Source organism: Sphingobacterium olei (genome assembly GCF_005048855.1).
GTDB lineage: Bacteria > Bacteroidota > Bacteroidia > Sphingobacteriales > Sphingobacteriaceae > Sphingobacterium > Sphingobacterium olei.
Genome location: NZ_SUME01000014.1, coordinates 1 through 41,755 on the forward strand (window position 1 = coordinate 1; position 41,755 = coordinate 41,755).

At 40.9% G+C, this 41,755-nt stretch carries 37 protein-coding genes and 1 rRNA gene; 22 read left to right on the forward strand and 16 right to left on the reverse strand.

The features are described from left to right. On the forward strand, positions 1-447 hold a 447-nt coding region (locus FAZ15_RS21710), incomplete at its 5' end, for an RtcB family protein (RefSeq protein WP_136903479.1). A gap of 66 nt (positions 448-513) precedes the next feature. Further along, a complete protein-coding gene (locus FAZ15_RS21715) occupies positions 514-729 on the forward strand; it encodes a hypothetical protein (protein ID WP_136903480.1) in 216 nt (71 codons plus the stop codon). 30 nt (positions 730-759) lie between these two features. Here FAZ15_RS21715 and FAZ15_RS21720 read toward each other — a convergent pair whose 3' ends face one another. From FAZ15_RS21720 to FAZ15_RS21740, 5 genes are all read right to left on the reverse strand, one after another. Continuing rightward, the gene (locus FAZ15_RS21720; protein ID WP_162305029.1) at positions 760-1,590 is read right to left on the reverse strand and encodes a WG repeat-containing protein; all 831 of its coding nucleotides are present in this window, start codon (positions 1,588-1,590) and stop codon (positions 760-762) included. A 357-nt stretch (positions 1,591-1,947) separates the two neighbouring features. Further along, positions 1,948-3,060 carry a Fic family protein gene (locus FAZ15_RS21725; protein ID WP_136903482.1) on the reverse strand — a complete coding sequence of 371 codons (1,113 nt, stop codon included), beginning with the start codon at positions 3,058-3,060 and terminating at the stop codon, positions 1,948-1,950. Positions 3,061-3,181: 121 nt separating this feature from the next. After that, positions 3,182-4,534: a TolC family protein gene (locus tag FAZ15_RS21730; protein ID WP_136903483.1), complete on the reverse strand. Its 1,353-nt coding sequence runs from the start codon at positions 4,532-4,534 to the stop codon at positions 3,182-3,184. A 29-nt stretch (positions 4,535-4,563) separates the two neighbouring features. After that, complete coding sequence (locus FAZ15_RS21735) at positions 4,564-5,313, reverse strand: LytR/AlgR family response regulator transcription factor (protein WP_136903484.1); 750 nt, start codon at positions 5,311-5,313, stop codon at positions 4,564-4,566. Further along, positions 5,310-6,410 carry a sensor histidine kinase gene (locus tag FAZ15_RS21740; protein ID WP_136903485.1) on the reverse strand — a complete coding sequence of 367 codons (1,101 nt, stop codon included), beginning with the start codon at positions 6,408-6,410 and terminating at the stop codon, positions 5,310-5,312. Before FAZ15_RS21740 ends, FAZ15_RS21735 begins: the two co-directional genes overlap by 4 nt. A gap of 37 nt (positions 6,411-6,447) precedes the next feature. On the opposite strand from FAZ15_RS21740, the gene FAZ15_RS23165 reads away from it, so the two are divergent. From FAZ15_RS23165 to FAZ15_RS21780, 8 genes are all read left to right on the forward strand, one after another. Then, positions 6,448-6,618, forward strand: a complete 171-nt coding sequence (locus FAZ15_RS23165) for a TIGR04149 family rSAM-modified RiPP (RefSeq protein WP_136903486.1) — start codon at positions 6,448-6,450, stop codon at positions 6,616-6,618. A gap of 145 nt (positions 6,619-6,763) precedes the next feature. Next, positions 6,764-8,038, forward strand: a complete 1,275-nt coding sequence (locus FAZ15_RS21750) for a thioredoxin-like domain-containing protein (RefSeq protein WP_136903487.1) — start codon at positions 6,764-6,766, stop codon at positions 8,036-8,038. Positions 8,039-8,189: 151 nt separating this feature from the next. After that, positions 8,190-9,239 (forward strand): TlpA disulfide reductase family protein, encoded by a 1,050-nt coding sequence (locus FAZ15_RS21755; protein WP_136903488.1) that lies wholly within the window; start codon positions 8,190-8,192, stop codon positions 9,237-9,239. Between the two features lie 320 nt (positions 9,240-9,559). Further along, entirely contained in the window at positions 9,560-9,808 is a 249-nt protein-coding gene (locus FAZ15_RS21760) for a hypothetical protein (protein ID WP_136903489.1), read from the forward strand. Positions 9,809-9,836: 28 nt separating this feature from the next. Further along, the gene (locus FAZ15_RS21765; RefSeq protein WP_136903490.1) at positions 9,837-10,703 is read left to right on the forward strand and encodes a GLPGLI family protein; all 867 of its coding nucleotides are present in this window, start codon (positions 9,837-9,839) and stop codon (positions 10,701-10,703) included. Positions 10,704-10,863: 160 nt separating this feature from the next. Then, a complete protein-coding gene (locus FAZ15_RS21770; protein ID WP_136903491.1) occupies positions 10,864-11,685 on the forward strand; it encodes a GLPGLI family protein in 822 nt (273 codons plus the stop codon). 44 nt (positions 11,686-11,729) lie between these two features. Then, complete coding sequence (locus tag FAZ15_RS21775; RefSeq protein ID WP_136903492.1) at positions 11,730-14,387, forward strand: hypothetical protein; 2,658 nt, start codon at positions 11,730-11,732, stop codon at positions 14,385-14,387. Positions 14,388-14,392: 5 nt separating this feature from the next. Beyond that, a complete protein-coding gene (locus tag FAZ15_RS21780) occupies positions 14,393-15,253 on the forward strand; it encodes a GLPGLI family protein (protein WP_136903493.1) in 861 nt (286 codons plus the stop codon). Here the strand turns inward: FAZ15_RS21780 and FAZ15_RS21785 are convergent. The 6 genes from FAZ15_RS21785 to FAZ15_RS21810 all read right to left on the reverse strand — a co-directional run bounded on the left by FAZ15_RS21785 (position 15,250) and on the right by FAZ15_RS21810 (position 20,185). Next, positions 15,250-15,594, reverse strand: a complete 345-nt coding sequence (locus FAZ15_RS21785) for a hypothetical protein (protein WP_136903494.1) — start codon at positions 15,592-15,594, stop codon at positions 15,250-15,252. The two genes, FAZ15_RS21780 and FAZ15_RS21785, sit on opposite strands and share 4 nt — an antisense overlap. A gap of 260 nt (positions 15,595-15,854) precedes the next feature. Then, positions 15,855-16,751, reverse strand: coding sequence for a hypothetical protein (locus FAZ15_RS21790; RefSeq protein ID WP_136903495.1), 897 nt, complete (start codon positions 16,749-16,751; stop codon positions 15,855-15,857). A 17-nt stretch (positions 16,752-16,768) separates the two neighbouring features. Then, positions 16,769-17,581 carry a hypothetical protein gene (locus FAZ15_RS22765; RefSeq protein ID WP_202912470.1) on the reverse strand — a complete coding sequence of 271 codons (813 nt, stop codon included), beginning with the start codon at positions 17,579-17,581 and terminating at the stop codon, positions 16,769-16,771. A 67-nt stretch (positions 17,582-17,648) separates the two neighbouring features. Then, entirely contained in the window at positions 17,649-18,398 is a 750-nt protein-coding gene (locus FAZ15_RS21800; RefSeq protein ID WP_136903496.1) for a hypothetical protein, read from the reverse strand. A gap of 63 nt (positions 18,399-18,461) precedes the next feature. Continuing rightward, a complete protein-coding gene (locus tag FAZ15_RS22770; RefSeq protein ID WP_202912471.1) occupies positions 18,462-19,304 on the reverse strand; it encodes a hypothetical protein in 843 nt (280 codons plus the stop codon). 11 nt (positions 19,305-19,315) lie between these two features. Beyond that, entirely contained in the window at positions 19,316-20,185 is an 870-nt protein-coding gene (locus FAZ15_RS21810) for a lantibiotic dehydratase C-terminal domain-containing protein (RefSeq protein ID WP_136903497.1), read from the reverse strand. A 268-nt stretch (positions 20,186-20,453) separates the two neighbouring features. Here FAZ15_RS21810 and FAZ15_RS21815 point away from each other — a divergent pair, with 268 nt between their 5' ends. From FAZ15_RS21815 to FAZ15_RS21825, 3 genes are all read left to right on the forward strand, one after another. Next, positions 20,454-22,829, forward strand: a complete 2,376-nt coding sequence (locus FAZ15_RS21815) for a peptidase domain-containing ABC transporter (protein ID WP_136903498.1) — start codon at positions 20,454-20,456, stop codon at positions 22,827-22,829. 2 nt (positions 22,830-22,831) lie between these two features. Further along, positions 22,832-24,154, forward strand: a complete 1,323-nt coding sequence (locus FAZ15_RS21820) for an HlyD family secretion protein (protein WP_136903499.1) — start codon at positions 22,832-22,834, stop codon at positions 24,152-24,154. A gap of 70 nt (positions 24,155-24,224) precedes the next feature. Continuing rightward, positions 24,225-24,992, forward strand: coding sequence for a glycosyltransferase domain-containing protein (locus tag FAZ15_RS21825; protein ID WP_136903500.1), 768 nt, complete (start codon positions 24,225-24,227; stop codon positions 24,990-24,992). 39 nt (positions 24,993-25,031) lie between these two features. On the opposite strand, the gene FAZ15_RS21830 is transcribed toward FAZ15_RS21825, so the two are convergent. Then, complete coding sequence (locus FAZ15_RS21830; protein WP_162305032.1) at positions 25,032-26,060, reverse strand: glycosyltransferase family 2 protein; 1,029 nt, start codon at positions 26,058-26,060, stop codon at positions 25,032-25,034. A 482-nt stretch (positions 26,061-26,542) separates the two neighbouring features. Next, the gene (locus FAZ15_RS21840) at positions 26,543-27,172 is read right to left on the reverse strand and encodes a hypothetical protein (protein ID WP_136903501.1); all 630 of its coding nucleotides are present in this window, start codon (positions 27,170-27,172) and stop codon (positions 26,543-26,545) included. An 831-nt stretch (positions 27,173-28,003) separates the two neighbouring features. Here FAZ15_RS21840 and FAZ15_RS21845 point away from each other — a divergent pair. From FAZ15_RS21845 to FAZ15_RS21855, 3 genes are read left to right on the forward strand one after another with little or no spacing between them, the layout of a single operon-like run. Next, positions 28,004-31,393 (forward strand): SusC/RagA family TonB-linked outer membrane protein, encoded by a 3,390-nt coding sequence (locus FAZ15_RS21845; RefSeq protein ID WP_136903502.1) that lies wholly within the window; start codon positions 28,004-28,006, stop codon positions 31,391-31,393. 10 nt (positions 31,394-31,403) lie between these two features. Continuing rightward, positions 31,404-32,753 carry a RagB/SusD family nutrient uptake outer membrane protein gene (locus FAZ15_RS21850; protein WP_136903503.1) on the forward strand — a complete coding sequence of 450 codons (1,350 nt, stop codon included), beginning with the start codon at positions 31,404-31,406 and terminating at the stop codon, positions 32,751-32,753. 1 nt (position 32,754) lies between these two features. Beyond that, entirely contained in the window at positions 32,755-33,990 is a 1,236-nt protein-coding gene (locus FAZ15_RS21855) for a TlpA family protein disulfide reductase (RefSeq protein WP_136903504.1), read from the forward strand. Positions 33,991-34,044: 54 nt separating this feature from the next. Here the strand turns inward: FAZ15_RS21855 and FAZ15_RS21860 are convergent, their stop codons facing one another. The 3 genes from FAZ15_RS21860 to FAZ15_RS21870 form a co-directional block, all read right to left on the reverse strand. Then, entirely contained in the window at positions 34,045-34,257 is a 213-nt protein-coding gene (locus FAZ15_RS21860; RefSeq protein ID WP_136903505.1) for a hypothetical protein, read from the reverse strand. 424 nt (positions 34,258-34,681) lie between these two features. Further along, complete coding sequence (locus FAZ15_RS21865; protein ID WP_136903506.1) at positions 34,682-35,398, reverse strand: ATP/GTP-binding protein; 717 nt, start codon at positions 35,396-35,398, stop codon at positions 34,682-34,684. Next, a complete protein-coding gene (locus FAZ15_RS21870; RefSeq protein WP_136903507.1) occupies positions 35,395-36,336 on the reverse strand; it encodes an AvrD family protein in 942 nt (313 codons plus the stop codon). The genes FAZ15_RS21865 and FAZ15_RS21870 overlap by 4 nt, the downstream gene beginning before the upstream one ends. A gap of 321 nt (positions 36,337-36,657) precedes the next feature. On the opposite strand from FAZ15_RS21870, the gene FAZ15_RS21875 reads away from it, so the two are divergent. The 6 genes from FAZ15_RS21875 to FAZ15_RS21900 form a co-directional block, all read left to right on the forward strand. Beyond that, on the forward strand, positions 36,658-37,668 hold the full coding sequence (locus FAZ15_RS21875) for a hypothetical protein (protein WP_136903508.1): 1,011 nt from the start codon (positions 36,658-36,660) through the stop codon (positions 37,666-37,668). A 236-nt stretch (positions 37,669-37,904) separates the two neighbouring features. Continuing rightward, positions 37,905-38,291 carry a hypothetical protein gene (locus tag FAZ15_RS21880; protein WP_136903509.1) on the forward strand — a complete coding sequence of 129 codons (387 nt, stop codon included), beginning with the start codon at positions 37,905-37,907 and terminating at the stop codon, positions 38,289-38,291. Between the two features lie 569 nt (positions 38,292-38,860). After that, positions 38,861-39,490: a fibronectin type III domain-containing protein gene (locus tag FAZ15_RS21885; protein ID WP_136903510.1), complete on the forward strand. Its 630-nt coding sequence runs from the start codon at positions 38,861-38,863 to the stop codon at positions 39,488-39,490. After that, positions 39,490-39,933: a DUF5675 family protein gene (locus FAZ15_RS21890; protein ID WP_136903511.1), complete on the forward strand. Its 444-nt coding sequence runs from the start codon at positions 39,490-39,492 to the stop codon at positions 39,931-39,933. The genes FAZ15_RS21885 and FAZ15_RS21890 overlap by 1 nt, the downstream gene beginning before the upstream one ends. Before the next feature lie 237 nt (positions 39,934-40,170). After that, a complete protein-coding gene (locus FAZ15_RS21895) occupies positions 40,171-40,431 on the forward strand; it encodes a hypothetical protein (protein WP_136903512.1) in 261 nt (86 codons plus the stop codon). Positions 40,432-41,191: 760 nt separating this feature from the next. Next, a 16S ribosomal RNA gene (locus FAZ15_RS21900) occupies positions 41,192-41,755 on the forward strand; the annotation flags it as partial.

A 41,755-nucleotide genomic window follows, 5' to 3' on the forward strand; every position in this document is an offset into this window, starting at 1 on the left:
AACCTGTTAAATGCACTGGGACTAAAGGCTATCTGCGTCGTAGAAAACCATCATAATTATGCTTGGAAAGACAAGCTGGCCGATGGCCAAGAGGTAATCATACATCGGAAAGGTGCTACCCCCGCGCATAGCGGAGAGCTCGGCATCATACCGGGCAGTATGACAGCGCCAGCCTATTTGATTTCGGGCAAAGGAAGCGACCATGCATTATATTCCGCCTCGCATGGTGCAGGGCGGGCTATGAGCAGACAAAAAGCTAAGGAAAGCATGACCTCATCAGCAATGAAGAAGCAGCTTGTCAATGCAGGTGTGACCTTAATCGGCGGGTCGGTCGAAGAAAACCCATTAGCGTATAAGGATATTGAACAAGTTATCACCGCACAACATGAGTTGATCGACATCCACGGTAAATTTTATCCACGTATTGTTAGAATGAATAAGGACTAGTAATGAAGAAAATAACGATACAAATCACATATATTATCCGTATTTTATCCATAAAATCGGATTGAAGTGGTAAATTGTGTCCTCACTGAGGGCACAATTTACCACTATAGTTCAGCAACTCTAAGCGACATAAAATTGTTGGATACCGAGCTGCTTATTCACGAAGTTAAGCCTGCTGGCGATAAATCTCCGACAGAAACTCAGATGATTTTAAATCATAAAGATGCGATCGAATTCCTTGTGGATCCAGCGGATGAAATTGGTTTTAACCGTCATATTTAAAAATTTCACCCTTGTACAACATGGAGATCATTACCGCTTAGATCGGCTTTGTTCTTCTTTAACTTTTTGCCAGTACTTTCCGTCGAATAGACTTAGCCACCCATCGATGTATTTCAATCGGTTATTGATATCAGGGTCTAATGGTTTTTGATTCGGATGCTTTGTAGAATCGTATTGAACTTCACTGCCTGTTTTATCAATATAGAGCGCTCTTCCATCCCGAAAGGCTAAGGCTATATCATCTATAAAGGGGTCTATCCGGTCGTATACCGGTGGGATAATGGTGTCGCCCAGCTTGTTGATCTTGCCCCATTTAATGTTTTTATCTAAAAGGATTGTATCTCCATGTGCACGCATAGCACGCATTTGATCTATACGGTATTGTTCAGTTTGCACGGTTTTATATCTTCCGATTTCGCACCCTTTGCAAAAAGAAGCTAAGCCATTCACGAATGGGTGTACATCAGCGAATCTTGGAGAAATAACAATTTCACCATCCATATTCGCGAAGCCGATCACGTCATTTTCAGTACGCATCCGGACTAATCCATCATTTACTTCATCAGGGCCGTTATTGGGGGATGGAACAGTTAAAAAGAGTTTCTCATCTTGCTTATTGATTGCCCAGCTGCCTCCTTTACCTGAAACAAATCCAATGGTTTTAATGGTATCGGTAAAAACCATATGATATTTCCCAAGTGGAACTACCATATTTCCATCCTTATCTTTGTATCCGAATTTATCAGCTTCGGTCCGTACCATGTACAGATATTCGTCAGGGCCATACTGTCTTTTAGTTTGTGTACAGCTCATAAGCGGAAGCAAGAACAGTAAGCCAACAATTTTAAGTAATACTTTCATCGTAACTGATTTTGTACATATAAAGATCACCATGAGGTTCGATAGAGGAATAAAAGTACACGATACCAACTGTTCCGCCATCGGGAAATAGTTTTTCAATGTCTCCTGTTCAATAGCAAGCTCCACTTGTTTTTTATTGATTATCAGAGATCAAGATAAGAAAAATAATTAATAAAGATCGTTTAAGTATATTAATAATTGGCAGTGATGTGCTTTTTGTCGAGGCGCTTAGGTAGATCTATATTGCAATTGTAAAAAGTTTTACTATTGTTAATGTATACTTTAAGAATAGTAAAACTTTTTGTAAAACGTAAGTTTAATGCCTCGGTCATTTTCATTTTGATAATTGGTAATAAGTTAGCGCAACTCCGTCAACGGTATTAGCTCATAACTCGTACTACGTCCTCCCGCACCCTGCTTAAGCAGAACCTCTTGTTCTTCTAAGTTTTGTATATCCCGCAATGCAGTATCTGTTGATATTTTGGTTATTTTAGCCCATTTAGATGTGTTGAGCCTGCCTTCAAAGCCATCTAATAACTTATTGAGCATTAATTTTTGACGTTCGTTAAGTGTCTTTGTCGATAGATAATTCCAATAGCGCGCTTTGTTTAAAACATTATTCAGTGTTGAACCTGCTTGACCTAATGCTCGATCAAGACAGGATAAAAACCAACCTAACCACTCCGTAATATCTAAATCGCTTTTCTGCGTCCTTTCTAAAATATCGTAATATTGCTTGCGTTCTCGTTGTATCTGAAACGACATACTATAAAAACGCTGATGGTTCTCGTCTGAACGGGCAAGCAATAAATCGGTTAATGCTCTTGCTATACGCCCGTTTCCATCATCAAAAGGATGGATTGTAACAAACCATAAATGAGCAATCGCGGCTTTTAATACTGGATCGATTGCTAACTTTTTATTGAACCAAGAAAGAAAGGTTTCCATCTCTTGAGGGATAACCTCTGAATCGGGTGCTTGAAAATGAACTTTTTCGCGACCATATGCACCAGAAACAACTTGCATGGGCCCTGCATGCGGTGTTCTCCATGCACCCACTGTAATCTTATATAATCCACTTCGACCGGTTGGAAACATCGCGGCATGCCAACCAAAGAGACGATCTGTCGTCAATGGCTCTTGATAGTTTTGTGTTGCATCAAGTAGCATTTCGACAACACCATCTATATGACGATCGGCGGGAGCTAATGCGCCGATATCCATTCCTAATTTTCGGGCAATTGATGAGCGCACCTGTTCAGGATTTAAAAGTTCGCCCTCAATTTCACTTGTCTTTAAAACATCTTGTGTAAGCGTTTGCAGTACTGCTTCTGCTTGTAGGTCGAATCCAAGGCTTATCATTTGTCCCAATAGCTTTCCTTGCTTATGCCGTACTGATGCCAAAAGGGAAGCCAAAGTTTCCGCACTCCATGTAAAATTTGGCCATTGATGGTTTTGATAAATATACATAATTAATCACCGCATATTGCGCTACAAATATATCAGTTATTTACCGCACTATCAATATAATTACCGCAAAAAATACGGCGAATAATAGCTTTATTCATCGCGTATAAACAAGATGAGCTATCTAATACGAATCCGTCAATACTTTCAAAATCTCCTGATTGTACAATACATTGTATTTCGCGCGGATGAGATTAAATTCCGAAATATTGTAATCCAGCAAGGCTTTAGAATAATCCATGGATGAAGCCATGCCTATTTCGTAGCGTTCCTTCATGGCCTCGAAGCTCTTTTTAAGGCTGAGGCTCTGTGTCTGTACAACCTGGTATTCCTTGTGCGATCTGTTGTACTCCTGTCGGGCCATCAGCAAGATCTTTTCTTGATCTTTTAGCGTTTTGTCCAATTCGTTTTTTTGCAAATCAAGTGTAAGCTTGGCTCTATTGATATTACTTTTTGTCTTAAATCCATCGAATATAGGCATACTCAGCGACAGACCCAGGTATAGCGACTTATTTTGGTCTACCTGGTTCCAAAAGGGCATGAATTGACCGGTTAAATAGTCATTTCGTTCCGAAGAATAGTTTGTGCCATATCCACTTGAAAAGCTTAAGGATGGGTAATAGCCGTTCTTAGCAGTCTTCAATCCCAACTCCGCCTGTTTTATCCGTACCTGTGCCTGCTGGATAGTGGGCTCATCGGCAACTGCGAGGCTCCTGTTTAAATCCGTAGGCATCAGCTCAAATGGCGGTGTGGCTAATATGAGGCTGTCGGTGTAAGGCAGGTCTAGCAGTCGTTGTATATCCAGCGTTTTGCTTTCATAGGTATTTCTGCTCACCAAGACATTCAATTCATCCGTAGCGACCTGGCTTTCCGCCAGCGATACATCTACCAATGTTTTGGTGCCCATATCAAACTGTATTTGCTGCTGATCGAGCTGCGCTTTGGAATAATTGAGCTGTTCGAGACTGGAGCGATGTAGCGCTTGGTTAACAATGGCATCAAAGTAAAGTGACAGTAGCTCTAATCGCAGTGATTTCGTCAATCGACTAACCTCCAGTTCGCTGCTTTCTATGTCAAGCAATGCATTTTTAATCTGGTTAGATCTTGCGAAACCCTGGAATAGCGTCGCGTTCATTCTAACGCTGGCATTTGCGTTGTTAGACCATCTGTTGCCGGTAACGAGCTGACCCGCTATCTGATCGAAAGCCAATCCAAGGTTGTAATTATGGCCCGCACCGAGCGATAGCGTTGGCAAAAGGCTGTTTTTTGCATCGATACGATCCTGTTGTGAGAGCAGCAACTGGATCCGCGCTTGCTTAAGATCAATGTTCTGTTGCGCTAAGAGGGTGTAGGCATGGTTGATATCAATAGACTGCTGCCCGAATGTTAGTTGATGAAGAAGTAGGAAGATACCGATACATAATAGTATACGGTGGTTGAAGGGTCGGTATGTTGATTTCAGTTCGGATTTATGCATTGCAATAGAAGTTGGATGCAATATATAATTTATTCTGCAGGTTTCTTTTCCACTGGTGTTTGCATCCCTTTATGAAGATAATCCAAAAATTTCTGACGATACGTAGCGCCTACAGGGAGGCATCCATCGGTCGCTTTTAGCTGTATACTGTTCCCGTCCAAAGAGTCAAAATGATCCAAATTGATAATAAAGGATCTGTGTACCCGATGAAAGGAATCTGAAGGTAACAGCTGTTCTAGCTCCTTCAACCTTTCGGATGCGATAATCGTTGCGGTAGTTGTATATATGACAGCGTAATTTTCTGCCCCTCGAATATATTTTATTTCTGCATGCGTTAGCTTGATGTACTTTTTTCGTGTTGTTTTTAGATAAAGTATATGGCTTTCTTCTTCCTGCTTTTTTTTGGAAATAGCCTTATTTTTTTCCTGTCTTTCCCGTACTTTGTTGATGGCCATGGAGAAGCGATCAAAAGAAAAAGGCTTGAGCAGATAATCTACTACACCATATTGATAAGAATCCAGCGCAAAGTTGGAATAAGCTGTCACCATAATAACGTTCGGAAAAGAATAGGCTTTCAAAAAATCAATTCCTGAGAGTCGAGGCATTTCTATATCCAAAAAAACTAAATCTATTTTGTCGTTATATGAATCGATAAACGAGACAGCCTCGAGCGGGTCGCTAAATTCTTCTATGAGGTCAAGATAAGGGATTTTTTTACAAAAATTTCGTATCACTTCATGGGCGTGTTCTTCATCATCTATGGCAATATATTTAATCATTCTTTGGTAATTTTTAGGTTCACGACATAAAATACACCATCGTTATGGTACTGTAATATATAATTTTTTTTGTAGAATTTATCCAATATATTTTTGATATAGCGTTTGCCTATAGCGTATCCTTCCCGGGTATTTGTTGATTCGCTATTCGCTATTTTATTTTTCATATGAATTTCCAATACGTTTGGAGATTGCTTTACGTGTAATATGACAGGGTATTGCGGGTCATTGAAAACACCATATTTCATAGCGTTTTCAAAAAATGTCAGCAATATAAGAGCAGGGATTTTGTTTTGGTATTCAGTACCTTCATCTATGATATCAAAATAATATTTCCCGTTAAACCGTAAGGTGTTCAGGTGGTTTAATTTTTTGATATGCAGCAGCTCATCATTAACCAATACCGGATCGTCACTTTTGTTATCCTGCAACGAATGGCGCAATATATCCGACAGCAGCAGCACCGTTTCTTCAATGACGTGGTAGCCAGTAGAAATTGCTTGTGAATGGATGAGATTAAGTGTGTTAAATAAAAAATGAGGGTTGATCTGCGCTTTCAGCACGGCATGCTTTAGTTTTTCTTCTTCGAGTTCTTTTTGGAGCATCTGCTTCCGCAATTCGCCCTGCCTTCGGAAAAACCAGATTAGTGTTGCATATATCCCAAATCGGGTAAAGAGATCGAAGCCGCTTACAAAAAAAAACTTAAGGTTGGTAACAACCGGACTTTTGAAACCTATCCATTCTGCCATCAATAGGATACCGCAGCGCCGGAGTGCAACGCATACCAATAATGCCAGAGCTAGCCGCCAAAGCAATTCAAACACCCTTATACTATTTGTCTTTACCGGAAGAACAAATAAGATTAGTGTATAAAAAAATGCCGTGCCGGAAGATAAGTTAATTAATGCTTCCGTTAGTAAATTCCTTTCAATAAAAACGTTACTGAAAGCAAAGGAGAGCTTTAATGATTCTATACACCAATATATCACCCATATACCCAAGTGCATCAAAATTACTTTTGTTCGTTTTGTCATCATAATGGCGCGTTTCATGTACTGAGAGCAGGCGTTGGTGTATTTTAGTTTTATAGATGCCATAATAAGCAAATATTTGAGGTATAACAAATAAAAAATTATGAAAAAAATTTCTTTGAAAAACCTTAACTTGAGAGAAGTCGAACAATTATCCCGTTCACAATTAAAAGAGGTGCTGGGAGGGTTTATATCAACATCTGATTCGATACCCAGAACAACTATTGACTGCGCGGTAAGGTGTGAAAATTATTATTCGTGTAGTGGGAGGTAGCGTTCGTGTATTTTGACTTGCGTTTTCATGTAGATTCCGTAAATTGGAAACAACGAAAAATCGGTGGTACATTGTAGGTTATTAATGTATCAGGGCCTGTTTTTCTTTTTAAACGATACGATTCATAACGTAAACCAATTTAATTATGTATAGACTTAAACCTAAAAGACAAAGTGACGGATTACTTGTTTGCGCCAGGGGATCAATACAGAACAAGCGGATAACCATTATTTTTATCGTGATAGCATTTTTTCGGTTCGGATATAGCCAAGTGACTTCTCCAGAGCCTTATAAGTTATTCGTAACCCTCGAAGATGCGCCATTTGAGGATTTATATCTTTTTGAGTATACGGAAGATCGAAGAATCACACTTGAAGGTAAACAGATTAAAAAGGACACCTGGGAATTCACAGTTCCGGATAGCATAATCAGGAACTCCGAAAATATGAATCTAAAAGTGTCTAACTATGGTAGCATTAGCAATTCCATAACATCTGTAAGCTTTATTTCAGAAAAAGTGGGTAAGAAAACCCGAATAGGGAATCTGGGCGTAGAGGGTAAAAACAACTACATATTCGCGAAGTACAAAGAAAAAACTATTACGCCCGATCAATATATCATATTACGGACTCAAGACAGTAGAGATTCGCTGATCACCGCGGATCTGATAAACTTTAGCTTTTCTTTACTACCACAGAACAATGCCAATTCAGATATTATGATTAGGGCCGAGGCATCATCCTTTAGCAAGTTTGATGACAAGAAAAGATCTTACGAAGATTATCTAGAGTCATATTCGGCTATCGCAAAGCAATATCCCGATTCCAGATATTTGATGACTAGTCTTGCAACAATGCTTACGAAGTATAAGACTAAGGACGATATAAAAATCATTTATGATAATCTTTCCGATAAGCATAAAGACGGATATTTTGGAAAAAGAATAGAACGTTTTTTAGGTGGTAAATTCGAGAACCAACAACTACCTTCGCTGCATACAGATACGTATGAAAATATTGTTCAAGACAGCTCAAAGTTTAACTTAATTGTTTTCACGGCCTCCTGGTGTGTACCCTGTATTAAAGAGATACCTCTTTTGAAAGAGGTGTACAAAGATTTAGGCGAAAAATTGGAACTTACATATATCTCCATAGATAAACAGGAGGATGTTCCTGATTTTCTAAGATTGATGAGAGAACATGAAGTTCCCTGGAGAACATTGCTTTCCTACGAAAACACAGTAAAAATTGAAGAAAAATATTTCGTAGAATCGATTCCTCATGGTATTCTGGTTTCTCCTAACCTCGATATGGAGGTGATCGATGTTAGAGATATACATCAACGGGAAAATTTGTATAACCGGTTAATCAAGAACGATAATGTATATCTAAATAAATTTACAGATGGCTACGAAGAATAAAATGACTGTTCTGGGAATACTCCTGAATGTGCCGCGGGTTGCGTCCAACCGGTACAAGCTTTTAAGGGCACTGTATGGCTAAACAGCTACCGGGCTAAATTATTTAAAAGGTGTCTTAGCGAATTAAGCCACCGAACTTAATCTAAAAAACATGAAACTTATACACTGTTTATTCATTTTACTTATACATTTTTCGTTTAGTAAAGCACAAGATGATCAGTCCTTTATTATACGAGGTAAAATAGATACTATTCCTAATGCGATGTATGAATTGTACTATGAAAAGGATGGTGAAACCTATATTGACACCATATACCTGGATGATAAAAGTGAATTTACGTATAAAGGCTATATTTCGGAACCAACTAGATTGTTTTTATTCATTGAGAATACTTACGATAAAAGATTGGTTAGACAATATACAGCATATAATTTTTGGATTGAACCAAATGGCGAAATAAACTTTTTTGGAAATAAAAAATTAGGTGATAAAATTGTTAAGGGCTCTAAAATTGAATTATTTGCCATAGCATTTCAACAACAGTTAGATAGTCTTAGTTCTCAAAAAAAATCAAAGGAAGATTATAAACAGGCAGTAAGCGAACTATATAAAAATAGCATAAATAAATATCTCGATCATTATTATGCTGTTTGGCTACTTTATTCAGGACTTAAAAACAAAAATGTTGACGACATATACGCGCTAGACATTTATGAAAAATTAAAAGATGATTTAAAAAGCACGTATTTAGGAATCGATATCGCTAATATGATTAAACTTAAAATCGGAAATTCTTTTCCCGATTTTGAGATACCAGATGCTAAGGGCGAAATTGTCAATTTGAAAAAATTCGAAGGGAAATATGTACTTGTGGATCTATGGGCTTCCTGGTGTCCTCCCTGCAGAAGTGAACATCCCAATTTAGTGAATGTCTATAAGAAATATGCCGGGGAAGGTTTTGAGATCGTTAGTATTTCATTGGATGACTCAAAAGAAAAATGGCTACAAGCGATAAGCGAAGATAATCTTATCTGGACAAATGTCTCAAATTTAAGCGGAATAAAAAAAGATCCTATTTCAAAAAAACTTTCTGTAACAAGTATCCCCGACAACTTTTTAATAGATCAAAAGGGTTTTATTATAGCACGCGGGTTAAGAGGGGACAGATTGATAAAAGAACTTGAAAAAATCTTTGAGTAAATCAAACGTTACGAACTGTCAAGTAATTAATAGGTAATATGCAATGAACGACGAGCTAAAACAGCAGAATGGAAAGATTAGAGGGATGCGCTAAGATGGCAATACGAGCCATGCCGACATTTATACATTAATGGACGTGAGTTGCCGGTTAGCTATCGGATCAATGAATTGAAGAATTTTTTCTAAAGATAAACTAATATTAGTAGTAAGCCCGGACAGATTGCAAGCAGCCCCGGGCAAACAGAAGGATTTCTGTACAAAACCCTCCGATCGATGTTCCGGAGTGAGCGGACATCAATTATAAATTAATATATAAAGTTATGAAAAAGATCAGTTTAAAAAATCTGAATCTAAAAGAGGTAGAGCAGCTATCTCGCGAACAGTTAAAAAATGTGTTAGGTGGTTTTACTGGGAGTAGTGACGAAGGCACTGGAGGTATAACGGGGGATGAGACGGTAGATGTATGTGAGTATGTAGAAAACTTGTGTTGCGAAGGGAATGCTCCCAGTGTAAAATGCACCGAAATATCAAATTATTCTTGTAGCGGAGTATGGAGGAGATGTAGTTAGGAATAGATCCCTGATATTAAAGCGTTTTATGAAGACTTATATAATACTTGCCAGCATATCACTATGTTTAGCCAGCTATTCAATAGCCGAAGCACAGTCTTTGAACCAGCTTCATTTTCATGAAAAGATTGTATATACCATGCAGTTTGTGCCCGACAGCAACAATATGGCAAAAAGGCTGAGTGTCGATATGGAGCTGTTATTGAATAGCGATGTGGCTTTGTTTAGTAGTGTGTTGATGGGTGTTCGTGATACATTAGAATTGGGTCTGATAAACGGAATAAGTTCCGGTCCACTTGATCCGGACGGACCTTATTGGGACAACAAAAAGACAAATGAAGGTAACATAAGGTATACACTCTATAAATTTCGTGACAGTATACTTATAAAAGATAACTATACGCATAATTTTAATCAGCCAAGTAATGTGAAATTCTATTCGGAAAAGGTAAAATTAGATTGGGTTTTAGCGACTGATACAATGACCATTCAAGGGTTTCAATGCCAGAAAGCGTATACACAATTTGCCGGGAGAGGATGGACAGTATGGTTTACTTTAGATATTCCAATTGAAGAAGGCCCCTACAAGTTCCGGGGTTTACCAGGACTAATTTTGAATGCGGCTTCTGATGATGGTACATGGCAATTTGATTTTAAGTCATTTAACAAAATCCAGGTATCACGTTATATATATACCGAGGATGAGATCAAAAAAAGGTGGACCAGTAAGGAGAAGTTTTTTAAGGATAAGAGACATTATTTAGAGAATGCTACGGTAATGGACTTGCTAAGCCACCAAATTTTTATTTTTGATGATAAAATTAAAAAAGATGAAATTGCAAAAGATAAATTGCGATCAAAAGCGGATAATAACTGGATTGAATTAGCTTATTGAATTAAACTAATTAGTCTATTTTGGTTGTGTTCAGAATACTTTAATTTCATTTCGAACACGGAGTTTTTGTTATATGTTGGTTGTATAAACTTAAACTGCTAACCTGACCTAATATGGAATCATTATATCATCGGACGGATAATAGACAAATTCTAGCTTTATGAAATATATTTTGACTTTTTTTTATCTGAGCTTTTTCTATCTGTTATCAGCTCAGGAAGCTTTTTTTAGTAAACAGGCTATTTACAACCTGGTATACCAGCCAGACAGCTTAGACGTAGGTTCCTCTAAAAATATCCATATGGAATTATTGATGAACAATGAGTTTTCTTTTTTTCAGACGCTGCGAAAAAGACAGCAAGATTCCGTTCTCTGTTACCATAATAGTCAATCCAATTCATTCTCAAGAGGAGGGATAGTGATGAGGTTACCCTCCAAATTAAATTACGTAGTTAAAAAGTCATCTGACTCTATTTCTGTTTTTGATTCGGCTTTTGGTACGGATATAAACGGAAAGGAACCAATATATCATTATACTGAAACTCCCTTAAATTGGGAGTTAAAAGAGGATACACTCCATTATGCTGATTTCATATGTCAGAAAGCTGAACTTTTCTATGGAGGACGGAAATGGATAGCTTGGTTTACTTCCGATATTCCTATTTCTGACGGCCCCTATAAGTTTAATGGGCTTCCGGGTTTGATTGTTAAGATATCAGATGATAAAAATCATTGGAACTTTGAACTTGTCAGTTTTAAAGACGTAAGCGTCCGGCATACCATAAATTTTCAAAATTGGTATGTGGTACAAAAGAAAAGTAAGAAGCAGTTATTTGATGATAGAAGAACGTTTCAAAATAGCTTGATTACGCAATTAGAAAATCAGGGGGTAAACAAGGCAGAACCAGAATATGTGAAAATCAAATCATCGTGGGCCCACATGTTGGAAAAAGATAATAATTGGATCGAACTAGTTTATTAACACAAATGAAAGCAGGAATCAGCAGGTATTAGCATGTGCAAAGAATGACAACCACGAGAGCCTTTTTATATATCGTATTATTCTTTGCTATACAAACGAGTTCAGCACAGACCATTATTACCGGTAGACTGCTTGACGAACAGCAGAAGGCGGTATCGAATGTCAGCGTGTCCTATAAGAAAGTAGGCGGTGCAGCTATTTTCGGTTTTGCGAAAAGCCAGGAAGATGGTTCATTCAAACTGGAAATAAAGATAAACGATGTAGACAGTGTACAGCTCGATTTCAACCACATGAGCTATGCCAAGCGGTCAGCTGTAGTGGTCAATAAGACGGCTCATTATGCATATGTTTTGAAGCAGGAAGCCCGTCAGATCGAAGAGGTCAGAGTAGGCAATCTACCAATATACAAACGAAAGGATGCCATCAATTACAATGTAGATGCCTTTACTTCCAAACAGGACCGTGTTATCGGGGATATTATCCGGAAATTGCCGGGCATCGAGATGCAGGGCGGGCAGATACTTTATCAGGGAAAGCCCATACAGAAATACATGGTCAATAACCTGGACCTCATGGAAGGCCGGTACGGCATGATAAACAATAACCTTCCTGCTGATGCGGTAAAGAAAGTACAGGTGATAGAGAACGACCAGCCCATCAAGATACTCGATTCACTGGTGTTCTCCGAAAAGGCATCGCTCAATCTTGAACTGAAGAAATTCACCTCTACCGGTACGGGCAAAGTAGGGCTAGGTGCAGAACCCTTTCTATGGGATGGCAACCTGACCCCGATGACGTTCGGTAAGACCTTTCAGATGCTCAATTCCCTACAGGGCAACAATACAGGAAATGACGTAGCCAAAGACCTGAAAGCCTTCTACACCGGAGGTGGCTATTTTGCTAACAACGCTACGGTAGGAGATGGCCCCTCCTATATTTTCCTGCGTAATGTGAGCACCCCGGGGTTTGCGCAGGAGAAATGGCTCAATAACCAGATTTTCCTTGGTAGTACGAATGTGCTGCAGAAGCTCAAGGACGGCTTAGAACTAAAAGGCAATGTCTCTTATTATAATGACCTGAGAAACTTGTCCGGTTTTACAGCTACCGAAATCTTCACTGCAGATCAGACAATCCTGACCAGTGAAGCCATCGATAACCGTTTTCAGATCAATGTTCTTGATGCAGGGGTATTAGTAGAAAAGAATGAAAAGCAGGTGTACCTCCGCAATAGCCTGAAATACCATAAACGCTGGAACAGCGATGTCGGTAATCTCCTGTTCAACGAAACTGAGCAGATCGTACAGAGCAGGAAGTACGAAGACCGGGCCTTTCTGAATGCGTTTTCCATGGCCCGTTTTATCGGCAAGCAGCTTGTCAATGTAAAATCTACGGTAGAATGGCACCAGACCCCGCAGCGGCTAGCGGTTGCGCCCGGACAACTTGTAGACATACTGAACCAGGGTGATCCCTACGAGCAGATGACACAGTCTGTCCATTATTCCGGTCTACGGGCAGATAACGGTTTAAGTTTTATGCGCAGGATAAAGCGCTGGACGGTAGCTCCAAGCTTCGATGTAAACTATGAAAGAAGGAGTCTGGAGACGGGTATCGGGATCCGTGAGCACCAAAATCAGGAAGAGCAACAGTTGGGTGAAGGCTACCGGAACGACCTGCAGACCGGTCAGCTGCAGATGGCCGTAAGTTCCCGCTTTTCGTTCGAAAATGCCAGGTGGCGAATCAGTTTGACCACACCTTATTCGTTTTACCTTTATAACGTCACACAGCAGAATGTTCGGGCGCTATCCAGCGAAAGCCGGAACACGTTTAACCCATCTGCAACGGTTAGGTACGTGTTTGACCAATACAACGAACTCTCTGCCAATGGGTCCACAGGCAGACAGATCGGCGGGCTCGATAATTTTTACAATGCCTTTATCATTGATTCCTATAGAAGTATCCGACGCTACACTGCGAGGTTGCTTGAAAATACGTCCACAAGAGCAGGAATAAATTATAACTATAGGAATACACTGAAAGCTAATTTCGCCAATATGGGTTACACCTATACACAGGGAAGTCGGGACTACATTTTCCGCAATACGGTGGATTCACTGGGGCAATCGACTGTCGGAATTGAAGACCGCGAAAGCGCGAACAGCAGTCACAGCCTGTCGGGCGGTATTGCGCGTTTCTTCTCTCCGATAAAGACCGTCGTGAAGCTCAATGCAAATGTTGGAATGAGTGCATCCGATTACCTGCTCAATGATGTGATGGCCAAGCAGGAATCAAAGCGGTTTGGGGGGACACTGGAGATCATCAATAACCTTTCTTCCGTTGTATCCGGAGAGTATAAGGCTACCTACGGGCATAGCAGAAACGAACTGGCAGGCGGGAGAGCAAATACAGTGATTCACAACAATCACTACCTAAACTTATCCATTTATCCGGGAGACAGGCACAGCCTAACGGTCTATAACTCATACTATGGCAATAATGTGTCGCGGCAGCGTAACCAGTACTTTTTGGATGCGATGTACCGTTATCGTGTCGAAAAATGGAAAACAGATATTGAACTGTCTGCAATGAACCTGTTGAACAATAACCAGTATCTGCAGCAGTTCTCTACGAACTACCAACTTGTACAGAGCTATTTTGAACTGAGGCCGAGGCAATTTTTAATATCCACACGGTTTAAATTTTAAATACGATGATTTATATTTCAGCCCAGCTTGGCTCTTCTCTTATTATTAGCATGAGATTTTTTCTATTATTATGCTTTTTAGCATTTGCAGCGCAGGCGCAATCCCAAATAGATTCGAAGAACTATGACTTTGATTTAAAGATTATATATCAATTCACTCACCAGAATGATAGTACCTCTGCTGAATCAAAGAAAAGTCTTTTTACACAGCTAAGTATCGGCGATAAAAGAAGTCAATTTCAGACAATAGCAAAATTTGAAAGAGACTCTATATTGTGTTTAGATCCTTCGAATATGATCTATCATCGTTATGGAGGTATAAATCCTAATAATTTTTTGATTGAGAAAAAAGAAGAATTAATCTGTGTATATGAGCCGCTGAATGGGGTTGCACTGTCGGGTAATAATGAGTTGTTTTATTATGAGCAGAATAAAGAAGAGCTGGACTGGAGCGTTACTCAGGACACCGCTACTATCAATCAATTTGTCTGTCAGAAAGCGACTATTAATTGGGGTGGAAGAAGCTGGACAGCTTGGTTTGCAGTGGACATTCCTATTTCCGAGGGGCCATATAAATTTTGTGGACTTCCTGGTCTGATCGTGTCTATTTCAGATGGCGATCTACACTTTGTATTCGATTTAGTTTCCATACAGAAAGTGAAACATACAGCTTTGAGTTTTGATAAAATCCGTTCGGATTTTAAACTCATTAAGACAACTAAAGATGATTTTTACGAAGAGAGAAAAAAGCTAAGAAATAACATGGTTGGATATGCTTTATTAAACGGAGATAAGTTCAATGAAGACCAAAAGCGTAATATTCAGGAAAGCGCACAAAAAGACAACAATCACATCGAAAAGTATTAGTAGAAAATCCGAAACAGACCATTACGTACATAATCTGGCCCATTGCCAAATGGAACGACTCTAAAAAGTTTTTCGTCATTTTTATTAATAGCCCAAAAACCTTGCTTTGGAATGGCAACGAATCCAATGGTCTTGATTGTGTCGGTGAAGCACATATAATATTTCCCAAAAGGAATTACCATCTTGCCTTGCTTATCTTGATAACCATATTTTTCATATCTCCCGCTTGTGTCGAGAACTCCGTACAGATAATCATCTGGTCCATACTGTTTCTTAGATTGGAAGGAGCTCATAAGCGGAAGCAGGAACAGTAAACCAACAATTTTAAGTAATACTTTCATAGTATCCGATTTTGCATATATAAAGATCACCATGAGGTTCGATAGAAGAATAAAAGTACACGATACCAACTGTTCCGCCATCCAGAAATTGTTTTCCAATGTCTCCTGTTAAATAGGAAGCTCCACTTGTTTTTATTGATTATCAGAGGATAGTGAAACAAACAATGCTCCCAAAAGCATCTTTATCATTTTTTGGAATTAATTGTGTCTCTTTAATTTTAGGGGAGGGATCGATTATCGAATCGACTCCAGCACCATTATCAATCTGCAAAAGTAACCCGAATATTAAGTTCATAATTTACTGGTAAATTATGGAACTTACCTATGGTAAACTCTTTTGTTTTCAGATGCTTAAGGATTATTTCCTCTATCAACTTGTTGTCGATAGCTATTCGTCTGTTCGACTTATGTTCCACTACATCATAAGCATAACCTTTTTTATTGATTTTTCCGACAAAATAATAATCAGGATAGGCATGTTTTCCTTTCGTTATTTTTATAGCTTCCCATTGACTCGCATCTACTTCCTGTGAGGAAATCTTTATATTTATAAAACCACCTCTATAGGGGATCTCATCTAATAGTGTGGTTGCTGACTCCCTTGGAAAAACAAAATCAGCCAAAAAAGATTCTGTCAACTGCTCAAATTCATCTAAACTGACTTCGATAAATGTTTTCCGGTTTGTATTGTCGCTCATTGTTAGGCGCAGATCCGTTTTATCGTACCCCAATTTAAATGTTCGATGGATATATTTACCGTCTTCTTTTTTCGTTGCATAGTATCTTCGGTTAGAAACAAAACCGACATAGTCATTAAATATATCCGAAGATGTTCTTCCATTTACACAAATCATATATTGATAGGTGAGGTCCGAATGGGTTTTAAGGGCTATTAAGGTGTCACGGCTAACAGAAGCGAAATATTTTTCACCGAGGTAAAGACTATCTCTTGTGAAAATGGAGTCTATACGGTCGTGTTCCACACCTACGATTATATTGTCTTTATTATAATCCATTCTTAACGCAGTAGTGAGGCTATCTGATGGTTCAGGGATATATTCTTTTATAGGCTGCCCATTCGGATTGTGGCAGCTACACTGAAGAAGAAAAACAGTTCCGTAGAAAAGCTTGTTTAGGAATATTAGGTAATTTTTCATTGTTATGATAGCTTTTATCAGTTAAATCCTAGATTATGAGTAAATTGATCAAAATTATCCTGATTTCCAATTACATATGCCTCAACAAAATTAAAAGTCGAACTAAAAAAATCTTCATAATAATGTCCTGAATTGTCAGGGTTCTGCGGATCATAAATTTCATATTTTTTCACACCATATTCAACGTATACACTTTTTAGAATTACAGCATGACCATCGTTAGTTCCATTCCAATTTAATCCCAAAATTACGGAGCTCTCGCTAACTAAAGACGATGTCAAATCGTTTATTGAAGATATTCTAGAGACATTTTCAAACGATGATGAGAGTGAGCTGTAGGCGGCTTCATAAGGCACGCCATATTCATTAATAGGATAAGGCATTCCTCCTACTCCCACAGCATGATCTTGAACTGTATCAAATATATAACTATTATTAGGGCCAAAATATGTGGTACCACCAAATTTTTGATTATGAACCTCTTTAAAGCAAAGGATAAAACAATCGTGCGGAGTACCCGGAAAGACTCCCCCATACCCACCATACCCCCCTGTGCCGTAATCCCCGTATCCGCCTCCGTACCAATGTGGCCATCCGCCATTATAACCTCCATAATTACCGTAGTCGCCCCAACCATAATCTCCATATCCGCCAGGGTTATACTCACCTTCCGGCGGAACATATCCGTTTTGCATGGCTGCCCAAAGTTCTTCCCATGAGTTATACCCACCATAACTTCCGGTTCCGCCCTTAATACTATGCAAATGTTCGAGATCCAGCATTTCCAGTTCTTGGCCTAACTGGTCCAGATTTAGTTTTAGCCGTTTCATTTGTTTATATTTTAGATGTATAATAGATTAGTTTGTGTTCATAGTAGCTTAAATGGATTATCTAATTTTACCCATCATATTTATATGCGAGGCTATCTAAGGATTGGATATTTCCGTTTTTATCCTTGGTGTAGAAGATTGTCATTTTTCGCCGGAACAGCAATGTACGTCCGCTATTCATTGCCAGTGACCAAGTACAGGAATGTCTTTTGATGGCTTGCAAAAGATTCTCATGTTCAGGTTTTTGTGAACCTATGGGTTCGAGTAATGCCAGCATACCCGTTTTAGTCACTATAAATTGAACTGATATGGAATCCCGGAAAGTGGACTGGACAGTGTTTTCAGCAGACAATCCTATGATCTGGGATAATTTTTCGAGATAGGCTATTTCTCCTTCATATGGCTGGGGTTTAAGTTCTGTCGCGTAAGCAATGGCCTTGCTTGTGGTATCAAAATCAGCGATATAGCATAGACAGTCCTGTCCTAAGGTCACTGGCTCGTCAGACCCTGAATCACCAGCATATTGTAAAGGGGGGGTATTGTATCCAGATGTACTAAGATATAATACACCATGGTATTCGCGCTTTTCAATGATCACCGCGTTAGGAAATATCTTATAAGGTATTGCTCCGACATGGCCTACAATATCAGAATGCCCAATAATCTTCCCATCCAACACAAAAGCATAATGCTCGTATGGCCCGCCATAATAATCAGGTAAAGACGCCTGAGTTTTTTCAAGGTTTGTAGTTTTACCTTTTTGTGCGCAGCACTGCAAGCTTAACGAAATCAAAAGACAGCATAGCAAATAGTTCATAGTTTTCAAAATTTCGAAGATGACAAAAAATATATAGTTTAAATGTATCGTTTTGTAAATAAATTAGTAACCACTGCTTCTCTTATAGTAAACGGTTTGTCCAACATTATAATTGACATTCATTCCATCGTTAATATATGGTTCATAAAATTGTTCTTTAGTCATTCCTGTACGTTCATAGAATTGTGAGCCACCACCTTTTGCACTATATGTGTCGTTTGTTGAATCATACTTACCTGCATGCGTCGCTTCACCATTAGTAAATATCATGACTACACTAGCTTCTGACGGATCACATTCTTGATACCCGAATCCATATTCCATGCTCTCCTTCGTAATAGAGCCAAGAATATAAAATTCTCCGTCTGTCAATGCATACCCAAAGCAATTTGATGTAGCATTACTGTTACTAGGTGGCGTCATATTTTGGGTGATCGGATCTCTAACTAGTTGGCCGAATTGATCATAATATCCAACTGCTTTATAGGCAGTTATAGTTGACCCACTGGCACCTGTTAAATTATACATTTCCAGTAATAAGTTATCGCCATAGACGTCATATGGTATTACGATTCCGGTTCCATAACCACCGTACCCTCCATAATTTCCATACCCCCCTGTCCCGTAATCCCCGTATCCGCCTCCGTACCAATCTGGCCATCCGCCATTATATCCTCCATAATTTCCATAATCATTCCAACCATAATCTCCATAACCACCAGATCCACCAGGATAGTAATCACCCTCCGGTGGAACATACCCGTTTTGCATCGCCGCCCAAAGTTCCTCCCATGAATTATACCCACCATAACTTCCGGTTCCACCCTTAACACTATGTAAATGCTCGAGATCTAGTATTTCCAATTCCTGTCCCAACTGATCCAGATTTAGTTTTAATCGTTTCATTTTGTTTTCATTTAAGAGATATATAATAGATTAATTTGTTTCAATTGGATTAGACGTTTTATAACAGTGAGACCGAGGGCACTCCATTTGCCATGGTGAAGATCGATATGCTGACAGATCAACCTATTTATATCGCGGAATAAGATCGCTGGAGCTGTAGTGCATGCTATCTGCCTACATATCTGTGCCCATCCAGACAGCCATTCAGTGTCCGAGCTGTAATGTCCATGCTCTGCCAAAGCAAGCAGTTCGTTCAGATCGTCGAAATTGTTTTTAATCAACTTATCAGCGTCAACACCAAGTCTGCTGCCTTCTTCCTTGGACAGTCGGGCAGTCAGCTTCCCATAATCAGCATGAACTACCTCTGATGCTGCGCTTAGTAGGCTGTCAAATACAGCCAGTGCGACTATTTGGAGACAAAGGTAAAAATTGAATAGGGCATCCTGATCCATCGGGTTTTCGGCAAAGACTTCCATCATCAGTGCAGATATCTGCTTTCGAATTAGAGCAACCTGCGGAGGTGCTATATGGGCAGTATAGGGTAACGCAGGTTTAAAGGTATTGGTGTATACGCTGTTATTGGGTAGGTCTAAAAAAAATGAATCATGGAGGGGTAGGGGCTTATCAGGCCTTAGTGTCGGATGGGCAGTTATGAATGCCTCAATGGTCGATTGGTATAATTGTATCTTCTGCGGGGCCATGGGTCGCACGTACAGCTCCAGCCGTATATGTTCTCCCTGCTCCTGGCAGAAGTAGAGCGCGTAGCCTTTACAGCCAGCCTCTTTTTGCAACTGTTGCACGAGAGTCTCCAAACAGTTCTTTAGCAAGTTGGACCATCCCTGCCGGGTATAATAAATCGCAAAACAAAGAGGATAGTTCATTGCATTAGTATAGCTGGTGATGGGAGATTGCTGTCCTGACCCAATGCGGTTTGATTATTTCAGAGAACTTCGCTACTGAATAAGTTGCGGTGATAATTCGATTACATATCGCTCTATAGGCGAATATTCCGATGAGAGTGATCATATTTGCTAATTGGTTTTAGACAGTTTATAAATGCTGATTTTTTTTATTATTCATAAAGAAATGAAATATTTTTTATATTAGCAAACAAGTTTGAAAAAAAACTAAAATTCTAGATTATGAACCATGTTTAGACCTTTTCCAGTTGATAGGCAGTTAGATATGATGGATTGTGGTCCAGCCTGCCTCAAAACGATTTCAAAATTTTATGGCAAGTTTTATTCTTTGCAATATCTACGAGATAAATGTGGGCTATCCCGAGAAGGGGTCTCTTTTCTTGATCTGAGCCATGCAGCCGAAAGTATAGGCCTAAGAAGTATTAGTATTAAAGCTACTATTCAGGATCTGTATGAAAAAGTACCGTTACCCTGCGTCGTACATTGGGCCAACAGTCACTTTATAGTTGTCTACAAAGCAACAGCTAAAAAAATCTATGTTTCTGATCCGGCGAAGGGTCTGCTAAGTTATAGCCATCAGGAGTTTGTGAAAAATTGGTGTAAGCCGCAGTACGAGCATAAAAAAGGAGTGCTACTAGCATTAGAGCCGCAAGCAGATTTCAAGCTTATGCACGAAGATGAAAAACGGAACAGAAAGAAAACAATAGACAGTTTAATTGGGTATTTTACACCGTATAGGAAGAATTTTGCTAATCTGTTTGTCGTGATGTTTATCGTGACGTTGCTACAAGCCCTTTTACCCTTTATTTCTAAAGCCGTGATCGATGTGGGTATACAACGGCAGGATATCGATTTCATCAACATCGTGCTCATCGCCAATATTGCTATTATTCTTTCGATAACCCTTTCAAATGCAGTACGCGACTGGATATTGGTTCACGTCACATCCCGGATAAATATTGCACTTATTTCTGATTACTTAATGAAGCTCATGAAGCTTCCCATTACCTTTTTCGAAACAAAGATGACGGGCGATATCTTACAGAGAGCAAACGACCATGAACGTATCCGGAGTTTTATTATGAACAATTCGCTGAATACGATTTTCTCTGTATTAACGTTTGTGGTATTCGGCATTATTTTATGGATTTATAATACCTTTATCTTCTATACATTCTTGGCGGGCAGTACACTTTATATACTCTGGGTACTGGCTTTTTTGAAACTCAGGCGTAAATTGGACTGGAATTATTTTGAGTTAATTTCTAAAAATCAAAGCTACTGGGTAGAAACGATAGAGGGTATGCAGGATATCAAGGTGAACAATTACGAGAAGGCTAAGCGCTGGAAATGGGAAAACATACAGGCAAAGCTATATAAAGTAAATCTGAGAAGCTTAACAATCAACAATATTCAAAACCTGGGTGCACAATGTATCGACAATATCAAGAATTTGCTGATTACTTTTTTTTGCGCAAAGGCGGTTATCGCCGGGGATATCACATTCGGGGTAATGATTTCTACGCAATTTATCATCGGCATGTTAAGTGGTCCAGTCCAGCAGTTTGTTAGTTTTATCACTTCGGCACAATTTGCACATCTGAGTTTTCTGAGGTTAAACGAAATACACCAGCAACAGGAAGAAGACGAAAATACAGGCAATAACAGTCTGGCGCTCACGCAAGACAAAAGCCTGATGTTAAAGAATGTTTTTTTTCAGTATACAGCCAATTCACCTGTGGTTCTAAACGGTCTGCACCTATCCATACCTGAAGGAAAGATTACAGCGATTGTAGGCGATAGCGGTAGTGGTAAATCCACACTACTTAAACTGTTGCTCCGTCTTTACAAGCCATCACACGGCGAAATTCTGATCGGTAATATGAATCTCAACAATATTAGCCTGAAGCAATGGCGGGATAAAGTCGGTGTGGTAATGCAAGACGGGAAGATATTTAATGATACGATACTGAACAACATTGTATTGGACGATGAGAAAATCGATTATGCACTATTACGTCAAGCCGTCGAAACCGCCAATATTGCCAAAGAGATAGAACAGCTTCCCTTAGGTTATCAAACCATGATGGGTGAGCGTGGGCGTGGGTTAAGCGGTGGTCAGAAACAGCGGGTACTGATCGCTAGGGCACTTTATAAGAATCCGGACTTTCTGTTCTTTGATGAAGCCACCAACTCATTGGATACGATCAATGAGCAGAAAATTATTACCTCGTTGGAAAATGTCTTTAAAGATAAGACCGTCGTGGTAGTGGCACATCGTTTAAGTACGATCCGTAAAGCAGATCAAATTGTTGTTATGCGAAAAGGAAGTGTGGTTGAAACTGGTTCGCACGAAACACTTATGAAGCGACGCGGACTTTATTATCAGCTTGTAGAGTCGCAGGTAGACCTAGTCAGTAACATCACGGATAACTCAGCAGCGAAAGAGAATGAAGGTGAGCTGAAGCCAAAAATAGATAGTAAGATAATCGGAAAGATTGAGAACTATATAGAAAGCAATGAAGGTTCGAAAAGGATGGTATTCAACGAGCAAGAGTCATTTGAAATAAGATCCGAGACAGAAACCAAACCAACCGAAGGATAGATATGGAAACTGAAGTTACACCCGAAGAGTTTAAAAATGCCGAACGTACGGAGGAAGTTCAGGCAATCATTGATCGGATGCCCACCCGCTTTGGCCTACGGATCACCCTTTTTGTATTGGCGCTGGTGACTGTATTCTTTTCTTTTGGATGGTTCATCAGTTACCCGGATATTGTAACAGGAGCAATCACCATCAACGCTAGTAGTGCACCAGTAAAACTGGTTGCCCACACCTCCGGGAGATTGCAATTTAACAACATTCGAAATTTCAAAGAAGTAAAGGAGGGGGAATATGTGGGCATTATACATAATGCAGCAGATTTAGACGATGTAATAAAGGTGGGGCATCTGATCAGTGAATTTCGTATAAATGACATCAAAAGCTTTGATAAACTGGCTCTTTTCCCAAAAAATGTTTCGCTGGGTGAATTAAGTAATAAATATTTTGTTTTTCTCAACGCTTTTGCACAGATGGCACAGTACTATCAGGCAAACCTGTATGACAAACAAACTGAAGTATTAAACAAGCTAATTCAGGAATACAAGACGATTCTGGACATTACAGCACATCGAATTGAAATGAGCAAATCCAACATGGGGCTTGTGGGCAAGTTTTCAGACCGGGATTCTATTCTGTTTTCAAAAAGGGTGCTTTCCGAAGCAGATAACGAACGGGCAAAGATGACACTCATTTCAGCCCGGGACGCTTACCAAAATATGCTTAAGGAGTATGCCAATACCAATAGCCAGTTACAGCAAACGGAGAGCCAGCTGCAACAGACTGTGATCCAAAAAATGGAAAAGAAAAATCAACTGGAGCTCGGCTTGATTTCAGCCTTTACAGATCTGGAAGATCACTTTAAGATGTGGGAAGATAAATATGTACTCAAGGCGCCAATGGATGGTAGGGTACAATTTCTAAAGTTTTGGGTAGAAAGTGAATTTGTGCAAAGCGGTGAGCCGATTTTTACGATTGTTCCGCTGCAGACTAATGTGTTGGGCCAAATGAATTTGCCCATTCAAGGCGCAGGTAAGGTAGAAATAGGACAAGAAGTTATCATCAAATTGGAAGATTATCCCTACATGGAGTATGGAAGTATAAAAGGGATAGTATCTGCCATCTCATTAACTACCAATGTTCAAAATACGACAAAGGGAGCTGTAGAAAATTATTTAGTGAATGTTTCTTTACCAGAAAATTTGAAAACGAATTACGGATCTGAACTAGGCTTTCGTTTCGAGACCAAGGGCACCGGAGACATTATCGTCCACCAGCGTCGCTTAATAGAAAGGTTGTTTGACAATTTGCGGTATAAACTAAAATAATAATTATCTCCGTCTTCTATATCACAAATTTATTCTAGAAAATATACTGTAAATAAAATATTATAAACTTATGATTGTTCTGACCTGTATATCCGATACGGAAAACCCCGGCTACAAACTGTTGTTAAAATCATGTGACTACTTCGGTCTAAACTTAAAAACATTGTATAATGAAGGAGGATGGAAGAGCCATCGGCTGAAAGATTTCCATGTCAATAAATACCTCAGAACGTTAAACCCAAATGAAATAGTCCTGTTCACTGACGGTTATGATACGATGTTTGTCTCAGGGGAAGAAGAAATACTAAAAAAATACGATGCGATCGGGGGATCCGTCGTGTTTTCGACCGAGACTAACTGTTTTCCGCACGAGGCGCATAGACTCGAATATGGTGTAGGGGAAACTAAGTTTCAGTACCTCAATTCTGGCGGTTATATTGGCACAGTGTCAGCATTGTTGAGTCTGTTTGATAAATTTGACGCTATGCTTTCCTCTGGGATATTGTCGGAAAATAATTACCGTATGAGTAATCAATATCTATGGACAAAACTGTATTTGCTTAACCGAAAGGACATACGACTAGATTACCATTGTTCCATCTTCCAGACGTTCGTCAACCGGATTGATATTCTTCGTAAACCTCAGATGAGCAACGTATATCTTGAAGAAATAAATACCGTGTTAGATGACTTTTATATCGAAAAAAATAAGCTGTACAATGTAGTTACGGGGAGCACTCCTTCCCATCTCCATTTCAATGGCGTCTTGTTTAAAAATTTAATAAAAACCGGAGTTCTGGATGGTATCATACCTTGGAAAGAAGAAGTGAATAGTTAAATTTAGGTGCTATTTAGCTTGAAAAACGCATATTGTAGGTTAAACCTCTAGAGGAATAGGAGAAAAATTTTTATAAAGATTGCCTTTCTTTTGAATTTCGTTTTTTACGAAGCTAATCCCTTTTCTCGTGTTTTCTTCCATTATCATTCTGTTTGATATCTGGTGGTAAAAAAACATGGCTTCTTCCCGTAAATATTTAGATTCTATTCGGTAAAAATTCTTAAGATTGCTGATTTTTCTTGTTCCATCAGTTGACCACACCCCGCTTTCCCAAGAGTTCTCCAAAATCGAATAATTATACCGGAGTGAAAAATTTGAAGGTGTATTCGCTCCCAGCTTACTGAAAAGAATATTGTTTATCATTGTACCACTCATAGTTGTGTAATCATGAAATAGGAAAAGCAACTGCGAGCTGTATCCGTTTATATATCGGATATAAAGATCTTTAAGAGACGATCCTTCTTTCGAGTTTAGTGTTCGCTCCTTATTAGAATGTTGTATTGCGTTTAAGAACAAAGGGTTTGTAATATCCACTTTATTAATACCCGACCGCTCCAAGCGATGAATCAGGTCAATATCCTCAAAACCGTAATGTTTCATCCGCTCATCATACCCACCTATATTTAAAAAACTACTCTTTAACATACATATCCTACCTAGTACATCATTTTTGCGGAGCGGCACATAATAGGTGGTCAAAAATACGTCCTGCATGTTGTTGAACATTTGGTTTACGTACGTTGCAAACCCCGCTCCCGTAAAATTGTCTGCATCAATATTGCAGATAATATCGCCGGTGGCTAAAGAAACCGCAAGATTTCTTGAATGCGTCCAATCATAGAACTCAACAGAATCGATCCTAAAATAGACTAGCTTACCATTGTTTAATTCTTCCGAATAGTTTGATTTTATATATTCTTCCAGACCATCAGAAGAATTATAATCAAGCAACACATACTCGAGGTTTTCATAATCCATATTATCAGCTAAATTCTGCGGCAGCGTTTGCTTGAGATAGGATAACCTGTTCATGCAGGTCGTGCAAAAAGAAATTCTGGGATTATTCATTTATTAGGTTTTAAAGTTATTGGCCTTACAATTAGAACTACATTTATGTAATCCATATCTGGCTACAGATTAACTAGAAAAGATTTAAACATTGTTAATCACCCAATATTAGGTTTTTCCCCAAAATCTGTTTAAACTCCTCCCAACTTTTTCTCTTGCCTTACTAAGCAGTTGCTTTATTTCTTCAACAAATTTCGTTCATATCAGTTTGAGATTTTCGTGTCTCCGTCTCCAATCAACGTCAAGACACCGGAAACATTCCGACGCCAGCCTGTGGCCTTCTTGGTAATCTTGATTACGTCTGCAATTATTGCTTTCATTAATATTGTTACTCCGTTTTTATGTGTTTCTCGAATTCCTTTAGCCATAAAGGGGAAATGTAGTCATCTTGCTTTTGCGAAATGATACTTATTTCTTTACCTCCGATTTCTATTTTCTTGTTCTTGGCCATAATTACCTCCTGTCTATAGTGTTAGGTAGTGTCATAAATGGTTACTTTTCTCTTCCATCTCATTCAGCCAATCTTCTCCGACAGTTTCTTTAGCTTTTTTCACCATATCAGAGGGTAATTTTTTGATTAACTTATACACTTTCTCTGATTTAGTCTTTCCAGACTGAGTTGTATTTGTATCTTCGACAAAAGGGGATAGGATGCTTCGGTTCCATTGAATGGATTTTCCTTTGAACGCTAAATCTAGTTCAGCGTTAAAATATGATTTGATCAGCGAGTTTGTAAAATTATCATCGATTTTGAAATGCCTATTTAGTATAAGAATACAAAATTGGATTATATCTCGCTTTACTTGAGTTCTTGGAGTTTTACCTTTTCTTCGTGTAACAATATTCTTTATTTCCTGAGGTAATTTGGTCGATTGAGGCATTTTTAAATTAGGACTTAAGATTTGTACAGTCTTAATATTATAGATATGTTTTCCAATTGAAATTAATTCATCTAGTCGTATAGGTTGTTTTTTAGAAACAATTCTTGAGTAAGTATTTGTTCCCAACTCCGCATACTCATCAATTTCCTGCATCTCAATATTTAGAAATAACCTCATATCCTCTAGGTTGCTTATAACTAGGTCGTATTCGTTAAGCTCTGTTTTATTCATGTTTTTTAATAATTGAGTTTTATAATTTTGTTAATTCAATTATTTGTTTGTATCTTTGAATCAGTTAAATAAGCGACTAATATAGCAGTGGCGTAACCGCTGTTTTTACGATGTCACTCATAAACGAAAACCGCTAATTTTCCCTATGAGTCGATCGTGAGCTCGCTATCTATTGGATTTTGTTATCTTTGTCGATACAGTCCGATAGGGCGGGTCTCATGTCAGTCTTTGGGGAGCTACGATTTCGGTCGTAGAGGTTCTTAGCGGTACCACGTTCAAAGCATTGAGGCTCGCCCTATTGGTTTTCAGCCAACACCCCGTTCCTCCAAGCTTTGCCGAGTGTCATCGTTATCATAAATTTTTAAATTATGAGAACGAGTTTAAACCACATCTACAGTACCCAGCACCACCTCAAAGAGGTGAGACTTCGATTCGTATACCACATCCTAACAAAGAACAAAAAGCGTCCGCCAACCTAAGCGGAGTAAGTCGGACAAATAGGCGAAAGGGGACACCAAAACATCCCCATCCTTCCAATTGTCCGCAACCGGTCCTCATCATGTCCATACACAAGCGTTTGTATAGGTCAAAATGGTTTTACGGCAGGCTTCTTATGTTTCCAATCTAAAGTTAGCTGTATTTTTCATACCCTGCAAATCATGTAGTACATTCTCCGCTATAAAATAGGGGAGAGGATCGGTTTTTTTATTCCGTGAATGGCTTGCTAAGAACAGTATAAACCAGATTATGAAGTGCTAAAGGTGCATTCGGAATAGTATCAATTGATTTTTGAACAGTAAAGAACTCGTTCTTTACGCAACAACTAAAAGAATGCGAAAATTACGCAAAGGGGAGAGCTATGCGCTATTGCGAAGCGTTATTCCTAGTCAATTTAAAGATGCAATGTTGCGTCAGCCGCAGTCCCCGCACTCGACCGTGACGCCTGCTTCGCAGTCCTCTCGTCAGGATGACAGAGATAAAAGCCATAGAGTTATTAAAAATATACAGATTAGAGTCATTGGACTTATTCTGTTTTTTGTTTTATATGTGTTGTTTAGTGATGCCCAGGCGCAGTCGGGTCGTATACTCGGAGGAGAAGTACGCTCGGCTGCCAACGGGCTACCTATTGAAGGTGTGTCTGTCACTATAGGAAAGAAGTATACACTAAGCGATAAAGAGGGTAAGTTCAGTGTCACCGTCGCCGAGAAAAAAGGTATATTAAATATCAATCATATTGGATACAACAAGCAATCTGTTGCTTATGATGAAACGACAACATCCGTAGAGATCATACTGCAGCCTTCCGACAACCAGATCGAGGAGGTAGAGGTAATAAGCACAGGATATCAAAATATACCGAAAGAGCGGGCAACGGGAAGTTTTGAGGTTATAGGTAAAGATAAACTGAATATTAGTAAGGGTGGTAATATTATATCACGGTTGGAGGGGCTATCACCGTCCCTGCGTTTTGAAAAAAGGATACAGGGGCTAAATCCCTTGCAACAGCTCACAGTACGCGGTACGTCTACCTTTTATGGTTTTTATAATCCATTGGTAATTTTGGATAATTTCCCATATGAAGGCGATATCAATAGCATCAATCCCAACGATATCGAGCAGGTAACCATTTTAAAAGATGCCGCTGCGGCGTCAATCTGGGGTACAAGAGCAGGTAGCGGGGTAATCGTGCTTACCTCTAAAAAAGCAGGTAAAGATGGGCGTTTAAAATTGGGGGTAAACATCTCATCCCAAGTTGGAGAAAAACCAGATATCTATAAGATGCCCTATATGTCGAGTTCGTCTTTTATGGAAATGGAAGAGTTCCTTTTCAATAATAAGTTTTATGATTGGCAGATCAATGCTCCCGACAGGACAATATCGCCTATGGTTGCGCTATTGAATGATCTGCGAAAAGGTGCCATAGACTCTGCCGAATATCATCGATCAAAGGATGGGTGGAGTAAAAATGATGTACGCAATGATTACATGAAGTACGTGTACCGCCCGAGTTTTAATCAATTATATGCAATAAACCTTTCCGGAGGAAATAAACAGATGGATTACTTTGCAAGTGTGGGCATCGATAAAAATAGAAACAATATCCAGTCTTCCAATTATGAGCGCATTTCTTCAAAGCTGATGCTTAATCTACGGCCAATTGAAAGGGTAGAAATCAATATGCAGATGATATATGGAGATAACACTACAAAAAATGTGGGTACGGATTCGCAGATTTCTTTCGGATCACTCTATTCAGGAGGTGGACGGAGCTTTTATCCATACCTGCGACTGGTTGATGATCTAGGAAATGGTATTGATCTGGAAACGGTAACTGTTCGCAAATCTTATATGGATACGCTTGCCGGAGGGCGTCTACTTCCCGCTCCATACAACATTTTTAACGAAATGGAGGCCAGTCAGAATAAGGCAAGAACGCAGGATATGACTTTTAATATCGGAACAAAAGTAGATGTCTTGCCCGGACTAAATGGGCAGCTTTCTTACCAATACCAACAGTCGGGCTTAAAAATAAGCAATTGGCAAGGCTTCGACTCGTATTACACACGACGATATACAAATACCTTTACCGAGTGGACCGCCAATACATTGATCAACAATGTACCCATTGGCGACATCCTGAATCAGACCAATGGCAAGATTACAGCGCATTATTTTCGCGGGACTATGGCGTATGATAACGAGTTTGATGATGGCAGACATAAGATCAGTGCGTTGACCGGTGGTGAGGTTAAAGATCTTAATGATAGAAGCGACGCATATAATCTGTATGGCTATGATAAGGAAACCTTGGGATATAAACGGGTCAATTATGCCACCACTTATCGCCTGTTAAACGGTGTTTCCGGATCGGGACAGATCCATGATGGGGTCAAGTTTGAAGAGCTTAACCAACGTTTTCTTTCTGTTTTTGCTAATATGTCTTACACGTATAACAACAGGTATATTTTAAGCGCCAGTTTTAGAAAAGATGCTTCAAACCTGTTCGGGGTAAAAACCAACGACAAATGGCAACCGTTATGGTCAAGCGGTATCGCATGGGATATTGCCAAGGAGCCTTTCTTTAAATCTTCTCTTTTTTCAAAGCTAAAACTGAGATCCACATTCGGGTATAACGGTAATGCAAATTCATCATTTTCTGCCCAGCCAATTATGGAGTACAGTGGTACGCATAGCATTACAGGGCTACCTTACGCTTATATGGTTAGCCCGTCAAATCCGACCTATAGATCGGAACGCGTGGGGATTTTTAATATCGGAGCAGATTTTTCTTCCCGCAGTAATAGAGTGCATGGGACTCTCGATTTCTATCTGAAAGATGGAAGGGATGTGGTTGCAAGATCCATGTTAGACCCCACGACGGGATTTGAATCTCAGATTGTTAATCTAGCACATTTCGCGGGAAAAGGTGTGGAAGCAAATATCAATACCACCAATATTATGAAAGATCATTTCACATGGCAAACAAACTTTATTTTCAATTATCACCGGAACATAACACGGAAATATAATTATAAGTCCAGCCGGGCGGATAGTTATATGGGTGATGCCTATACGCCTAATCCCGTGGAAGGACGTGACCTCTATGGCCTGTATGCATACGCTTATGCCGGATTAGACCCTGCCACGGGCGAGCCACAAGGTTGGATGAATGGTGAGATCAGTAAAAACTACAACCAGTTTGCATCTGGTCCCGTAGAAGATCTTAGATTTATGGGGTCAACTGTGCCGTTATATTCGGGGTACTTCAGGAATACGTTTCGGTATAAACAGTTGAGTTTATCCACCAACCTACAATATAGATTTAAGTTCGTTTTTAGACGCGAAAGTGTGAATTATAGTGGTCTGGCGAATTACTGGACAATGCATCAGGATTTTGAAGATCGTTGGCAACAGCCGGGCGACGAACAGAGGACCGATGTGCCGGCATTTATTTTTCCGGTCAACAATTCACGGGATAGTTTCTACGCGTTTTCGGACGTACTTGTGGAGAGGGGCGATGCCATCCGGATAAAGGATGTGAACCTGAGCTATGCGTTGCCAAACATGAGGCAGTTAAAATTAAACGCTTCGTTGTTCTTCAATGTAGACAATATGAACATTATGGTCTGGAAAAAAACAAAATATCCGATCGATCCTGATTTTCATAAGATGATTCCAACACCACGTATCTACACATTCGGTCTATCGGTAAATATGTAAACGAAATACCATGAAAAATATAAAAATATACATTGCACTACTTACACTTGGCCTATGTTCGGGTTGTGAGAAATTCCTCGAAAAAAAGGCGGATATGAAAATGGCTATTCCTTCTACATTGGAAGATGCCGATGCACTGATGAACAATTACAGTATACTGAATCAAGGCTATCCTTATATAGGAGAGCTTTGTTCGGATAATTTTATGTTGACCTATGCCGATTGGAATGCACTCGCTATTCTCGAAGATAGGGAACTATTCATATGGGACAAAACTGTAGCTCCACCCTCTACGCAATGGTTCTTTCCGTACCGGGTGGTGTACAATGCAAATCAGGTGCTTCAGGTAGTGGGCGGTTTGGCCGTTTCTAGAGAGGCCTTGCATTTGAAAGGAACCGCACTCTTTTATCGTGCGTACGCCCACTTGAGTTTGTCCGAACTTTTCGTTGATATACCGCGAAAAGATGGAAGTAATGCTTTACAGGAAGCCATACCTTATCGGATGACACCCAATATTGAGGAGAATACCGGTAGGTCGAAATTAGGGAAGTTTTTCGAACTTCTGCTATCAGATTTAATCACAGCAAAAGATATTTTGCCGGAGTATACTAATGTACCTTCCCGACCCACACGATGTGCCGCAGACGCACTCCTTGCCAGGCTATATTTATATTTACAGGATTATCCTCTTGCACGGTACCATGCAAACGAGGCGCTTAAATCCAAAAGCAGTTTAGTGGACTTCAATACTTTAAATGCCTCGAGTAATACACCGATTCTACGATTCAATGATGAAGTTATATTTCAGGCCATTTCTACGGGGAGTGCCACCTATACGCGAACACGATGGAAGGTTGACCAAGATTTTATTGACACCTTTGACGCGAACGATCTACGACGTAAGATATTTTTTATCGAGAATGCAGATGGCACCTTCTCCTACAAGGGCAACTATGATGGTCAACTCAATCAAGCACCCTTCAGCGGATTAGCTGTGGATGAAATACTATTAATAAGGGCCGAAAGCAATGTACGCATCAACAAAATAGATGAAGCGCTAGAGGATATTAATACACTATTACTATCAAGATGGAAAAAGGATGAATACAATCCAATCGTCGAGCGGGATCCGTCGGAACTACTTCAAATTGTTCTCCTCGAACGTAGAAAAGAACTTATTATGCGGCAACGTCGTTGGCCCGATCTAAAAAGATTAAACATGGATGTTGCAACGGCCCAAACCTTAAGTCGCAGGTGGGAAGATAAAAATTATGAATTAAAACCCGGTGATATAAGTTATGTGCAGTTAATACCGCTGTCCGTAATAAATAATTCGGATCTGGAACAAACGAAAAGATAAGATGAAGATTTTTAAAAATATAGTGATCGTTGTATTTGTGCTTATTAATAGCGCAACAACGTTAAAGGCATCAGATTCTATCCCAAGGTTAGTCTTGGGAGTAGGCGATAGGATGCCCTCCCAGGATATGGGGCAGCTCATGAACGGAAGCAGGTTGCCTGCAGCTGTTGGTCTATCGCAACGCTTGGTTATATTGGATTTTATGAATACATCCTGTACAAGTTGTCTGGCAAGTCTGGAGAAATTAAGGAAACTACAGAATAATTTTGGAGATAGTCTGAAAATTGTTCTCGTAACTCCCGAAACTGGAGAGCGTGTTTCAAACTTTAGTGCTCGAAATGATGTTATTACACGGTCAGGGCTAGATGTTGTCGTTAATGACAGTTTGCTTTTTTCACTATTTCCACATCGGACGGTTCCACATACTGCCTGGATTCTTGACGGAGTGGTGCAGGCAATTTCCTTTACAGAATTTGTGGATAGCGCGCACGTGGCGGATCTCTTGAAAGCCGGTGAGATCGATCTTCCTACAAAAGCGGATTTCTTGCAATATAATGACGCTATTCCGTTGCAGACCAATATGCTTTACCAAAGTAAGCTCCCTAATTCTACTTTTGAAGGTCATCTTTCCTTTTCCAACACGAAATTTGGTCGATATATTGATAGCACAAATAGATTGGTGCGCGAGTATATGATAAATACACCAATAGTACCTGCCTATCTCTATGTATACGGAAAGATCGAGAAGCTCCCTTATATGAAACCCCATCGTATTGTTATTGAGTCCGTCGCCAAAGAGAAATTTGATTTCAGGCACAGCGTTGAAAAATATGAGGAGATCTGGAAAAGAAAATATAGCATTAGTTATGAAGCACTTTTCAGTCAGGAGACTGGATTGGATGAGAAGATGCGATGGATTATCAACGATCTGGATTCAAAAGTGAAATTGCGGAGTGCGCTGGAGGATAGGTTTGTGCGGTGCTGGATTATTACAGAGGGTAGATCGAAGAGAAGTAAGTTGCATAATAGACAGACCACGATTGCGGATTTTGCTTTCATGGCGGATTTGAATGCTGATATCCCGCCCATTCTGTATGATGTACCGGAAGATACGATGCTGTCGGGACGCAATTGGAACACATTCTCTGAATTGAAAACGTTGCTAAACGACAACGGATTAGATCTTATCGAGGAGGAGAGAAAGATTAAGGTGTTTGTTATGTACGACAAAAAATAACAAAAGGGCTATGATTTTTCATAGCCCTCATTACATATTAACGTCCAATCCAATTTAGGATTTTAGCGTGACGTTGTCTGTGTTATTACGTGTATTCAACGCTTCAAGCATTTCATTCTTTAAGTCATCGGTAATATCCGGTGCTCCGCCAACATTATCTGCCTCAATTGTACAGATTTGATTGTTGCCGTCACAACCTGGATTACCTAACGAATAACTTGAAGGTGAACCTGGTGCGTTTGGATTGTTTAATTGAAATGTAGCCATTTTGTTAAAAATTTCATTTCACAATACGTTTATCATTGGTCACAACATGTTACTGGCATGTTGGCCGCTGTGTCCCCAACTTTCAGGGTTATTGCTTTTGTACAATACAGAGGTCTTAGATATTCTTATCTCCCCGCCCCACGGGGAAAGAGCGCAAACTTACGCCAGCGCCATAGCGCAGGGCCCGTGCAAAAAGCGACTTTCTTAAAACCGCTATCCGCGAGCGCTTGCCTGCCCCCTATGGGGAGGTAGCTGATCGGCAATCGGCCGATGCTGTAGCTGTCGTCTTTTGCTGGCAGCTGCTGCGGTAGGAACCTTAAAATAGTGCTTCGTGCGTTCATATATACTTTTGTTTATGAGATAATCGTATAATAATCTCCCAGCTGGCCGTGCCCGATCCGTAGGGAGAATCTATACTGATAAATTAGGGGCGCTTGTTATTTCGGGTTTCCAGCCGAACACTGTCAAAGCGGTTAGAACGTTTAAATTCAGCCTGTAATACACACTGCTCAAGCGACATCAGGGGTGTGATCCCCAGTATATCCACGGCCTGCTGCAACCGCTGCATATGGTTGCCGCGGATAACCTCAGGTTCTAGCAGTAGCTCATCATATGTCTTAAGCAGACGCTTCTCGGATTCCTGCCGAAACCGCTCGGAAGTAGGCCGGTGTCCGTCTGGTACAAAATCAAATTCCACCGGCAGATGGATAAATTGGTCGTAATGACCACAGGTGTATTCCTTGGCCATGCCTTCAAATCCCGATAACAGTTTTTGAAAATCACGGTATCTACCTGGGTTTAATAGTTGCCGGAATTTCATCTTCCAGGGTTTCTCATCCGGATAGGCTCCGGTGATCAGTCGTGTACTGCCATACAGCCACTCCTGTATGGGGCATCCGTCGGAAATAAACCCATGCGGTAGATCTGACTCGCTTTCGATGCGTTCCCCAAACCGTTTCATGCCCAACGTTATGAGTTCGACAGGAGTGCACTGCCGGAGGGTTTTCCCCGGGTAAAGCATAGGGAGTATCTCGCGCATGGTCAGTGCGTGGGTGGCAGGTATACCGCTGGCCAGCGAAAGCGCAAGTGCGAGCGTGGTCTTGCCGGTGCAATAGGTGCCGCTTATAACAATTTTCTTCATGATTCTATTTTTTGAAATCCTACTTGAAACTTCCCGCGATAATTACCGACGGTCCCGCTGAGCGAGATGAGCTGCCATTTCTGGTTTTCCCTGTTCACCTCACGGCTGTCGTGGAACAGGATAGCTCCATCACAGTGATCTTCGAATATCGGACGGCCGCTTGCGAGTGTCAGCTGCCGCAGCCAGATATTCGGACAGCGGAGACGGTCTATTCCCAGCTGCGTGAAAAGTAAGGCCTGCATCAATTGTCCGAATACAATAAGGGCGTCGGTAGGCAACCACATATGGCGGGTAGATCCGATACCCTTTTCCATTGGGCTGCCTTCGGTAACGATGCTGCGGATATAGGCACTTGCACGGTTCTGTTCCGTAATGAGATTTACCTTTTCGATATGGATTTCCCGGTTTTTATAGCCCGAGGAATATAACTGTTCGCAGTCGAGACAAAGCCGCTGTTGGGGATCGAGATAGCGGTAATAGGGACGCTGGTGATCTATGGCAATTAGGATACTATTCTGTGTGCCGATTGTAATAGCAAAGGTGCTGCGGGTTCCCGGTACACTTTCAGCGCTTTGTGTACTGGAAACCACCTTGACACGGTAGGAAGTAGCCATAAGGTACTGCGGGCTGCGCAGCTTGATATGCAGGTCGCTGAGGGCAGCGCTGCTGATCTGCTCATTACTCAGGCCTATCATCAGGTACAGTGCATGGCTCGCCAGTTGCAGTGCCAGAGCCGTAAATTCGATGCTGCCGACATGCACCTCCTCGCCCCTCGGGCGCTCCGGCCCGCAGTAGTTAAAGGAAACCTGGCCTGCCAGCTCTCTGTCTTTTAAAATTCCCTCGTGCACCTGAATGTCGTAATAACGATAGCCTTCGGCGAAATATCGGACACTGCTGTCTCCGAGGACCTGGTCGATGTGTTGGAATTGTTTGCGCATATACTTAAGAATTTAATTGTATACACGAAGGTATAAAGCTGGGTGCATACCGGAAATGTGGATTTTTGGCCTCCACAGCCGGATGTTTACCTTTTTAGTAAGATTTTGTGAACTCTAGATAGAAGTCTCCCGAAAAACGGAAGCTTAATGTGTATCAAGCGTAGTATCTATCCGTTTATGGGAAATTTTTTAAAACGAGAGGACGAAAAAAGATGAGTAAAGGGGAACTGTCGGGGAATGAACTTGGTTATATTTGTTCGTAATCAAATTTGGGATTACAAATTATAAGCCTATTTAAGATAATTTACTAAACAATTAACTATGAAAGAAGAAAAAAAGAAGTACCAGCGTAACCTGTTCCAGTCACTTGAAAAAGTGATCGGCAGCCATGTGTATAAAGAACTGGAGGGATTGCTTTTTATGAGCTATAAAAGTGTTTATTCCCTTCGGCAAGGAAACAGTTGGTTAAAGTTTGAGGATGCCGCCAAGATTATCGAACATTTCGGCCTGCCTGTACAAGATCTTTTTGTAAACAAAACGGGACTTCTTGGGTTTTCCTATATCAGTTTAAAGGATTTTAGGGAAAATGGATACCGTGAATACTTAAATAGACTAGCGGTGAGTATACGGTTATTTGCTAAAAAAATACGCGCAGAGATGCTCTTCCTCGCCGATGAGATTCCTATTTTTCATTTTATGCCCCATAAGGAACTGATCTATTTCAAACTTTTTACCTGGGCGATGGAAAATCAGACGGATAGGGAGCGACCTTTGATGTACTATGAAGATTTTGTGAAGGATATGGAAGAGATGGACTTTACGGCTGAGTTTGAAAGTATCTACGCAGCGTATATGGAAATTCCATCACAGGAGATCTGGTCCCCGTCAACCATTGATTCCATGCTCTATGAACTGCAGCTCTATATCGAGTATAAGGTATTCCGTGAAAAGGAAGTTATCGGGTTACTGCATGATCAGGTGGCGCAGATCTGGAAAAATCAACTGGACTGGGTATCGGCAAGGCGTAAACCGAACGGTCAATATTTTGATCTCTTCTACACCAGAACCCATATCGGAGGCGGACGCATGTTGCTAAAAAGCGATGAAGATAGTACAGCGGTGATCAAACTGCACAAGATCAACAGTATCGCAACTTCTGACCGCTCATTTGTGCAGGAGCAGGAAGCGTCCTTCCGTAGCATCACTGAAAAGTCATCGCTGCTCGGCACGGCACCGTTGCCAAAACTACAGTTGATCGATCAGGAAATTAGACAACGGATCGAGCTGTCCAACGATATCGCCCATAAGCTATATATACAGACCTATGATTAAGATGTAGATGCCAGATAAATTTAGGGGTCAAGCAACTAAGTTTATAGCCGCTTAGGAACCAGTTCTGCTCGTTTTTCTAAATGCTATGTAGCCAGAGGTATGTTGTTTTGAGTTTCCATGTTCTTTACGTCCTTCGATGAGGGTGTTATAGAACGGAAGTTTTACTAAGTACAGCTGGCTGATCGGGAAATAATGAGCGTGCTCCGGGATAGGCTCCGGAGCACATCCTCTTATCAATGGAAAAGTACTTCCAGCAACTGATCGAACAAACGGTCAGGACCAATGACCTGCTCGAAAAACAGGCACAGGTTATCGAAAACCAAAAAATCGTCCTGAAAAGACAGCAGGAAACACTGCAGCTCATCGCCCTGCGTATGGAACGCATGGAGGAGATCCAGCAGCTCATGGCCGATATCCTGGACCGCGACCTGCTCAGCCTGTTAGAACAGCCATTGCTCCTCAAACCCCAGGTAATGGCAAAATTAGGTATCGCCGACTCCACCTACCGTGCCTATGTGGACGAAGGAAAGCTGCAGCCCATGTGGCTGGGGAAGATCGATTACTATTTTCCCCGTGATCTGAACAAAACCCTGCTTGCCTCCAAGGGCAAACGTAGGAGTTAGCGTAAGAAACGACAGGCAGTTTGTTTCAGACGACATGTAGTCTGCCCCGAACTACCTGTCGTTTGCTTAAAAGTACCGGGAGTTTTCTACATACTGCCATATGGTCATTACAAACACCGGTTAGTTTATGAAAAACTAAACGTAGTATCCGGCAGGCTACCATGAATTTATTGCAAGGTACTTGCTACTGATGGATGAATGCCCTACGTTTTTTAAAAACTGTTATAAGTTTATTACATACTCATTGCAGTTTGCCGAAAACTGCAATGAGATCTCGGTAATCTACCATGAGTTTACAGAAAACTACAGGCAGCCTGTCACGGACTGCCTGTAGTTTTTTGGAAATATACCTCATCGTACCGGGTGTATACCTATGATCGTGCCAACGGGAAAAGGCGGGAAAAACAAAAAAGAGGGGCTTTATTTTTTTACACGCCGGTATGCGTTGCTTTTTTCATTTTGCCCTATGGTGGTGGCTATGTTTGTACTGTTCAATGATATCGGAGACAGTTTTACTAACCGCTTAGGGCCTATAGCTTACGGTCAGAAGCAATTAAAAAATTAAAAGAATGGCAACAAAAATGAAAGCATTGATCGGCTTCGGAAGTATGAAGGATGATCAGTTATTATTAACGGCGACGACGATCCTGTCGGCCATGACGGGTAATACCAATTTTCCCGCTCCCACGCCAGACCTTGCCGATGTGCAGCTTCTGTTGGATGATTTTGGGGCAAAACTGGCTGCGGCCCGCAAGCGCGGTTCGCCGGAAGACACGGCGATCAAGGACGAGAGTATTCCGGCACTGGTATCGGCGCTGCAGAAATTAGGATACTATGTCAATGCGGTAGCAGACGGGCACCTTTCGACCCTGCTCAGTTCGGGATTCCCGACCAATGCGCCGTCCACGTCAAGCCTGCCACCTTCTATGGTGCTAAATGTAAGGCTATCGGATACTGCACAATCGGGGCAGATGCGTTTGGATTTCGCCAAACAGGCAAAAGTTCTGGTTTACGAATATTGTTATCGTAGGGTTGAAAGTCCGGAAGCGCCATGGAGCGACCGCCTAACGACGAGCTCTTCGCGGAACAATATCATCGCACCGCTGGCACCCGGCAACTACTACGAAGTACGGGTACGCGCGGTGAATACCAAGGGAGCGGGCGACTGGAGCCAGACAGCAACGTTTCTGGTTCGCTAATGACAATCGTTGTAAAACGTATTCGGCAGGGGAAGGAGAGTACCCTGTCCGAATGCTATCTCGATGGTAAGTTCATTTGCTATGGGCTGGAGGATGCGGTACGTGAAACGAAGATCAAGGGACGCACGGCTATACCGGCCGGTCGATATAGATTGAAGCTGAATACCCATGGCGGGATGAATGCGCGCTATAGGAAGCGGTATCCGAATCTGCACCGGGGAATGATTGAGATAAGCAAGATACCGAACTATTCGCATGTGTACATACATATTGGAAACAACATCGGCGACACTTCGGGGTGTCTACTGGTTGGTGACCGCTATAAGATAGATAGCGATGGCGACTATATCCTAGAGAAATCGGCCAAAGCTTATAAACGGGTGTATGCACTGCTGGTGGATGCGGTAGCACGGGGTGAGGTGTGGATTGAGATTGGTGACTAGGGGTTAGGAGTTAGTGACCAGGAGTTAGGGGTTAGAGACTAGACTGTTTTTCTCGTCTTTGCGAGGAGCATAGCGACGCGGCAATCTTAGAGGGGCTAGAGACTAGTGACTAGGAGTAAGGGATCAGGAATCGGAAACCGGGAAGCTGGAATCGGATCTCTGATTCCAGCTTCCGGTTCTCATATCTAATATCTCACATCTAAGGTCTCAATACTTAATACTCAATACTTAATACTAATGAAAAGCATTATAAACAAAATAAGCCAGGTACTCCAGGTGGTGCTGCTGGCACCGATTAAATTGCCGGGTAAGGCATTGAATATTTTAAAATATGTAGCCGTAGGGCTAGGGATTATCGAATCTGTACTGGATGATGGGAAGCAGGGGTCAGGAACCGGGAAGCAGGAATTGGAAACCCGGGATCAGAAGAATAAGGATCAAGGATTAAAGATGAATGCCGAAGGAACGGGCGAAGACGATGGAGGAGGGGAGCGATGAGGCAGTTGAATAATGTGCAGGCGGGTACGCTTGGCGGTACGTGCTGCTCAATCTGGAATAACTTCGACTGGTCCAATTTGTTTCATACGGTGCTGATGGCTGTAATTGGTGCGGCAGTAAGTTACCTCGTGAGTAGATTGCTGGATGGTAAGCGACGGCGGCGCTAGCCGCTTCATTTAATTGAAAACCCCCGATGTGATCGTACATCGGGGGTTTTTAGCTATGTAAGCTAGCTGGGAGAACATGAAAATATGAAATTATTGATCAATGCATCAGCGGTTTATAATAAAGTTATAAAAATAACGTTTAGTTTACTTGGAGGTAATATTATAAAGTTCCTATCTTTGCACCACTCCGCAAGGGAGGAACGGCCGGACCGCAGGGTCCGGCACCTGAAAAAAGAAGGGTTTAACAATATTTAAACGCGGAAATCGGAGAGAGGTTGAAAAAATAAATTTCACATTTATTTTGGAAGTTCAGAAAAGATTTCTACCTTTGCAGTCCCGTCGGAAACGAAGGGGGATTTTAAAAAAGATAAAAAGGGCCGAAAGGCTTTGAAATAGCAGCAGAAGCGCGATGCGGATGCGAAGAAAGTTCTTTAAGGAAATGATCATGTAACGTAACGAGTAGCTGAAGTTTTTGGCGAAAGTTAAGAACGATAAGTTAGCAATAACTGACCAGCCAGGTCAGTCCGGAATAGATATAAAAACAAGACAATTCTGTTTATATTATAAATAGTCTTGGTCTTACACTTCATTTTACTATGGAGAGTTTGATCCTGGCTCAGGATGAACGCTAGCGGCAGGCCTAATACATGCAAGTCGGACGGGATTCGGGACTTCGGTCGCGATGAGAGTGGCGCACGGGTGCGTAACGCGTGAGCAACCTGCCCATATCAGGGGGATAGCCCGGAGAAATCCGGATTAACACCGCATAACACAGCAGTCTGGCATCAGACCACTGTTAAATATTTATAGGATATGGATGGGCTCGCGTGACATTAGCTAGTTGGCGGGGTAACGGCCCACCAAGGCGACGATGTCTAGGGGCTCTGAGAGGAGAATCCCCCACACTGGTACTGAGACACGGACCAGACTCCTACGGGAGGCAGCAGTAAGGAATATTGGTCAATGGGGGCAACCCTGAACCAGCCATGCCGCGTGCAGGATGACTGCCCTACGGGTTGTAAACTGCTTTTGTCCGGGAATAACCCCCTCTACGTGTAGAGGGCTGAATGTACCGGAAGAATAAGGATCGGCTAACTCCGTGCCAGCAGCCGCGGTAATACGGAGGATCCGAGCGTTATCCGGATTTATTGGGTTTA

What these genes read in the sequence shown, in the direction of transcription:
- FAZ15_RS21720 (WP_162305029.1), bottom strand. Translation starts at nt 1,590, where the DNA reads ATGAAAGTATTACTTAAAATTGTTGGCTTACTGTTCTTGCTTCCGCTT.
- FAZ15_RS21725 (WP_136903482.1), bottom strand. Translation starts at nt 3,060, where the DNA reads ATGTATATTTATCAAAACCATCAATGGCCAAATTTTACATGGAGTGCG.
- FAZ15_RS21730 (WP_136903483.1), bottom strand. Translation starts at nt 4,534, where the DNA reads ATGCATAAATCCGAACTGAAATCAACATACCGACCCTTCAACCACCGT.
- FAZ15_RS21735 (WP_136903484.1), bottom strand. Translation starts at nt 5,313, where the DNA reads ATGATTAAATATATTGCCATAGATGATGAAGAACACGCCCATGAAGTG.
- FAZ15_RS21740 (WP_136903485.1), bottom strand. Translation starts at nt 6,410, where the DNA reads ATGGCATCTATAAAACTAAAATACACCAACGCCTGCTCTCAGTACATG.
- FAZ15_RS23165 (WP_136903486.1), top strand. Translation starts at nt 6,448, where the DNA reads ATGAAAAAAATTTCTTTGAAAAACCTTAACTTGAGAGAAGTCGAACAA.
- FAZ15_RS21750 (WP_136903487.1), top strand. Translation starts at nt 6,764, where the DNA reads ATGTATAGACTTAAACCTAAAAGACAAAGTGACGGATTACTTGTTTGC.
- FAZ15_RS21755 (WP_136903488.1), top strand. Translation starts at nt 8,190, where the DNA reads ATGAAACTTATACACTGTTTATTCATTTTACTTATACATTTTTCGTTT.
- FAZ15_RS21760 (WP_136903489.1), top strand. Translation starts at nt 9,560, where the DNA reads ATGAAAAAGATCAGTTTAAAAAATCTGAATCTAAAAGAGGTAGAGCAG.
- FAZ15_RS21765 (WP_136903490.1), top strand. Translation starts at nt 9,837, where the DNA reads ATGAAGACTTATATAATACTTGCCAGCATATCACTATGTTTAGCCAGC.
- FAZ15_RS21770 (WP_136903491.1), top strand. Translation starts at nt 10,864, where the DNA reads ATGAAATATATTTTGACTTTTTTTTATCTGAGCTTTTTCTATCTGTTA.
- FAZ15_RS21775 (WP_136903492.1), top strand. Translation starts at nt 11,730, where the DNA reads ATGACAACCACGAGAGCCTTTTTATATATCGTATTATTCTTTGCTATA.
- FAZ15_RS21780 (WP_136903493.1), top strand. Translation starts at nt 14,393, where the DNA reads ATGATTTATATTTCAGCCCAGCTTGGCTCTTCTCTTATTATTAGCATG.
- FAZ15_RS21785 (WP_136903494.1), bottom strand. Translation starts at nt 15,594, where the DNA reads ATGAAAGTATTACTTAAAATTGTTGGTTTACTGTTCCTGCTTCCGCTT.
- FAZ15_RS21790 (WP_136903495.1), bottom strand. Translation starts at nt 16,751, where the DNA reads ATGAAAAATTACCTAATATTCCTAAACAAGCTTTTCTACGGAACTGTT.
- FAZ15_RS22765 (WP_202912470.1), bottom strand. Translation starts at nt 17,581, where the DNA reads ATGAAACGGCTAAAACTAAATCTGGACCAGTTAGGCCAAGAACTGGAA.
- FAZ15_RS21800 (WP_136903496.1), bottom strand. Translation starts at nt 18,398, where the DNA reads ATGAACTATTTGCTATGCTGTCTTTTGATTTCGTTAAGCTTGCAGTGC.
- FAZ15_RS22770 (WP_202912471.1), bottom strand. Translation starts at nt 19,304, where the DNA reads ATGAAACGATTAAAACTAAATCTGGATCAGTTGGGACAGGAATTGGAA.
- FAZ15_RS21810 (WP_136903497.1), bottom strand. Translation starts at nt 20,185, where the DNA reads ATGAACTATCCTCTTTGTTTTGCGATTTATTATACCCGGCAGGGATGG.
- FAZ15_RS21815 (WP_136903498.1), top strand. Translation starts at nt 20,454, where the DNA reads ATGTTTAGACCTTTTCCAGTTGATAGGCAGTTAGATATGATGGATTGT.
- FAZ15_RS21820 (WP_136903499.1), top strand. Translation starts at nt 22,832, where the DNA reads ATGGAAACTGAAGTTACACCCGAAGAGTTTAAAAATGCCGAACGTACG.
- FAZ15_RS21825 (WP_136903500.1), top strand. Translation starts at nt 24,225, where the DNA reads ATGATTGTTCTGACCTGTATATCCGATACGGAAAACCCCGGCTACAAA.
- FAZ15_RS21830 (WP_162305032.1), bottom strand. Translation starts at nt 26,060, where the DNA reads ATGAATAATCCCAGAATTTCTTTTTGCACGACCTGCATGAACAGGTTA.
- FAZ15_RS21840 (WP_136903501.1), bottom strand. Translation starts at nt 27,172, where the DNA reads ATGAATAAAACAGAGCTTAACGAATACGACCTAGTTATAAGCAACCTA.
- FAZ15_RS21845 (WP_136903502.1), top strand. Translation starts at nt 28,004, where the DNA reads ATGCGAAAATTACGCAAAGGGGAGAGCTATGCGCTATTGCGAAGCGTT.
- FAZ15_RS21850 (WP_136903503.1), top strand. Translation starts at nt 31,404, where the DNA reads ATGAAAAATATAAAAATATACATTGCACTACTTACACTTGGCCTATGT.
- FAZ15_RS21855 (WP_136903504.1), top strand. Translation starts at nt 32,755, where the DNA reads ATGAAGATTTTTAAAAATATAGTGATCGTTGTATTTGTGCTTATTAAT.
- FAZ15_RS21860 (WP_136903505.1), bottom strand. Translation starts at nt 34,257, where the DNA reads ATGGCTACATTTCAATTAAACAATCCAAACGCACCAGGTTCACCTTCA.
- FAZ15_RS21865 (WP_136903506.1), bottom strand. Translation starts at nt 35,398, where the DNA reads ATGAAGAAAATTGTTATAAGCGGCACCTATTGCACCGGCAAGACCACG.
- FAZ15_RS21870 (WP_136903507.1), bottom strand. Translation starts at nt 36,336, where the DNA reads ATGCGCAAACAATTCCAACACATCGACCAGGTCCTCGGAGACAGCAGT.
- FAZ15_RS21875 (WP_136903508.1), top strand. Translation starts at nt 36,658, where the DNA reads ATGAAAGAAGAAAAAAAGAAGTACCAGCGTAACCTGTTCCAGTCACTT.
- FAZ15_RS21880 (WP_136903509.1), top strand. Translation starts at nt 37,905, where the DNA reads ATGGAAAAGTACTTCCAGCAACTGATCGAACAAACGGTCAGGACCAAT.
- FAZ15_RS21885 (WP_136903510.1), top strand. Translation starts at nt 38,861, where the DNA reads ATGGCAACAAAAATGAAAGCATTGATCGGCTTCGGAAGTATGAAGGAT.
- FAZ15_RS21890 (WP_136903511.1), top strand. Translation starts at nt 39,490, where the DNA reads ATGACAATCGTTGTAAAACGTATTCGGCAGGGGAAGGAGAGTACCCTG.
- FAZ15_RS21895 (WP_136903512.1), top strand. Translation starts at nt 40,171, where the DNA reads ATGAAAAGCATTATAAACAAAATAAGCCAGGTACTCCAGGTGGTGCTG.